The 57,671-nt window shown below is 60.9% G+C and carries 49 protein-coding genes and 2 tRNA genes (2 of these 51 running past the window's edge); 35 read left to right on the plus strand and 16 right to left on the minus strand.

Annotated elements, in window-relative coordinates:
* The 10 genes from ACP7EW_RS20910 to ACP7EW_RS20955 form a co-directional block, all read left to right on the plus strand.
* Window positions 1-1,069, plus strand: the 3' portion of a protein-coding gene (locus ACP7EW_RS20910) for an N-acetylmuramoyl-L-alanine amidase (RefSeq protein ID WP_033898464.1). It extends 353 nt beyond the left edge of the window; only the last 1,069 of its 1,422 coding nucleotides appear in the window; its start codon lies off the left edge, out of view; its stop codon occupies window positions 1,067-1,069.
* Complete coding sequence (mutL, locus tag ACP7EW_RS20915) at window positions 1,069-2,985, plus strand: DNA mismatch repair endonuclease MutL (protein ID WP_426219392.1); 1,917 nt, start codon at window positions 1,069-1,071, stop codon at window positions 2,983-2,985. Before ACP7EW_RS20910 ends, mutL begins: the two co-directional genes overlap by 1 nt.
* Window positions 2,985-3,956, plus strand: coding sequence for a tRNA (adenosine(37)-N6)-dimethylallyltransferase MiaA (gene miaA, locus ACP7EW_RS20920; protein WP_314524886.1), 972 nt, complete (start codon window positions 2,985-2,987; stop codon window positions 3,954-3,956). Before mutL ends, miaA begins: the two co-directional genes overlap by 1 nt.
* Before the next feature lie 93 nt (window positions 3,957-4,049).
* Window positions 4,050-4,310 (plus strand): RNA chaperone Hfq, encoded by a 261-nt coding sequence (gene hfq / locus ACP7EW_RS20925; protein ID WP_016976904.1) that lies wholly within the window; start codon window positions 4,050-4,052, stop codon window positions 4,308-4,310.
* Window positions 4,311-4,322: 12 nt separating this feature from the next.
* Window positions 4,323-5,624 (plus strand): ribosome rescue GTPase HflX, encoded by a 1,302-nt coding sequence (hflX, locus tag ACP7EW_RS20930; RefSeq protein WP_016976905.1) that lies wholly within the window; start codon window positions 4,323-4,325, stop codon window positions 5,622-5,624.
* Window positions 5,625-5,720: 96 nt separating this feature from the next.
* Complete coding sequence (gene hflK, locus ACP7EW_RS20935) at window positions 5,721-6,896, plus strand: FtsH protease activity modulator HflK (RefSeq protein ID WP_028615515.1); 1,176 nt, start codon at window positions 5,721-5,723, stop codon at window positions 6,894-6,896.
* Window positions 6,896-7,762 (plus strand): protease modulator HflC, encoded by an 867-nt coding sequence (gene hflC / locus ACP7EW_RS20940; protein ID WP_010213607.1) that lies wholly within the window; start codon window positions 6,896-6,898, stop codon window positions 7,760-7,762. The genes hflK and hflC overlap by 1 nt, the downstream gene beginning before the upstream one ends.
* A 294-nt stretch (window positions 7,763-8,056) precedes the next feature.
* Complete coding sequence (locus ACP7EW_RS20945) at window positions 8,057-9,244, plus strand: ATP phosphoribosyltransferase regulatory subunit (protein WP_426219395.1); 1,188 nt, start codon at window positions 8,057-8,059, stop codon at window positions 9,242-9,244.
* Window positions 9,245-9,298: 54 nt separating this feature from the next.
* Complete coding sequence (locus ACP7EW_RS20950; protein ID WP_003217505.1) at window positions 9,299-10,588, plus strand: adenylosuccinate synthase; 1,290 nt, start codon at window positions 9,299-9,301, stop codon at window positions 10,586-10,588.
* Window positions 10,589-10,727: 139 nt separating this feature from the next.
* Window positions 10,728-12,662 (plus strand): methyl-accepting chemotaxis protein, encoded by a 1,935-nt coding sequence (locus ACP7EW_RS20955; protein WP_426219397.1) that lies wholly within the window; start codon window positions 10,728-10,730, stop codon window positions 12,660-12,662.
* 93 nt (window positions 12,663-12,755) lie between these two features.
* On the opposite strand, the gene ACP7EW_RS20960 is transcribed toward ACP7EW_RS20955, so the two are convergent.
* The 4 genes from ACP7EW_RS20960 to ACP7EW_RS20975 all read right to left on the minus strand — a co-directional run bounded on the left by ACP7EW_RS20960 (window position 12,756) and on the right by ACP7EW_RS20975 (window position 15,831).
* Window positions 12,756-14,321 (minus strand): ABC transporter permease, encoded by a 1,566-nt coding sequence (locus tag ACP7EW_RS20960; protein ID WP_426219399.1) that lies wholly within the window; start codon window positions 14,319-14,321, stop codon window positions 12,756-12,758.
* On the minus strand, window positions 14,321-15,346 hold the full coding sequence (locus ACP7EW_RS20965) for an iron ABC transporter substrate-binding protein (protein WP_426219401.1): 1,026 nt from the start codon (window positions 15,344-15,346) through the stop codon (window positions 14,321-14,323). The genes ACP7EW_RS20960 and ACP7EW_RS20965 overlap by 1 nt, the downstream gene beginning before the upstream one ends.
* A gap of 159 nt (window positions 15,347-15,505) precedes the next feature.
* Window positions 15,506-15,592, minus strand: a tRNA-Leu gene (locus tag ACP7EW_RS20970).
* A 152-nt stretch (window positions 15,593-15,744) separates the two neighbouring features.
* A tRNA-Leu gene (locus ACP7EW_RS20975) sits at window positions 15,745-15,831 on the minus strand.
* A 224-nt stretch (window positions 15,832-16,055) separates the two neighbouring features.
* Between ACP7EW_RS20975 and rnr the strand changes: the two genes are divergently transcribed.
* From rnr to ACP7EW_RS21040, 13 genes are all read left to right on the plus strand, one after another.
* Complete coding sequence (rnr, locus tag ACP7EW_RS20980) at window positions 16,056-18,683, plus strand: ribonuclease R (RefSeq protein WP_033897406.1); 2,628 nt, start codon at window positions 16,056-16,058, stop codon at window positions 18,681-18,683.
* Window positions 18,680-19,435, plus strand: coding sequence for a 23S rRNA (guanosine(2251)-2'-O)-methyltransferase RlmB (gene rlmB, locus ACP7EW_RS20985; RefSeq protein ID WP_017734971.1), 756 nt, complete (start codon window positions 18,680-18,682; stop codon window positions 19,433-19,435). Before rnr ends, rlmB begins: the two co-directional genes overlap by 4 nt.
* 193 nt (window positions 19,436-19,628) lie before the next feature.
* The gene (gene rpsF / locus ACP7EW_RS20990) at window positions 19,629-20,051 is read left to right on the plus strand and encodes a 30S ribosomal protein S6 (protein ID WP_003236224.1); all 423 of its coding nucleotides are present in this window, start codon (window positions 19,629-19,631) and stop codon (window positions 20,049-20,051) included.
* 28 nt (window positions 20,052-20,079) lie between these two features.
* Window positions 20,080-20,310 (plus strand): 30S ribosomal protein S18, encoded by a 231-nt coding sequence (gene rpsR / locus ACP7EW_RS20995; RefSeq protein ID WP_002551829.1) that lies wholly within the window; start codon window positions 20,080-20,082, stop codon window positions 20,308-20,310.
* 36 nt (window positions 20,311-20,346) lie between these two features.
* Entirely contained in the window at window positions 20,347-21,240 is an 894-nt protein-coding gene (locus tag ACP7EW_RS21000) for a hypothetical protein (protein ID WP_033897405.1), read from the plus strand.
* A gap of 18 nt (window positions 21,241-21,258) precedes the next feature.
* A complete protein-coding gene (gene rplI, locus ACP7EW_RS21005) occupies window positions 21,259-21,705 on the plus strand; it encodes a 50S ribosomal protein L9 (RefSeq protein WP_003171376.1) in 447 nt (148 codons plus the stop codon).
* A 110-nt stretch (window positions 21,706-21,815) separates the two neighbouring features.
* A complete protein-coding gene (gene dnaB / locus ACP7EW_RS21010) occupies window positions 21,816-23,213 on the plus strand; it encodes a replicative DNA helicase (RefSeq protein WP_016976916.1) in 1,398 nt (465 codons plus the stop codon).
* Window positions 23,214-23,309: 96 nt separating this feature from the next.
* The gene (locus ACP7EW_RS21015) at window positions 23,310-25,613 is read left to right on the plus strand and encodes a YgiQ family radical SAM protein (protein WP_426219404.1); all 2,304 of its coding nucleotides are present in this window, start codon (window positions 23,310-23,312) and stop codon (window positions 25,611-25,613) included.
* A gap of 108 nt (window positions 25,614-25,721) precedes the next feature.
* Window positions 25,722-26,642 (plus strand): NAD synthetase, encoded by a 921-nt coding sequence (locus ACP7EW_RS21020; RefSeq protein ID WP_426219406.1) that lies wholly within the window; start codon window positions 25,722-25,724, stop codon window positions 26,640-26,642.
* The gene (locus ACP7EW_RS21025) at window positions 26,639-27,088 is read left to right on the plus strand and encodes a hypothetical protein (RefSeq protein WP_426219407.1); all 450 of its coding nucleotides are present in this window, start codon (window positions 26,639-26,641) and stop codon (window positions 27,086-27,088) included. The genes ACP7EW_RS21020 and ACP7EW_RS21025 overlap by 4 nt, the downstream gene beginning before the upstream one ends.
* A gap of 187 nt (window positions 27,089-27,275) precedes the next feature.
* On the plus strand, window positions 27,276-30,566 hold the full coding sequence (locus tag ACP7EW_RS21030) for a DUF2126 domain-containing protein (protein WP_426219409.1): 3,291 nt from the start codon (window positions 27,276-27,278) through the stop codon (window positions 30,564-30,566).
* A 148-nt stretch (window positions 30,567-30,714) separates the two neighbouring features.
* Entirely contained in the window at window positions 30,715-33,201 is a 2,487-nt protein-coding gene (locus tag ACP7EW_RS21035) for a circularly permuted type 2 ATP-grasp protein (RefSeq protein ID WP_426219411.1), read from the plus strand.
* Entirely contained in the window at window positions 33,201-34,091 is an 891-nt protein-coding gene (locus ACP7EW_RS21040) for a transglutaminase family protein (protein WP_038851235.1), read from the plus strand. The genes ACP7EW_RS21035 and ACP7EW_RS21040 overlap by 1 nt, the downstream gene beginning before the upstream one ends.
* A 46-nt stretch (window positions 34,092-34,137) precedes the next feature.
* Here ACP7EW_RS21040 and ACP7EW_RS21045 read toward each other — a convergent pair whose 3' ends face one another.
* On the minus strand, window positions 34,138-34,320 hold the full coding sequence (locus ACP7EW_RS21045) for a hypothetical protein (protein ID WP_426219413.1): 183 nt from the start codon (window positions 34,318-34,320) through the stop codon (window positions 34,138-34,140).
* Between the two features lie 332 nt (window positions 34,321-34,652).
* On the opposite strand from ACP7EW_RS21045, the gene azu reads away from it, so the two are divergent.
* On the plus strand, window positions 34,653-35,099 hold the full coding sequence (azu, locus tag ACP7EW_RS21050) for an azurin (protein WP_033897397.1): 447 nt from the start codon (window positions 34,653-34,655) through the stop codon (window positions 35,097-35,099).
* A gap of 58 nt (window positions 35,100-35,157) precedes the next feature.
* Here azu and nadE read toward each other — a convergent pair whose 3' ends face one another.
* The 3 genes from nadE to ACP7EW_RS21065 all read right to left on the minus strand — a co-directional run bounded on the left by nadE (window position 35,158) and on the right by ACP7EW_RS21065 (window position 38,203).
* The gene (nadE, locus tag ACP7EW_RS21055; protein WP_426219416.1) at window positions 35,158-35,985 is read right to left on the minus strand and encodes an ammonia-dependent NAD(+) synthetase; all 828 of its coding nucleotides are present in this window, start codon (window positions 35,983-35,985) and stop codon (window positions 35,158-35,160) included.
* 3 nt (window positions 35,986-35,988) lie between these two features.
* Window positions 35,989-37,203 (minus strand): nicotinate phosphoribosyltransferase, encoded by a 1,215-nt coding sequence (pncB, locus tag ACP7EW_RS21060; protein WP_426219418.1) that lies wholly within the window; start codon window positions 37,201-37,203, stop codon window positions 35,989-35,991.
* 103 nt (window positions 37,204-37,306) lie between these two features.
* Entirely contained in the window at window positions 37,307-38,203 is an 897-nt protein-coding gene (locus tag ACP7EW_RS21065) for a LysR family transcriptional regulator (protein WP_269132698.1), read from the minus strand.
* Window positions 38,204-38,357: 154 nt separating this feature from the next.
* Here ACP7EW_RS21065 and ACP7EW_RS21070 point away from each other — a divergent pair, with 154 nt between their 5' ends.
* The 9 genes from ACP7EW_RS21070 to ACP7EW_RS21110 all read left to right on the plus strand — a co-directional run bounded on the left by ACP7EW_RS21070 (window position 38,358) and on the right by ACP7EW_RS21110 (window position 49,354).
* Window positions 38,358-39,848, plus strand: coding sequence for an aldehyde dehydrogenase family protein (locus tag ACP7EW_RS21070; protein WP_426219420.1), 1,491 nt, complete (start codon window positions 38,358-38,360; stop codon window positions 39,846-39,848).
* Window positions 39,849-40,024: 176 nt separating this feature from the next.
* Complete coding sequence (locus ACP7EW_RS21075) at window positions 40,025-41,308, plus strand: L-pipecolate oxidase (RefSeq protein ID WP_269132700.1); 1,284 nt, start codon at window positions 40,025-40,027, stop codon at window positions 41,306-41,308.
* Window positions 41,309-41,682: 374 nt separating this feature from the next.
* The gene (locus ACP7EW_RS21080) at window positions 41,683-42,819 is read left to right on the plus strand and encodes a branched-chain amino acid ABC transporter substrate-binding protein (RefSeq protein WP_010213577.1); all 1,137 of its coding nucleotides are present in this window, start codon (window positions 41,683-41,685) and stop codon (window positions 42,817-42,819) included.
* Window positions 42,820-43,051: 232 nt separating this feature from the next.
* Window positions 43,052-43,966, plus strand: coding sequence for an ABC transporter permease subunit (locus ACP7EW_RS21085; protein WP_003188099.1), 915 nt, complete (start codon window positions 43,052-43,054; stop codon window positions 43,964-43,966).
* Window positions 43,967-43,968: 2 nt separating this feature from the next.
* The gene (gene livM / locus ACP7EW_RS21090) at window positions 43,969-45,246 is read left to right on the plus strand and encodes a high-affinity branched-chain amino acid ABC transporter permease LivM (RefSeq protein WP_016976932.1); all 1,278 of its coding nucleotides are present in this window, start codon (window positions 43,969-43,971) and stop codon (window positions 45,244-45,246) included.
* Window positions 45,243-46,118: an ABC transporter ATP-binding protein gene (locus ACP7EW_RS21095; protein WP_028615532.1), complete on the plus strand. Its 876-nt coding sequence runs from the start codon at window positions 45,243-45,245 to the stop codon at window positions 46,116-46,118. Before livM ends, ACP7EW_RS21095 begins: the two co-directional genes overlap by 4 nt.
* On the plus strand, window positions 46,115-46,831 hold the full coding sequence (locus ACP7EW_RS21100) for an ABC transporter ATP-binding protein (RefSeq protein ID WP_016976934.1): 717 nt from the start codon (window positions 46,115-46,117) through the stop codon (window positions 46,829-46,831). Before ACP7EW_RS21095 ends, ACP7EW_RS21100 begins: the two co-directional genes overlap by 4 nt.
* A gap of 721 nt (window positions 46,832-47,552) precedes the next feature.
* The gene (locus ACP7EW_RS21105) at window positions 47,553-48,320 is read left to right on the plus strand and encodes an SDR family oxidoreductase (protein WP_033897391.1); all 768 of its coding nucleotides are present in this window, start codon (window positions 47,553-47,555) and stop codon (window positions 48,318-48,320) included.
* A 128-nt stretch (window positions 48,321-48,448) separates the two neighbouring features.
* The gene (locus tag ACP7EW_RS21110; protein ID WP_426219422.1) at window positions 48,449-49,354 is read left to right on the plus strand and encodes a cation diffusion facilitator family transporter; all 906 of its coding nucleotides are present in this window, start codon (window positions 48,449-48,451) and stop codon (window positions 49,352-49,354) included.
* On the opposite strand, the gene ACP7EW_RS21115 is transcribed toward ACP7EW_RS21110, so the two are convergent.
* The 5 genes from ACP7EW_RS21115 to ureE all read right to left on the minus strand — a co-directional run bounded on the left by ACP7EW_RS21115 (window position 49,326) and on the right by ureE (window position 53,017).
* Window positions 49,326-50,444, minus strand: a complete 1,119-nt coding sequence (locus ACP7EW_RS21115; protein ID WP_426219424.1) for an AGE family epimerase/isomerase — start codon at window positions 50,442-50,444, stop codon at window positions 49,326-49,328. The two genes, ACP7EW_RS21110 and ACP7EW_RS21115, sit on opposite strands and share 29 nt — an antisense overlap.
* 182 nt (window positions 50,445-50,626) lie before the next feature.
* Window positions 50,627-51,199 (minus strand): HupE/UreJ family protein, encoded by a 573-nt coding sequence (locus tag ACP7EW_RS21120; protein WP_033897388.1) that lies wholly within the window; start codon window positions 51,197-51,199, stop codon window positions 50,627-50,629.
* Window positions 51,200-51,221: 22 nt separating this feature from the next.
* On the minus strand, window positions 51,222-51,836 hold the full coding sequence (gene ureG / locus ACP7EW_RS21125; protein WP_033897387.1) for an urease accessory protein UreG: 615 nt from the start codon (window positions 51,834-51,836) through the stop codon (window positions 51,222-51,224).
* Between the two features lie 9 nt (window positions 51,837-51,845).
* Window positions 51,846-52,520, minus strand: coding sequence for an urease accessory protein UreF (locus ACP7EW_RS21130; RefSeq protein ID WP_426219428.1), 675 nt, complete (start codon window positions 52,518-52,520; stop codon window positions 51,846-51,848).
* Window positions 52,517-53,017: an urease accessory protein UreE gene (gene ureE / locus ACP7EW_RS21135; RefSeq protein ID WP_177058928.1), complete on the minus strand. Its 501-nt coding sequence runs from the start codon at window positions 53,015-53,017 to the stop codon at window positions 52,517-52,519. The genes ACP7EW_RS21130 and ureE overlap by 4 nt, the downstream gene beginning before the upstream one ends.
* A 277-nt stretch (window positions 53,018-53,294) precedes the next feature.
* On the opposite strand from ureE, the gene ACP7EW_RS21140 reads away from it, so the two are divergent.
* A complete protein-coding gene (locus ACP7EW_RS21140) occupies window positions 53,295-53,792 on the plus strand; it encodes a C40 family peptidase (RefSeq protein ID WP_426219430.1) in 498 nt (165 codons plus the stop codon).
* A 5-nt stretch (window positions 53,793-53,797) separates the two neighbouring features.
* On the opposite strand, the gene ACP7EW_RS21145 is transcribed toward ACP7EW_RS21140, so the two are convergent.
* Together ACP7EW_RS21145 and ACP7EW_RS21150 are read right to left on the minus strand one after the other, a co-directional pair.
* Window positions 53,798-54,430: a TetR family transcriptional regulator gene (locus ACP7EW_RS21145; protein WP_025857330.1), complete on the minus strand. Its 633-nt coding sequence runs from the start codon at window positions 54,428-54,430 to the stop codon at window positions 53,798-53,800.
* A gap of 151 nt (window positions 54,431-54,581) precedes the next feature.
* A complete protein-coding gene (locus ACP7EW_RS21150) occupies window positions 54,582-55,034 on the minus strand; it encodes a hypothetical protein (protein ID WP_038851220.1) in 453 nt (150 codons plus the stop codon).
* 359 nt (window positions 55,035-55,393) lie between these two features.
* On the opposite strand from ACP7EW_RS21150, the gene ACP7EW_RS21155 reads away from it, so the two are divergent.
* A complete protein-coding gene (locus tag ACP7EW_RS21155) occupies window positions 55,394-57,463 on the plus strand; it encodes an AsmA family protein (RefSeq protein WP_426219432.1) in 2,070 nt (689 codons plus the stop codon).
* A gap of 59 nt (window positions 57,464-57,522) precedes the next feature.
* Here ACP7EW_RS21155 and ACP7EW_RS21160 read toward each other — a convergent pair whose 3' ends face one another.
* Window positions 57,523-57,671, minus strand: partial view of a ferritin-like domain-containing protein gene (locus tag ACP7EW_RS21160; protein WP_016976947.1) — the end only. It continues 382 nt past the right edge of the window; 149 of the gene's 531 nt are visible here — the last part of the coding sequence; its start codon lies off the right edge, out of view — the gene reads right to left on this strand; its stop codon occupies window positions 57,523-57,525.

A 57,671-nucleotide genomic window follows, 5' to 3' on the forward strand; every position in this document is an offset into this window, starting at 1 on the left:
CCAGTACGGCAACCGGTTGGTGGTCGACCTGTTCGACAATGCCGCCGATGCCAACCCGCCGCCTGCACCGCCGCCAAGCGTCGCGACTGTCCCGGCGGTGCCGGTCAACCCGTCGCAACCACAGGTCAAGCTGCCTCCGCCGCCACCGGCTCCCGCCGGCAAGCGTGACATTATCGTGGTGATCGACGCCGGTCACGGCGGCGAAGACCCCGGTGCCTCCGGCTCACGCGGCCAGCATGAAAAAGACGTGGTGCTGGCGATTGCCCGTGAACTGCAGCGCCAGATCAACGCGATGAAAGGCTACCGCGCTGAGCTGACCCGTACCGGCGACTACTTCATTCCGTTGCGCGGCCGTACCGAAATTGCCCGCAAGAAAGGTGCTGACCTGTTCGTGTCGATCCATGCCGACGCCGCGCCTTCTACCGCAGCCTTTGGCGCCTCGGTGTTTGCCCTGTCGGATCGCGGCGCGACGTCTGAGACCGCCCGCTGGCTGGCCGACAGTGAAAACCGTTCCGACTTGATCGGCGGGGCGGGTAACGTCTCCCTTGATGACAAAGACAAAATGCTCGCCGGCGTACTGCTCGACCTGTCGATGACCGCTTCGCTGACGTCCAGCTTGAACGTGGGCCAGAAGGTCCTGAGTAACATCGGCCGGGTCACCTCGCTGCACAAACAGCGCGTGGAACAAGCAGGATTCATGGTGTTGAAGTCGCCAGATATCCCATCGATCCTGGTGGAAACCGGGTTTATCTCCAACTCCAACGAGGCCTCGAAGCTGGCCAGCGCCAGCCATCAGCAAGCGCTGGCGCGCTCCATCAGCGCCGGTGTGCGCCAGTTCTTCCAGCAGAATCCGCCACCGGGCACCTACATCGCCTGGCTGCGTGACTCCGGGAAAATCGCCCAGGGCCCGCGCGACCATCGCGTGCAGCCCGGCGACACCCTGGCCATGCTGGCTGTGCGTTTCCAGGTGTCGGCCGCTACCTTGCGCAGCGCCAACAACCTGAAGACCGATGAATTGAAAGTCGGCCAGGTGTTGACCATCCCTGGTACCGAATTGGCGGCGCAGTAATGAGCGACTCGATCCTGGATAACGGCTCACGCATCGAACTGCTCAGCCCGCGCCTTGCCAACCAGATTGCGGCGGGCGAGGTGGTGGAGCGTCCGGCATCGGTGATCAAGGAGTTGCTGGAAAACAGCATCGACTCCGGCGCCAAGCGCATTGATGTCGACGTGGAGCAGGGCGGCGTCAAGCTGCTGCGCGTGCGGGATGATGGCAGCGGTATCTCGTCCGACGACCTGCCGCTGGCCCTGGCCCGTCACGCCACCAGCAAGATTCGCGACCTGGAAGACCTTGAGCGGGTGATGAGCCTGGGCTTTCGCGGTGAGGCGCTGGCGTCCATCAGCTCCGTGGCGCGCCTGACCCTGACGTCCCGTACCCGCAGCGCCGAGCAGGCCTGGCAGGTGGAAACCGAAGGTCGCGACATGGCGCCTCGGGTCCAGCCGGCAGCCCATCCCGTCGGTACGTCGGTGGAAGTGCGCGACCTGTTCTTCAACACCCCGGCGCGGCGCAAATTCCTCAAGGCCGAGAAAACCGAATTCGATCACCTGCAGGAAGTCATCAAGCGCCTGGCCCTGGCCCGCTTCGATGTGGCATTCCACCTGCGGCATAATGGCAAGACCATCCTCAGCCTGCACGAAGCCCACGATGACGCCGCGCGTGCTCGCCGGGTGTCAGCGATTTGCGGGCCGGGCTTCCTGGAGCAGGCGCTGCCGATTGAAATCGAGCGCAATGGCCTGCGCCTGTGGGGTTGGGTCGGTTTGCCGACCTTCTCCCGCAGCCAGGCGGACTTGCAGTACTTCTTTGTGAACGGCCGTGCGGTGCGCGACAAACTGGTGGCCCACGCGGTGCGCCAGGCCTATCGCGACGTGCTGTTCAACGGGCGTCACCCAACGTTTGTGTTGTTCTTTGAGGTCGACCCGTCGGTGGTGGACGTCAACGTGCACCCGACCAAGCACGAAGTGCGCTTCCGTGATGGGCGCATGGTGCATGATTTCCTGTACGGCACTCTGCACCGCACCCTGGGTGATGTGCGTCCGGATGATCAGCTGTCCGCGCCCATTGTGACCGCAGTGGTCCGCCCGAGTGGCCCGGAAGCTGGCGAGTTCGGCCCCCAGGGTGAAATGAGCCTGGCGGCCAACCTGCTGCAATCGCCGCAGTCGCAACCTGCCTATACCGCGCCGAATGCTGGCGCCGGCTCGGGTTATCAATACCAATACACGCCGCGCCCGCAGTCAGCAGTACCGGTAGCTGAGGCCCAGGCGGCCTATCGCGAGTTTTTCGCGCCGCTGCCGGGTGCCGAGCCGGGCGCGCCTGTGGCCTTGCCGGAAGGTGGCGGAGATATCCCGCCGCTGGGCTACGCGTTGGCGCAGCTCAAGGGTATCTACATCCTGGCGGAAAACGCCCACGGCCTGGTGCTGGTGGACATGCACGCCGCCCACGAGCGAATCATGTACGAACGCCTCAAAATCGCCATGGCCAGCGAAGGCCTCAGCGGCCAGCCGCTGCTGGTGCCGGAGTCCCTGGCCGTCAGTCAGCGTGAGGCCGATTGTGCCGAAGAACACCACGGTGTGTTCCAGAAGCTGGGCTTTGAATTGCAGCGTCTGGGCCCGGAAACCCTGGCCATCCGCCAGATTCCCGCGCTGCTCAAGCAGGCCGAGGCCAACCGCCTGGTCGCCGACGTGCTGGCGGACCTGATGGAATACGGCACCAGTGACCGTATCCAGGCGCACATCAACGAGTTGCTCGGCACCATGGCCTGCCACGGCGCCATCCGCGCCAATCGCCGCCTGGCCCTGCCGGAAATGAACGGTCTGCTGCGCGACATGGAAAACACCGAACGCAGCGGGCAATGCAACCATGGCCGACCGACCTGGACCCAGATGGGCCTGGACGATCTGGACAAACTGTTCTTGCGCGGCCGTTGATGAGTGCCTTGCCCCCCGCGATCTTCCTGATGGGCCCCACGGCCGCCGGCAAGACCGACCTGGCCATCGAGCTGACCAAGGTGCTGCCGTGCGAGCTGATCAGTGTCGACTCTGCCCTGGTTTACCGGGACATGGATATCGGCACGGCCAAGCCTTCCAAGGAGCTGTTGGCCCAATATCCGCATAAGCTGATTGACATCATCGACCCGTCAGAGAGCTATTCGGCGGCGGATTTCCGCACCGACGCCCTGGCGGCGATGGCCGACATTACTGCGCGGGGCAATATTCCGCTGCTGGTGGGCGGCACGATGCTCTATTACAAGGCTTTGCAGGAAGGCCTGGCGGATATGCCGCCGGCCGACGCCCAGGTGCGCGCCGAGCTTGAAGAAGAGGCTCTACGCCTTGGCTGGCAAGCCTTGCACGACCAGTTGGCCGCCGTGGACCCGGTGTCCGCCGCGCGCATTCACCCCAATGACCCCCAGCGCCTCACTCGCGCCCTGGAAGTCTGGCGCGTGAGCGGGCAGACCATGACTGAACATCGCCTGAAACAAAGTGCGCAAAGTGCTGATGCAGGCGCATCTGGCGCGTCACAATTGCCCTATACTGTGGCGAATCTGGCCATCGCTCCGGCAAATCGCCAGGTGCTGCATGATCGAATTGCACAAAGATTCACAATTATGTTGGAACAGGGGTTTGTGGACGAGGTCGTAGCTCTGCGTTCCAGAGGTGACCTGCATCCAGGGTTACCTTCGATACGTGCTGTAGGCTACCGCCAAGTCTGGGATCATCTGGATGGCAAGCTGACGTCAGCCGAAATGCAGGAGCGCGGCATCATTGCCACGCGCCAATTGGCGAAACGCCAGTTCACCTGGTTGCGCAGCTGGAGCGATTTGCACTGGCTGGACAGCCTGGACAGCGACAATCTGTCACGCGCCTTGAAATACTTGGGAACGGTCTCCATATTGAGCTGAGTCCTTGCAATTGCCGTCTATCCTTGGGGGTGTGACGGCCATAAGCTATCTATTTTCCGATTTTTATTATTGATCCTTAAAGGAGTGCGGCACATGTCAAAAGGGCATTCGCTACAAGACCCTTACTTGAATACTTTACGTAAAGAGAAAGTGGGGGTTTCCATCTACCTGGTCAACGGTATCAAGCTGCAAGGCACGATCGAGTCGTTCGACCAGTTCGTGATCCTGCTGAAAAACACCGTCAGCCAGATGGTCTACAAGCACGCTATCTCGACAGTCGTTCCTGTTCGTCCAATCCGTCTGCCTAGCGCAGCCGGTGATGAAGCAGCTGACGCTGAGCCAGGTAACGCCTGATAGGAGTCTCCTTTGTTCTTTGAGCGCCACGGTGGTGGTGAGCGGGTCATTCTCGTTCACTTGGATGGACAGGACCCTGAGGCGCGCGAAGATCCGCAGGAGTTTCAGGAGTTGGCAAATTCGGCCGGCGCCGAGACCGTTGCGTTTTTTAACGTGCCGCGTCATCGGCCAACCGCCAAATTCCTGATTGGCAGCGGCAAGGTCGAGGAACTGCGCGACCTGGTCCATGCCGAAGAAGCCGATCTGGTGATCTTCAATCACGTCCTCACGCCCAGTCAGGAACGTAACCTCGAACGTGTCTTCGAGTGTCGCGTGATCGACCGTACCGGTCTGATTCTCGATATTTTTGCCCAGCGCGCCCGTACCCATGAAGGCAAGCTCCAGGTTGAACTGGCCCAGCTTGACCACATGAGCACCCGCCTGGTCCGCGGCTGGACGCACCTTGAGCGTCAAGGTGGCGGCATCGGCATGCGCGGCCCGGGTGAAACCCAGCTCGAGACCGACCGGCGCCTGTTGCGGGTTCGCCTGCGCCAGATCAAGGGCCGCCTCGAGAAAGTGCGCAGCCAGCGTGAGCAATCGCGCCGTGGGCGTACCCGCGCGGATATCCCGACCGTGTCCCTGGTGGGATATACCAACGCCGGCAAATCCACACTCTTCAATAATGTGACGAAATCGGACGTGTACGCGGCCGACCAACTGTTCGCCACCCTCGACCCGACCCTGCGCCGTCTGGATCTGGACGACCTGGGGCCGATTGTCCTGGCCGACACCGTGGGTTTCATTCGTCACTTGCCGCACAAGCTGGTCGAGGCATTTCGGTCTACGCTCGAAGAGTCGAGCAATTCCGACCTGCTGTTGCACGTGATCGATGCGGCTGAACCGGATCGCATGTTGCAGATTGAACAGGTGATGCTGGTGCTGGGCGAGATTGGTGCCCAGGACTTGCCGATCCTCGAGGTCTATAACAAACTCGATTTGCTTGAAGGCGTTGAGCCACAAATCCAGCGCGATGAGAATGGCAAGCCCCAGCGGGTCTGGCTGTCGGCGCGTGATGGCAGTGGTCTTGAGTTGCTTGAACAGGCCATTGCCGAGTTGCTCGGCGGCGATTTGTTCGTTGGCACCTTGCGCTTGCCCCAGCGTTTTGCTCGACTGCGTGCACAGTTTTTCGAGTTGGGCGCGGTACAGAAAGAAGAACACGACGAAGAAGGTGTCAGCTTGCTGGCCGTTCGATTGCCGCGCTCGGAGCTCAATCGGCTGGTCAGCCGTGAGGGCGTTGTACCGACAGAGTTCATCGAACAACACACTTTGCAATAAAAGCCTCCTAAAGCGGTTGTGCCGCAGTGGCAGGCATTCTGTAGCATTGGTCGGCGCGCCGTGGGTGCGTCTTTGCTTTATCAGATGGAGAGCGCTATGGCTTGGAATGAGCCGGGTGGCAACTCGAATAATCAGGATCCTTGGGGTGGTAAACGCCGCAATAATGGCGACCGCAAGGGGCCACCAGATCTCGACGAGGCCTTCCGAAAGCTGCAGGAAAGCCTGAATGGGTTGTTCGGTGGTGGAAAAAAACGCGGTGGTGACGACGGCGGTCGCACAAGCAAGGGCGGCGGCTATGGCCTGCTGGGCCTGGGTCTTGTCGTGCTGGCGGCCGTATGGCTATACAGCGCCGTCTACGTGGTGGACGAGCAGGAGCAAGCCGTGGTGCTGCGCTTCGGCAAGTACTACGAGACAGTCGGCCCTGGCCTGAATATCTACTTCCCGCCGATCGACAAGAAGTACATGGAAAACGTCACGCGTGAGCGTGCCTACACCAAGCAGGGCCAGATGCTGACCGAAGACGAGAACATCGTCGAAGTGCCGCTGACCGTGCAGTACAAGATCAGCAACCTGCAGGACTTCGTGCTGAACGTTGATCAGCCGGAAATCAGCCTGCAACACGCTACCGAAAGTGCCCTGCGCCACGTCGTCGGTTCGACCGCGATGGACCAGGTGCTGACCGAAGGTCGTGAATTGATGGCCAGCGAGATCAAGGAGCGCCTGCAGCGGTTCCTCGATACCTATCGCACCGGTATCACCGTTACCCAGGTGAACGTACAGAGCGCAGCCGCACCGCGTGAAGTGCAGGAAGCCTTCGATGACGTGATCCGTGCCCGTGAAGACGAGCAGCGTTCGCGCAACCAGGCTGAAACCTACGCCAACGGCGTCGTGCCGGAAGCCCGTGGTCAGGCCCAGCGCATCCTCGAGGATGCCAACGGTTACCGCGACGAAGTGGTCTCCCGCGCCAAGGGTGAGGCGGATCGCTTTACCAAGCTGGTCGCCGAGTACCGCAAGGCGCCGGAAGTCACGCGTGAGCGTCTGTACCTGGACACCATGCAGGAAGTCTTCAGCAACACCAGCAAGGTTCTCGTGACCGGCAGCAAAGGTGGGCAGAACAACCTGCTGTACCTGCCGCTGGACAAGATGATCGAAGGTGGTCGTAGCAGCACCAGCGCACCGTCCACCGGTTCCAATGCCGCTGCCAACGAAGCGAGCGCCCGTGCGGCCGCTGACTTGCTGCAACAGCAAACACGTACCAGGGAGAGTCGTTGATGAGCAATAAATCGCTGACCGCCCTGATTGTGGGCGTCGTCGTGGTCATCGCTGCCTGGAACTGCTTCTACATCGTGGCTCAGACCGAGCGTGCGGTGCTGCTGCAATTCGGTCGCGTGGTTCAGGCGGATGTCCAGCCGGGCCTGCATGTGAAAGTCCCCTACGTCAACCAGGTGCGCAAGTTCGACGCCCGCCTGATGACCCTGGATGCACCGACACAGCGCTTCCTGACCCTGGAAAAGAAAGCCGTGATGGTTGACGCCTACGCCAAGTGGCGCGTCAAGGATGCCGAGCGCTTCTACACCGCGACCTCCGGCCTCAAGCAGATTGCTGACGAGCGTTTGTCGCGCCGTCTGGAGTCGGGCCTGCGTGACCAGTTTGGTAAGCGCACCCTGCACGAGGTGGTATCCGGTGAGCGTGACGCGCTGATGGCTGACATCACGCGTTCGCTGAACACGATGGCAGAGAAAGAACTGGGCATCGAAGTGGTTGATGTCCGGGTCAAGGCGATCGACCTGCCGAAGGAAGTGAACCGCAGCGTGTTCGAGCGTATGAGCACCGAGCGTGAGCGTGAAGCCCGTGAGCACCGCGCCAAGGGTAACGAGCTGGCAGAAGGTATCCGTGCGGATGCCGACCGTCAGCGCCGTGTACTGTTGGCCGAAGCTTATCGCGAGTCTGAAGAGGCCCGTGGTGATGGCGATGCTCAAGCCGCGGCGATCTATGCCAAGGCCTACGGCCAGGACCAGGAGTTCTACGCGTTCTACCGTAGCCTGCGCGCCTACCGTGAAAGCTTCGCGAACAAAACCGACGTCATGGTGCTGGACCCAAGCAGCGACTTCTTCCGCTACCTGGAAAAGTCCAAGTAACCAGCCTGTGATTCTGTAGGTTTCACTCCCGTCGGGCGGCTAAAACGCCTGGCGGGGTGATCCTTTCAGAAAACGGGTGTATGATGCGGCAGCCGGGAAATTCCCGGCTTTTTTGCGTCTGCATGTTTGATTCGGCAGGCGTGACAGGTTTTTCGAGGAAAGTGCCCGACGAGGCCGATTACAGGCCGTTCGTCACGTCGCTCTTGCGCGTGGTTTATGCAGGGGGCGGGTATTTTCTGCTTCACTCAAGGCTCGGCCGAGGGCTGGCCGCCCGGATCAAAGGGGAATGGCGTAATGGCAACGGTAGACCGCTGGCTGCTGCCAGATGGCATCGAAGAAGTACTGCCACCAGAAGCTGCGCGCATCGAAGTAGCGCGTCGCCAGGTGTTGGATCTGTTCCAGAGCTGGGGTTACGAGTTTGTCGTGACCCCCCATATCGAGTACCTGGAATCCCTGCTGACCGGCGCGGGCCAGGACCTGGATCTGCGCACCTTCAAGGTCATCGACCCGCAATCGGGCCGGCAAATGGGTTTCCGTGCCGACATCACGCCGCAAGTGGCGCGCATCGATGCGCACACCCTGCGTCGCGAAGGTCCGAGCCGCCTGTGCTACGCCGGCAGCGTGCTGCATGCACAGCCGCGTGCGTTGTCGTCGTCCCGCAGCCCGATCCAGCTGGGCGCCGAGTTGTACGGCGATGCGAGCCCGAGCAGCGACGTTGAAGTGATCAGCCTGATGCTGGCCATGCTGCAACTGGCTGATGTGCCGGATGTCCACATGGACCTGGGCCACGTCGGTATCTACCGTGGCCTGGCCCGTGCGGCCGGTTTGTCCGGTGAAGTGGAACAACAGCTGTTCGATGCCCTGCAACGCAAGGCCATCGACGAAGTGATTGCCCTGACCGCTGGCGTGCCTGCCGACCTGGCTGACATGCTGCGTGCACTGGTCAACCTGTGCGGCGGTCGTGAAGTGCTGGTGGCTGCGCGTGAGCGCCTGGCCAAGGCGCCGGCGCCGGTCCTGGCTGCACTGAACGACGTACTGGCGATTGCCGAGCAGTTGTCGGCGCGCTTCCCGGAGCTGCCGCTGTACTTTGATCTGGGTGAGCTGCGCGGCTACCACTACCACACTGGTGTGGTGTTCGCCGTCTTTGTACCGGGCGTTGGCCAAGCCATCGCCCAAGGTGGTCGTTATGACGATATCGGCGCTGACTTCGGTCGTGCGCGTCCGGCCACTGGATTCTCCACCGATTTGAAAACCCTGGTGACCCTGGGGCGTGCTGAGGTCGAGCTGCCGTCTGGTGGCATCTGGATGCCCGACAGTACGGACGCAGCACTCTGGCAGCAGGTTTGCCAGTTGCGCAGTGAGGGTCAGCGTGTCGTCCAGGCTTTGCCTGGGCAGCCATTGGCCGCCGCCCGTGAAGCGGACTGCGACCGGCAATTGATTCTGCAGAACGGGCTTTGGCAAGTATCGCCACTGGCTTCTTGAGTTTTCCTGCCGGCCATCGCCGGCACCAAGTTTGCGCGAATGAGGACAAGTGTTATGGGTAAGAATGTCGTAGTCCTGGGCACCCAATGGGGTGATGAGGGCAAAGGCAAGATCGTTGATCTGCTGACCGAACATGCTGCCGCCGTAGTGCGCTACCAAGGTGGTCACAACGCTGGCCACACCCTGGTCATCGATGGCGAAAAAACCGTCTTGCACCTGATCCCGTCGGGCGTTCTGCGCGAAGGCGTGCAGTGCCTGATCGGCAACGGCGTGGTGGTTGCACCTGACGCCCTGCTGCGTGAGATCACCAAGCTGGAAGAGAAAGGCGTACCGGTGCGCGAGCGCCTGCGTATCAGCCCGTCCTGCCCGCTGATCCTGTCCTTCCACGTTGCGCTGGACCAGGCCCGTGAAAAGGCCCGTGGCGAGCTGAAGATCGGTACCACCGGTCGCGGCATCGGCCCAGCGTACGAAGACAAGGTTGCACGCCGTGGCCTGCGTGTGGGCGACCTGCTCAACATGCCGCGCTTTGAAGACAAGCTGCGTGAATTGGTGGATTACCACAACTTCATGCTGGTCGGTTACTACAAAGAGCCAGCCATCGAGTTCGAGAAAACCCTGGCCGAGTGCAAGGAATACGCTGAGCTGCTCAAGCCGCTGATGCTGGACGTGACCGCCGAGCTGCACGACCTGCGTCGCGCTGGCAAAGACATCATGTTCGAAGGCGCCCAAGGCTCCCTGCTGGACATCGACCACGGCACCTACCCGTACGTGACCAGCTCCAACACCACCGCGGGTGGCGTTGCGACCGGTTCCGGCGTTGGCCCGATGTTCCTGGACTACATCCTGGGCATCACCAAGGCTTACACCACTCGCGTAGGTTCGGGTCCGTTCCCGACTGAGCTGTTCGACGACGTCGGCGCTCACCTGGCCAAGCAAGGTCACGAATTCGGCGCGACCACCGGCCGTGCTCGTCGTTGTGGCTGGTTCGACGCCGTTATCCTGCGTCGCGCTATCGATGTGAACAGCATCTCGGGCATCTGCCTGACCAAGCTGGACGTACTCGACGGCCTGGAAACCATCAACATCTGCATCGGCTACAAAGATGCCGAAGGCAAGGACGTTGCTCCCACCGACGCCGACAGCTACGTGGGCCTGCAGCCTGTGTACGAAGAAGTGCCGGGATGGACCGAATCGACCGTGGGCGCCAAGACCCTGGAAGAGCTGCCGGCTAACGCCCGTGCCTACATCAAACGTGTCGAAGAGCTGATCGGTGCGCCGATTGACATTATTTCGACAGGTCCGGACCGCAACGAAACCATCGTTCTGCGTCACCCGTTCGCTTAATAAGCTGTTGATGTAAAAAGCAAAGGGCTCCTTCGGGAGCCCTTTGTCGTTTCTGTCGCCTGGGCGGCACGACCCTTGCTTTGGTTCTTTCTTTCGCGGTGCTATCAAATTAATGGCACCCGTGGTGGAGGGATTCCCGATGTCTGCCGTTCTCTCATTGTTACAAAGCCGTCTGTTGCGACCGGTGTTCGTTACCCTAGGTATCGCCCTTTTGGTGCAAGTGCTGGTGGCCGTCGCCCTGACGCGAAGCACCGTCACCGCGCTGGAGGCTGATTTGGGCAATCGCCTGGGCATCGACAGCCAGAAACTGTCGGGTGAATTGGCCCAGGCCGGTCAAGAGGTCACGTCCAGCCTGGACAGCTTGTCGACCAGTACCCGTCAGCGCCTGACAGCGGGGCTTTCAACCCGCCTGCAGGAAGAGCAGAAGCAACTGCGTGCGACCCTGGAAAAAGACCTGAAAGACTCCGCCAATGACATGGCGCAGCTGCTGGCCTCGGTGGCGCCCCGCGCCATGTGGGACAGTGATGTGCCGACGCTGTCGGAGTTCGCCCGGCGTGCCCAGCGCAATCCCAACGTGCTGTTTGTGGTCTATGACGACGCGGCGGGTGAGCATTTGACCCGCTACCTCAACCGTGAAAACCCGATCAACCAGGCACTGTTGGAAAAAGGCAAGGGTGACCGCGCCCTGGATAAAGTGTTGGATGCGGCCAAAGATGATCCTTCGGTGTTCTATGTCGAGGCGTCCATCAGCCCCAACGGCGTGGAGATCGGCAAGGTGCGCATGGGGGTTTCCACTGCTGCAGTGGAGACGGATCTGGCCGCGCTGGATAAGCGTTTCGCCGCACTGATCGCCAGTGGTGACCAACTGGTGGGCGACAGCCTCAAGGGCGCGGCGGCCGATAGCGCTGCCGCCATGGGCGCGCGCCTGCAATCCGCGCAAGCCACCGCTACACAGATGACCGCCAACACCACCAGCGCCGTCCAGGACGCCGCCGGCACCTTGCGCTGGCGCATCGGCATGGGCTTGGCGCTGGTCGGTTTGGGCGTGTTGCTGTTGATCGCCATCGTGCTCGGGCGCCGTGTGGTCAATCGCCTGAAGCTGCTGATCGCGGCTATGGACGACTTGGCGGCGGGCGAGGGTGATCTCACCAAGCGCGTGCAAATCAGCAGCAAGGATGAAATCGGCGACATGGCGTCGGCGGTCAATCGCTTTGTGGATAAGTTGCAGCCCATCGTGCGCGAGGCGGGGGATGTGGCCCAGCGCACCGGCGTGGAAATCGGCGCCATGACCTTGCGCAATGCCGGTGCTGACGCTGCGGCCGGTTTACAGCGCGATGAAGTGGCCGAGAGCTTGCGCGCACTGTCGCAGATGGCCGACGAGGCGCAAGCCGAGAGCCATGCGATGCAGGCGGCGTTGCAGCAGGTGGTGGATATTCGCCAGGCCACGGATGAGAACTCGCGGACCTCGGCTGAGGTCGGCAGTTTGATCGAGGCGCTGGCGGGCCAAGTACAAGCGGGCTCCACGGTCATCGAGCGCCTGGCCCAGCAAAGCCAGCAGATCGAGGTGGTGCTGACCGTGATTCACGGCATTGCCGAGCAAACCAACTTGCTCGCCCTCAACGCCGCAATCGAGGCGGCGCGTGCGGGTGAGACCGGTCGCGGCTTTGCGGTGGTGGCGGATGAAGTGCGTGCGCTGGCGAGCAAGACCCAAAGCTCCACCGGCGATATCCAGGCGCATATCGTGGCGTTGCAGCAGGGCGCGCGGGAGGCGGTGGAAACCATCGGCAAGGCCGGGCGTCAGGCTAATGAAGGTTTGCTGGTGCTGCGTGACAGCGTGCGCTTGCAGCAGACGGTGCAGGCCTCGGTGGAGCAGGTGCATGCGGCGATTGGCTTGGCGACACGCGCGGCCGAGCATCAAGCGCAGGGTGCCCATGCGGTGCGGGGTAGGGTCGAGGTGATCCATGCCCAGGCCGAACGTGCCGCCCAGGCGGTGGTGGAGACCACCGCCAGTGGCAAGGTGCTGGATGGGCTGGCGGCGCAGTTGAAGGCGAGCTTGGGGCAGTTCAGGGCTTAGCGTCGTCAGTGCTGGCCCCTTCGCGAGCAAGCCCGCTCCCACATTTGGAATGCATTTCAAAATGTGGGAGCGGGCTTGCTCGCGAAAACGATCTTAACGGCTCAGATACATCCGAGTCGTTAGCAGATAAACCGGCAACCCCGACACCAAAATCAACAGCGCCGCATATGGCGCTGCTGCCGCGAACTCAACATTCGAGGTATGCGCCCACACCGCCGTCGCCAAGGTATTCAGCCCCGTTGGGCTAAGCAGCAGCGTCGCCGTCAATTCCTTCATCGCATCCAGAAACACCAGCGCAAACGCCGCCCCCAATGCCGGGAAAATAATCGGTAAGGTCACCCGGCAAAACGCACTGAACGACGAGGCGCCCAACGTGCGTGCAGCCTCTTCAAGCTGCGGCGCAGCCTTGTTCAGCGCGGTACGGATCGGCGCCTGGGCCAGCGGCAAAAACAGCAGTGCATAAGCAATCAACAACAGTGCCGAGGTCTGGTACAGCGCCGGCACATAGTGCAGGGCGAAGTACACCAGCGTCAGCGCAATCACCAAGCCGGGCAGGGCGTGCAGCAGATACGGCAGGCGTTCGGCCCAGATCGCCAACTGGCCTTTGTAGCGCACCACCAGCAACCCGACCGGCACCGCCAATACCAGGCAAAGCGCGGCGCCGCCCAAGGACAGTGCCAATGAAGACAGCAGCGCCTCACCGATTTCTGCCATCGGGAAAGCGGCAGAAGATCCCACCGCCAACCAATAACCGAGCATCCCCAGCGGAATCCCGCTGCCGATGATCGCCAGCGCCAGGCAATAAATCTGGCCCAATGGCGCCCATTGACCCAGTCGAACCTGCTCCGCATGCCGCGCCGCGCCTTGGCCAATACGCACATGCCGGCCCTTGCCGCGCACACGCAACTCCAGCCACAGCAGCGTCAGGCACATCACCAGCAACACTGCCGAGAGCATCGCGGCATTCGCATTGCTGAACTCAAGCTCGAACTGTTGATAAATCGCGGTGGTAAAGGTCTGCAAGCCGATGATCGACAGCGCACCGAACTCCACCAGCATGTGCAGCGCAATCAGCAATGCCCCGGCCAGCAGTGAGGGCCACAACAGCGGTAGGGTGATGCGAAAGAACACGCCCCAGCGATTCAGCCCCAGGGTGCGGGCCGACTCTTCCAGGGAGGGGTCTAGATTGCGCAGGGTCGCTGCCACCGGCAAAAAAACCAGCGGGTATTTCGACAGGCTCATCACCAGGATCGCCCCGCCAAGCCCTTCGAAACTGGCGCTCAGCGATACCCAGGTAAAGCTGCTGACAAACGCCGGTACCGCAAACGGCAGGCATAGGATCACGCCCCAGATGCGTCGCCCTGGCAGGTTGCTGCGCTCCAGCAGCCAGGCCAGGGACAGGCCGATCACGCTGCACGCGACCGTCACCCCGACCATCAACGCCAAGGTATTGCGCAGCAACCCGAACACATACGGCCGCCACAGCAGGTGCACCGCCTCCGCCCAACCGGCTTGCCACGCCTTGAGCCCCACATAGGCCAGCGGCAGCAGACTCAAGCCGACCAGCAAGAGGACAGGCAGCAACAACCAGATCGACGGGCGCTTGCGCCTAGGGCTGAACCCCCCGCGCAAGGCGGGGGCGGGTAGCGATGGGTTCATCAGTTCAAGCCAACGTCACGTTCCAGGTCCAAGGCTTCTTCGGCGTTGCCCAGGTCGGCGGGGGTGACTTTCGGCGGTTGCAGTTCGCTGAAGGGCTTGAGGCCACGGTTGGATTCCATGCCTTTGCGCAGCGGGTATTCGGCCGAGGTGTTGGTGATGACGCGCTGGCCCTCTTCACTGGCCATGAACGCCAGCAGTTGCTGGGCTTCTTTCGGATGCTTGCTGGATTTCAGCGCCGCCGTCGAAGACACGGTGATCAAGCCACCGGCATCGCCATCGGTGAAGTAATGCAGTTGGGAGTCCAGGTTGGTTTTTTCTTTCTTCAGGGCGAACCAGTAGTAGTTGTTCACCAGTACGGTGGCCACTTCGCCATTTTCAACGGCTTTGAGGGCGACCATGTTGTTGCTGTACACCTTGCCGAAGGCGCGCAGGCCGGTCAGCCATTCTTCGGCGGCTTCACGCCCGTGCAGCTTGATGATCGCCACGGCCTGTTCCTGGAACGCGCCGCTGGTGGGCACAAAGCCGACCTTGCCTTGCCACTCGGGGCCGGCGAAATCCAGCACCGATTTCGGCAGGTCTTTTTCCGCGATCAATTTAGGATTGAACGCCACGACGCGGGTGCGTGCGGTCACGCCCATCCAGTCGCCGTTGGCGCCGACGTAATCCTTGGGCAATACGTCGAGGGTGCTGGCGTCGATCTTGGCCAGCAGGCCTTGTTCGCCGAGTTTGTTCAACGGTGGCGATTCTTCGGTGTAGATCACGTCGGCAGGCGAGCGGTCGCCTTCTTCCACGACCTGGCTGGCGAGCTGATTGCTGCTGCCTTTGCGCACGTTGACGTGAATGCCGGTCTTGGCTTCGAAGGCTTTGGCGAGTTCATCGCCGACTTCTTTGTGCTGGCCGTTGTACAGGGTCAGGGAAACCTTGTCGGCGGAGTAGGCGGTGGGCGAGAGCAGGGTCAGGCCGAGCAGAGTGATGGTCAGGCCACGCAGAAGGGATGTCTTGAGATGGGTATCGCGGATCATCATCCGGGTTGTTCCTCACTTGTATGCAACAAATACTTACAAGGATAAACGATAAAGTTTCTCAGGTGCGGGCGAGGGGGGAAATCGCTGGGAAAGTTTCCGAGATGAGGTTTTTAAAGCCCGGAAACGAAAAAACCCGCTTTCGCGGGTTTGATCTGAATTTGGTGCCCAGGAGAAGACTCGAACTTCCACGACCTTGCGATCACCAGCACCTGAAGCTGGCGTGTCTACCAATTTCACCACCTGGGCATTATCAGCAGCGCTTGCGCTGTTGATGGGACGAACTATACGGAGGGCTTTTTGATCTGTAAACCCCTGATTCGAAAAAATAAATCAAGTTTTCCGTTAAAAATCAAAGACCTGAAACGAAAAAACCCGCTTTCGCGGGTTTGATCTGAATTTGGTGCCCAGGAGAAGACTCGAACTTCCACGACCTTGCGATCACCAGCACCTGAAGCTGGCGTGTCTACCAATTTCACCACCTGGGCAGCATCAACAACGTTGCCGTCGTCGATGGCGCGCACTATACGGAGGGGATTTTAAGCTGTAAAGCCCTGCCACGAAAAAAGCCTGGAAAATTTCGCCAATGGTCGTGCAAGGTGCCTGCCGGGGGCTGCAAAGGGCTTTAAAAGGCTTGTTGGCGTCTGAAATTTCCCGTTTCAATACGCGTATGCCAAACTAACCCGCATATAGACAAGGTGAAAACTCTCTAATGGCCGATTGGCAGTCCCTCGATCCCGAGGCCGCTCGTGAAGCGGAAAAATATGAAAACCCTATTCCTAGCCGCGAACTGATCCTGGCGCATCTCGCCGATCGGGGTTCGCCTGCTAGCCGTGAGCAGTTGGTTGAAGAATTCGGTCTGACCACCGAAGACCAGCTCGAAGCCCTGCGCCGCCGTTTGCGTGCCATGGAACGTGATGCTCAACTGATCTACACCCGCCGTGGCACTTACGCGCCTGTGGATAAGCTCGACCTGATCCTGGGCCGCATTGCCGGCCACCGTGATGGTTTCGGCTTCCTGATCCCCGACGACGGCAGCGATGACCTGTTCATGAGCCCGGCGCAAATGCGCCTGGTGTTCGATGGCGATCGTGCCCTGGCGCGCGTTTCCGGCCTGGACCGTCGCGGTCGCCGTGAAGGCGTGATCGTCGAAGTGGTGTCCCGTGCCCACGAGTCCATCGTCGGCCGTTACTTCGAAGAAGGCGGCATCGGCTTTGTGGTGCCGGATAACCCGAAGGTCCAGCAGGAAGTGCTGATCACTCCGGGCCGTAATGGCGCCGCCAAAGTCGGTCAGTTCGTCGAGGTGAAGATCACCCACTGGCCAACGGCACGCTTCCAGCCCCAGGGCGATATCGTTGAAGTGGTCGGCAACTACATGGCGCCGGGCATGGAAATCGACGTTGCGCTGCGCACCTACGATATTCCCCACGTCTGGCCTGAGGCTGTGCTCAAAGAAGCCGGCAAGCTCAAGCCTGAAGTGGAAGAGAAAGACAAAGAAAAACGCATCGACCTGCGCCATCTGCCGTTCGTCACCATCGACGGCGAAGATGCCCGCGACTTCGACGATGCGGTCTACTGCGAAGCCAAGCCAGGCAAGCTGCGCCTGTTCTCCGGTGGCTGGAAGTTGTACGTCGCGATTGCCGACGTGTCCAGCTACGTGAAGATCGGTTCGGCCCTGGATAACGAAGCCCAGGTGCGCGGCAACTCCGTGTACTTCCCTGAGCGCGTGATCCCGATGCTGCCCGAGCAGCTGTCCAACGGCCTGTGCTCCCTGAACCCGAAAGTCGACCGTTTGGCCATGGTGTGCGAGATGACCATCTCGAAAACCGGCGAAATGACTGACTACCAGTTCTACGAAGCGGTGATCCATTCCCAGGCGCGCCTGACCTACAACAAGGTCAGCACTATCCTGGAAACGCCGAAGACCAGCGAAGCCAAGGCCCTGCGTAGCGAATACGCTGGCGTGGTGCCGCACCTCAAGCAGCTCTATGCGCTGTACAAGGTGTTGCTGGGCGCTCGTCACGTACGTGGCGCGATCGACTTTGAAACCCAGGAAACCCGGATTGTCTTCGGTTCCGAGCGCAAGATCGCCGCAATCACCCCGACCACGCGTAACGATGCGCACAAGCTGATCGAGGAATGCATGCTGGCGGCCAACGTGGCCACTGCTGAATTCCTGAAGAAGCATGAGATTCCTGCGTTGTACCGCGTGCACGACGGCCCGCCGCCGGAGCGTCTGGAGAAGCTGCGTGCATTCCTCGGCGAGCTCGGCCTGTCCCTGCACAAAGGCAAGGACGGCCCGACGCCGAAGGACTACCAGGCTCTGCTCGCCAGCATCAAGGACCGTCCGGATTACCACGTGATCCAGACCGTCATGCTGCGCTCCCTGAGCCAGGCGGTGTACAGCGCTGATAACCAAGGCCACTTCGGCCTGAATTACGAGGCGTACACCCACTTCACCTCGCCGATTCGCCGTTACCCGGACCTGCTCACGCACCGCGCGATCCGCAGCGTGATCCACTCCAAGCAGAACACCCCGCACGTCAAGCGCGCCGGTGCCATGACCATTCCGAAAGCACGGATCTATCCGTACGACGAAGCGGCCCTGGAACAGCTGGGCGAACAGTGCTCCATGAGCGAGCGCCGCGCCGACGAAGCCACCCGCGACGTGGTGAACTGGCTCAAGTGCGAGTTCATGAAAGACCGCGTAGGCGAGACTTTCCCTGGTGTGATCACTGCCGTGACCGGCTTTGGTCTGTTTGTCGAGCTGACCGACATCTACGTCGAAGGCCTGGTGCACGTCACCGCGTTGCCGGGTGACTACTACCACTTCGACCCTGTGCACCACCGCCTGGCAGGCGAGCGCACCGGTCGCAGCTTCCGTTTGGGCGATACCGTGGAAGTGCAGGTCATGCGCGTGGACCTCGACGAGCGCAAGATCGACTTCGGCATGTCCGACAAGCCAGCCGAATCGCCGGGCAGCCGTAAAAAACGCGGCAGCGAACCGACCAGCAAAGGCAAGGCAGCACCTGCTAAAGCAGCGACCGCCGAGCCTGCACCTGCCAAGGCCGGTCGTCGTCCGTCCGCGAAGGAAAAGGCCCCCGAAGCCTACCGCCCAAGCGATGCGGCGGCGAAAAACGCCGAGCTGCGCAAGAGCCGCGAGTTGAAGCAGCAGTTGCTCAACGAAGCCAAAAGCGGTGGTAAAGCGGCGTCTGGGGGAAAGTCCCGCGGGGCGGAAAGTCCGTCGAGCAAGCCAAGTAAACACCGTAAAGGCCCGCCAAAAGCGGGTTCGGGCCCTGCCAAGAGTGGCGGGTCGCGCAAACCTAAGGCCAAGTCATGAGTCTGGAAAAAATCTACGGCGTGCACGCCGTAGAAGCACTGCTGCGTCACCACCCTAAACGCGTCAAGCAAGTGTGGTTGGCCGAAGGCCGCAGCGAGCCGCGCGTGCAAGCGCTGGTCGAGTTGGCGACCCAAAACAAGGTTGCCATCGGCCAGGCCGAGCGTCGCGAAATGGACGTGTGGGTCGAAGGCGTCCACCAGGGCGTCGTGGCGGACGTCAGCCCGAGCCAGGTCTGGGGCGAGGCGATGCTCGACGAGCTGCTTGATCGCACCGAAGGCGCGCCGTTGCTGCTGGTGCTGGACGGCGTGACCGATCCGCACAACCTCGGCGCCTGCCTGCGTTCGGCAGATGCTGCCGGTGCGCTGGCGGTGATCGTGCCTAAAGACAAGTCCGCGACCCTGACGCCGGTCGTGCGTAAGGTCGCCTGCGGCGCGGCGGAAGTGATTCCTTTGGTGGCTGTGACCAACCTGGCGCGCACTCTGGAGAAACTCCAGCAGCGTGGCCTGTGGGTTGTGGGCACGGCAGGCGAGGCCGAGGTCAGCATTTATGACCAGGACCTCACCGGCCCAACCATCCTGATCATGGGCGCCGAGGGCAAAGGCATGCGTCGCCTGACCCGCGAACACTGCGATTACCTGGTCCATCTGCCGATGGCTGGTAGCGTCAGCAGCCTCAACGTGTCGGTTGCCACCGGCGTGTGCCTGTTTGAAGCCCAGCGCCAGCGTGGCGCCAAGGCCAAATCGAAGAAATGATCCACCCGCAGTGATTGGTGATTGTTCAAATAATCACCAATCACCTTGCACGCTTCCTCCCCCTTCTCTACAATTGCGCCCCTTGCCTTCCTGGCGGGCACCGATGTGCCTCCCTGCGGCAAGATCCATAAGTGTCATTCACTCCTTGTCTGACCGTTTTTGAGCGGCAGGCTACAACCCGTAAGGAGCATTCATGCGTCATTACGAAATCATCTTTTTGGTCCACCCGGATCAAAGCGAGCAAGTCGGCGGCATGGTTGAGCGTTACACCAAGCTGATCGAAGAAGACGGCGGCAAAATCCACCGTCTGGAAGATTGGGGCCGTCGTCAACTGGCCTACGCAATCAACAATGTTCACAAGGCTCACTACGTGATGCTGAACGTTGAGTGCACTGGCAAGGCCCTGGCCGAGCTGGAAGACAACTTCCGCTACAACGATGCTGTGATCCGTAACCTGGTCATCCGTCGCGAAGAAGCCGTTACCGGCCAATCCGAGATGCTCAAGGCTGAAGAAAACCGCAGTGAGCGCCGTGAGCGTCGCGACCGTCCTGAGCACGAAGGCGCTGATAGCGCTGATAGTGATGACAGCGACAACAGCGATAACGCTGACGAGTAATCCACGGACCTTTTAAGGAGCCTATCAAATGGCACGTTTCTTCCGTCGTCGTAAATTCTGCCGCTTCACCGCTGAAGACGTGAAAGAGATCGATTACAAAGATCTCAACACTCTGAAAGCCTACGTATCCGAGACCGGCAAAATCGTTCCAAGCCGTATCACCGGTACCAAAGCACGTTATCAGCGTCAGCTGGCCACCGCTATCAAGCGCGCCCGCTTCCTGGCCCTGCTGGCCTACACCGACAGCCACGGCCGCTGAGACCGGGCAGTCGACAAGTAGTAAGGGATTGAATGCATGCGCGCCTTAGCTGAGTTCATCATGCGCGGTCGTGTGCAGGCCACTCTCGTAGTGGCTGGATGTGCAGCATTGCCGTTGTTGTATTGGTTGGCTGCTGCCGCTGGGTGCCTTGTGCTCCTGCGGCGCGGTTTGCAGGATGCCCTGGGTATCCTGGCCCTGGGAGTCGTGGCTGCCTTGATCTGGTGGCTGCAACTGGGCGAACCCAAAGTGCTTCTGGTGCTGCTGGGGTCGTCGAGCCTTGCGTTGGTTTTGCGCGCAAGTGAGTCCTGGGTCCGCACGCTGCTGGTCAGCGTGGCATTGGGGTTGGTGTTTTCGGTGTTGATTGACGCGGCTTTCCGCCCGCAAATCGAGGTACTGTCGCAAGAGATCGCCAAGATCCTGCCGATGGCCCTCGGGGAACTCTACCAGCAGCTGTCGGTAGAAGAGCGAGCGCGACTGGCAACACTGATTGCACCGGCCCTGATCGGCCTGATGGCGGTAATGATGCAGATCGTCAGTTTGCTGAGCCTGATGCTTGGGCGATATTGGCAGGCGTTGTTGTACAACCCGGGTGGTTTTGGTCGCGAATTTCGCAGTATCAGAATCCCCGTGGGCCCCGCGATGTTGCTGCTGGCACTCATGATGGTCGGACCGTACTTCGGTTCACAAGCCACCTTGCTGGTGCTGTTTTGCAGCGTACCGCTGGTGTTTTCCGGACTGGCCCTGATTCACGGGCTGGTCGCGCAGAAGCGCCTGGCCAAGTTTTGGCTGGTGGGGATGTACGTAACGATGCTGGTGTTCATGCAACTGATCTATCCGTTACTCGTGGTTTTGGCCATTGTCGACGGCCTGATTGATTTTCGCGGTCGTCTGGCGCCGAAAGACGCCGATAACGCGAACGGTGAAGGTTAAAAGTTAGAGGATTTTCACATGCAACTGATCCTTCTGGAAAAAGTCGCCAACCTGGGCAACCTGGGCGACAAAGTGAACGTTAAGGCCGGTTACGGTCGTAACTACCTGCTGCCATACGGCAAAGCCACCGCTGCAACCGCTGCCAACCTGGCTGCGTTTGAAGAGCGTCGTGCTGAGCTGGAAAAAGCAGCAGCAGACAAAAAAGCTTCGGCCGAAACTCGCGCTGCCCAACTGGCTGAGCTGGAAGTGACTATCACTGCCACCGCCGGTGACGAAGGCAAGCTGTTCGGTTCGATCGGCACCCACGACATCGCTGATGCACTGACCGCCTCCGGCGTTGAAGTGCAGAAGAGCGAAGTTCGTCTGCCGAACGGCACCATCCGCAACGTAGGCGAATTCGACGTAGCCGTGCACCTGCACGCCGAAGTTGAAGCCACCGTACGCGTTGTCGTGGTAGCAGCTTAAGCAATACCTAACTGACTGGCACCTCGCGTGCCAGGCAGTTAACATCGGGCACGATCCTGTTTACAGGTCGTGCCTTTTGTTTTTCTACACACCCCTAATTCCAAGTGGCCATGAACGATATTTCAGCTCCTGAGCAATACGATCTGCAAACCGCTGCCCTGAAGGTGCCGCCGCATTCCATCGAGGCCGAACAGGCCGTGCTCGGTGGTTTGATGCTGGACAACAACGCCTGGGAACGCGTGCTGGATCAAGTCTCGGACGGTGACTTCTATCGCCATGACCACCGCCTGATCTTCCGCGCCATCGCCAAACTGGCCGACCAGAACTCACCGATCGACGTGGTGACCCTGGCCGAGCAGCTGGACAAGGAAGGCCAGACCTCCCAGGTCGGCGGCCTCGGCTACCTCGGCGAACTGGCGAAAAACACGCCGTCCGTCGCCAACATCAAGGCTTATGCCCAGATCGTCCGCCAGCGGGCCACGCTGCGGCAACTGATCGGCATCAGCACAGAGATCGCCGACAGCGCCTTCAACCCGGAAGGGCGTACCGCCGAAGAAATCCTCGACGAAGCCGAGCGCCAGATCTTCCAGATCGCCGAGGCCCGCCCGAAAACCGGCGGCCCGGTGGGCGTCAACGAGCTATTGACCAAGGCCATCGACCGTATCGACACCCTGTTCAACACCGACGCGGCCATCACCGGTATTTCCACCGGCTATGCCGACCTCGATGAGAAGACCAGCGGCCTGCAGCCGTCCGACTTGATCATCGTCGCCGGTCGTCCCTCCATGGGTAAGACCACCTTCGCGATGAACCTGGTGGAAAACGCCGTGTTGCGCAGCGACAAGACCGTCCTGGTGTACTCCCTGGAGATGCCCGGTGAATCGCTGATCATGCGGATGCTCTCGTCCCTGGGCCGTATCGATCAGACCAAGGTGCGTTCCGGCCAGCTGGAAGACGACGACTGGCCGCGCCTGACCTCGGCGGTCAACCTGCTCAATGACCGCAAGCTGTTCATCGACGACACCGCGGGCATCAGTCCTTCGGAAATGCGTGCACGTACCCGCCGCTTGGTGCGTGAACACGGCGACATCGCGCTGATCATGATCGACTACCTGCAGTTGATGCAGATCCCGGGCTCCAGCGGTGACAGCCGGACCAACGAGATTTCCGAGATCTCCCGGTCCTTGAAAGCCCTGGCCAAGGAATTCAACTGCCCGGTGGTGGCGCTGTCCCAGCTCAACCGTTCCCTGGAACAACGCCCCAACAAGCGCCCGGTGAACTCCGACTTGCGGGAATCTGGAGCGATCGAGCAGGACGCCGACGTGATCATGTTCGTGTACCGCGACGAGGTATACCACCCCGAAACCGAACACAAAGGCATCGCCGAGATCATCATCGGCAAGCAGCGGAACGGCCCCATCGGGTTTATCCGCCTGGCCTTCATTGGTAAGTACACCCGCTTCGAAAACCTCGCGCCAGGCAGCTACAACTTCGACGACGACGAATAACTCGTCTGCTCAATTCCGACCATTACCGTCGGAATTGGTCAAAATTTGTGCTATATTCCGCGCCCGCGATTTTCCATCTCAACACCGGTCACCGTCATGCAAACAGCCAAGCCGTTATTTGACTATCCCAAGTACTGGGCCGAATGTTTCGGTCCAGCGCCATTCCTGCCCATGAGCAGGGAGGAGATGGATCAGCTTGGCTGGGATTCCTGCGACATCATCATCGTCACCGGTGATGCGTACGTTGACCATCCGTCGTTCGGCATGGCGATCATCGGCCGGCTGCTGGAGTCCCAGGGCTTTCGCGTCGGGATCATTGCCCAGCCGAACTGGCAGTCCAAAGACGACTTCATGAAGCTCGGCGAGCCGAACCTGTTCTTCGGCGTCGCGGCCGGCAACATGGACTCGATGATCAACCGCTACACCGCCGACAAGAAAATCCGTTCCGACGACGCCTACACCCCTGGCGGCATGGCCGGCAAACGCCCGGACCGCGCCAGCCTGGTGTACAGCCAGCGTTGCAAGGAAGCCTACAAGCACGTGCCGATCGTACTCGGCGGCATCGAAGCCTCCCTGCGTCGCATCGCCCACTACGACTACTGGCAGGACCGCGTGCGCAACTCGATCCTGATCGACGCCACTGCCGACATCCTGCTGTACGGCAACGCCGAGCGTGCGATTGTCGAGGTTGCCCAGCGCCTGTCGTGGGGCCATAAGATCGAAGACATTACCGACGTGCGCGGCACCGCGTTCATTCGGCGTGACACGCCAGCGGGCTGGTACGAAGTGGACTCCACGCGTATCGACCGTCCGGGCAAGATCGACAAAATCATCAACCCGTACGTCAACACCCAGGACACCCAGGCCTGCGCCATCGAGCAAGAGAAAGGGCCGGTGGATGACCCGGAAGAAGCCAAGGTCGTACAGATCCTGGCCAGCCCGCGCATGACCCGCGACAAGACTGTGATCCGCCTGCCGTCGGTGGAGAAAGTCCGTGGCGACGCGGTGCTCTACGCCCACGCCAACCGCGTGTTGCACCTGGAAACCAACCCAGGCAACGCCCGCGCCTTGGTGCAGAAGCATGGTGAAGTGGACGTGTGGTTCAACCCGCCGCCCATTCCCATGACCACCGAAGAAATGGACTACGTGTTCGGCATGCCTTACGCCCGCGTCCCGCACCCGGCGTATGGCAAGGAAAAGATCCCGGCCTACGACATGATCCGTTTCTCGGTGAACATCATGCGTGGCTGCTTTGGCGGCTGCACCTTCTGCTCGATCACCGAGCACGAAGGCCGCATCATCCAGAACCGCTCCGAAGAGTCGATCATCCGCGAGATCGAAGAGATCCGCGACAAAGTGCCGGGCTTTACCGGCGTGATCTCCGACCTCGGCGGCCCGACCGCGAACATGTACCGCATCGCCTGCAAGAGCCCGGAAATCGAATCCGCGTGCCGCAAGCCGTCGTGCGTGTTCCCCGGCATCTGCCCGAACCTGAACACCGATCACTCGTCGTTGATCCAGCTGTACCGCAGCGCCCGTGCGTTGCCGGGTGTGAAGAAGATCCTGATCGCCTCCGGCCTGCGCTATGACCTGGCCGTCGAGTCGCCGGAGTATGTGAAAGAGCTGGTCACCCACCACGTCGGTGGCTACCTCAAGATCGCCCCGGAACACACCGAGGAAGGTCCGCTCAACCAGATGATGAAACCGGGCATTGGCAGCTATGACAAGTTCAAGCGCATGTTCGAGAAGTACACCAAGGAAGCGGGCAAGGAACAGTACCTGATTCCTTACTTCATCGCCGCTCACCCCGGCACCACCGATGAAGACATGATGAACCTGGCCCTGTGGCTCAAGGGTAACGGCTTCCGCGCCGACCAGGTGCAGGCGTTCTACCCGTCGCCGATGGCCACCGCCACCGCGATGTACCACTCGGGCAAGAACCCGCTGCGCAAGGTCACGTATAAGAGCGACGCGGTGACCATCGTCAAGAGCGAAGACCAGCGCCGTCTGCACAAGGCGTTCCTGCGCTACCACGACCCGAAAGGCTGGCCGATGCTGCGTGAAGCGCTGACCCGCATGGGCCGTGCCGATCTGATCGGGCCGGGCAAGGACCAACTGATCCCGCTGCACCAGCCAAGCACCGACAGCTACCAGAGTGCCCGTCGCAAGAACTCGACGCCGGCTGGCAGCCATAAGGTCGCCAAGGAAACCACCACCAAGATCCTCACCCAGCACACCGGTTTGCCTCCTCGCGGCAGCGACGGCAGCAACCCGTGGGACAAGCGTGAGCAAGCCAAGGCCGCCGCCCAGGCGCGCAACAAGCAGGCCGCCAAGGAGCGCAGCGATGCGGCCAAGGGCAAGGGCGGCAAGCCTGCGCGCAAGCCGGTGGTGCCGCGTTGATCGCAGCCTGAATATGCAAAACGCCAGCCTCGTGCTGGCGTTTTGCTTTCTAGGCGCTGGGTGGGTGGTTTGTTAAGGTGGCGCCCATTCAGTTCAAGGAAGAAAAACATGGCTAACCCCCTGGCCGGCATCGGCATGGATTCCAACCGCTCACAGTTCATGGCGCGCCAGCGCATTGAAAGCCAGATCAACCTGCCGCGCCTGTTTGCAGCCATCGACGCCGATCCAGGTATCGTTGGCGCAGGCGTCGTATATATCGACGCCGACTTCAACATCATTACCCTGCGCGAATTCAAGCCCATCTGCAGCATCAAGCCCAAGCGCATCATTTTGCGTGAAGCGCAGAAGTACATTGCGCCAACGCAGTTTGCTCAACATGTCGTGAGCAATCCTCGAGAGTCGCGACTGATTGGCGAAGCCGTGAATACCGGATTTTCCTGCTTGGGGGCTGTCATTAGTTGGGCTGCTATCGCCAGTGGAACAATTCTGGTGCCTTTCAGCGCTGGCGCCAGTTCCGTCATCGTTGTAGTGGGGTATGCGGCTGCCGGCGCAAGTACGCTTCAGTGTTTCAACGGCATTGCCCGAACAGCGCTGGAAGTCGCCAAACCTGAGGTCAAGGATTCGCTCGACAGTGAAGGCTGGTACCAGAACGCGTCCATTGTGCTGGACGCCGTATCACTGGCAGGCGTGGGCGCTTCGGCCCTGACGACGGTCAAGCTGGTCAGGGCCGCCAAAGCATCGACGGGCAAGAGCCTGCGTGATGTGCTTCGCGGTTTGAATCGCCAGGAAAGAGCCAAACTGACGAAAGAGCTGCTGAGCATCAACCATCCCAGCTTGACCGCGAAGATGATCAAATTGAGGCAGGCGTCGGGTGAACTCACCAAGCGTTTCACCCCTACGCAGCTTAAGCACAGCACCACTAGCCAGATCAAAGACGTCCTGGGCGCAAGCGTTGGGTTTGGCGGGAGTGCCTACTCCGGAAACGTCAACACCATCGCGATCGGACTGTACGAGGAGGTAAGCGAATGAGCGAATTGATGACGCTACGCGACTTTTTCAGACAGTACTTTCTGACGTTTATGGGCGGCGTATTTGCTGCGTGTTTTTCTTTGGCGTTGGCTGTGGCGCTGGCGTTCATCACCTATTTTCGTGATACGCCCATTGCTCAAGTGGGGCTCAAGATCATGTCTGTCGGGGCGCTGCTCATTCTGTTGACGGTCCATAGCAACTTTATGATTTTGCGGGGTCGACCCTCCTGGGTGTGGGCGATGGTCGGCATCTACGTCGTCTGTCTACTGTTTGTCGTCCCAATGCTTCAGTACCAGCCTCATAAAGTTCTCTATGGGTTGGCGCTGTTATTCCCGTTCCTAGGATTGTTAATACTAAACACCAAGCTTCAACGAGAGATGCGCCAGAAGCTGCATGAAATACGCCACCTGCGCCAAGCCGTGATCGCCAAGCGCAAAAGCAGGTGATTGGGTAGATTCCCCACCCACCTTCACACCGGCGCCACAAATATGTGCGTCACTTGCACCATGACACCACCGTTGGCGCCGTTTTGGTGCTGTACTGCACCGGGTCTTACGATAAAGCGCAATGACCGCCGCTCTGGCATAAGTCTTGCGCGCTTTGTTTCCATGCCCTGGCTCGCAGGAGGCCGCCGTGTCGATTCATGTCGCGTTGCACCACGTTACGCATTACCGCTATGACCGCGCTGTCGAACTCGGCCCACAGATCGTGCGCTTGCGCCCGGCGGCCCATAGCCGCACGCGGATTCTGTCCTACGCGCTGAAAGTGCTGCCCGAGCAGCATTTCATCAACTGGCAGCAGGATCCCCAGGGCAATTACCTGGCGCGGTTGGTGTTCCCGGAAAAGACTGACGAGCTGCGCATCGAAGTCGACCTGGTCGCTGAGATGGCCGTATTCAACCCCTTCGACTTTTTCCTCGAGCCCTATGCCGAGACAATCCCCTTCAGCTACGCCGCCGACGAGCAGCGTGAGTTGGCGCCGTACCTGGAAACCCTGCCGCTCACGCCCCGGTTCGCCGCGTACCTGGCGGGCATCGACCGCACGCCGCTGCCGGCCGTGGACTTTTTGGTGGGCCTCAACCAGCGCCTGGCGGCTGATATCGGCTACCTGATCCGCATGGAACCGGGTGTACAAACCCCGGAATACACCCTGGAAAACGCCTCCGGTTCATGCCGCGACTCGGCTTGGTTGCTGGTGCAGATCCTGCGTAACCTGGGGTTGGCGGCGCGGTTTGTGTCCGGCTACCTGATCCAACTCACTGCTGACGTCAAAGCCCTCGATGGCCCCTCCGGCACGGAAGTGGATTTCACCGACCTGCACGCCTGGTGCGAAGTGTATTTGCCCGGCGCCGGCTGGATCGGCCTGGACGCTACCTCCGGGTTGTTCGCCGGTGAAGGCCATATTCCGTTGGCGTGTAGTCCCGATCCATCGTCCGCCGCACCGATCAGTGGGCTGGTGGAGCCTTGCGAGTGTGAATTCACCCACGAAATGTCGGTTGAGCGGATTTGGGAAGCCCCACGGGTCACCAAGCCTTACACCGAAGAGCAATGGCTGGCGATCCAGGCCTTGGGGCGTCAGATCGATGGCGACCTGCTCAAGGACGACGTACGCCTGACCATGGGCGGCGAACCCACCTTCGTCTCCATCGACGATCCCGACGGCGCCGAATGGAACACCGCCGCGCTCGGCCCGGACAAGCGCCGACTGTCCGCCGAGCTGTTCCAGCGAATGTGCAAGCACTACGCCCCGAAGGGTTTGGTGCACTTCGGCCAAGGCAAGTGGTACCCCGGCGAGCAATTGCCGCGTTGGTCGCTCAATTGCTACTGGCGCCGCGACGGTGTGCCGATCTGGCACAACAGCGCGTTGATTGCCGATGAGCAAGAGGACTACGGCGCGGATGGCGCACTGGCCGGGCGTTTCCTGGCCAGCGTCGCAGAGCGCCTCAAGTTGCCGGCGCGCTTTGTGTTCCCGGCATTCGAAGACAATTTTTACTACCTGTGGCGCGAAGGTGCGCTGCCGCAAAACGTCACCGCCCAGGACCCGCGCCTGAGCGACGACTTGGAGCGCGAACGCCTGCGCAAGGTGTTCAGCCAGGGCCTGGATAAAGTCATCGGCCAAGTGCTGCCGTTGGCGCGCACGGCGGCCAATGACCGTTGGCAAAGCGGGCGCTGGTATCTGCGTAACAACCACTGCCGCCTGGTGCCGGGGGATTCGCCGTTGGGCTATCGCCTGCCGTTGGCCTCGCAGCCGTGGGTGACGGCGGCAGAGTATCCGTTTGTGCACCCGACTGACCCGAACCAGGATCAGCCGGAGCTGCCGTCCACCGCGCAGCTGCAAAGCCACGATGAGCCCGCGCCGAACGATGAGCGCGTGCCCAAAGTGGACGAGTCCGCCGACTGGCTGACTCGTACCGCCCTGTGCGCCGAAGCGCGCGAAGGGCGCCTCTATCTGTTCATGCCGCCCCTGGAACGTGTTGAAGACTATCTGGAGCTGGTAGCCGCTATTGAAGCCACCGCAGAGGAGCTGCATTGCCCGGTATTGCTGGAAGGCTATGAACCACCCGCCGATACACGGCTGAGCAACTTCCGCGTGACGCCGGACCCGGGTGTGATCGAGGTCAACGTGCAGCCGTCCGCCACCTGGGACGAGTTGGTGGAACGCACCGAATTCCTCTACGAAGAGGCGCGGCAAACGCGCTTGACCACCGAAAAATTCATGATCGACGGGCGCCACACCGGCACCGGCGGCGGTAACCACTTCGTGTTGGGCGGCGCGACGCCCAAGGACTCACCGTTCCTGCGCCGACCCGATCTACTGCGCAGTCTGATCAGCTACTGGCACAACCATCCTTCATTGTCCTACCTGTTTTCCGGCTTGTTCATCGGCCCGACTTCCCAGGCCCCGCGGGTGGACGAGGCGCGCAACGACGCGTTGTACGAGCTGGAAATCGCATTCGCACAAATGCCTTCGCCCGGCGAAGAGTGCCCGCCCTGGTTGGTGGACCGCCTGCTGCGCAACCTGCTGATCGACGTGACGGGCAACACCCACCGCGCTGAGTTCTGCATCGACAAACTCTACTCGCCGGACGGCGCCACCGGCCGCCTCGGCCTGTTGGAGCTGCGTGCATTTGAAATGCCGCCCCACGCCCGCATGAGCCTGACCCAGCAGTTGCTGCTGCGCGCCTTGGTCGCGCGTTTCTGGCGCGAACCCTACGCGCCGCCGAAGCTGGCGCGGTGGGGCACGGAGTTGCACGATCGTTTCCTGTTGCCGCATTTCATCGAGCAAGATTTTGCCGATGTGATCGTCGAACTCAACGCCGCCGGTTATCCGTTGCGCGCCGAGTGGTTTGCCGCGCATCTGGAATTCCGTTTCCCCAAAGTGGGTGACTACGCCGTCAGCGGGATCGAACTGGAGCTGCGCCAGGCTCTGGAGCCCTGGCATGTACTGGGCGAGGAGGGCGCTGTGGGCGGCACCGTGCGTTATGTGGATTCGTCCCTTGAGCGCCTGCAAGTCAAGTTGACCGGGCTGCCCCCGCAGCGCTACCTGCTGACCTGCAACGGCATCCCGGTGCCGCTGCAAGCCACCGGGCGAGTCGGTGAGTTTGTCGCTGGCGTGCGTTACCGCGCCTGGCAACCGGCCAACTGCCTGCAACCGACCATCCCGGTGCATGCGCCGCTGGTGTTCGACCTGCTGGACACCTGGATGCAGCGTTCGCTGGGTGGATGCCAATACCATGTCGCCCATCCGGGCGGGCGCAATTACGACAGCTTGCCGGTGAATGCCAACGAGGCAGAGAGCCGGCGCATGGCGCGGTTTTTCCGGTTGGGGCATAGCCCTGGGAAGCTCGACGTGCCGACGGTTGTGATCAACGACGAATTGCCGATGACCCTGGATCTGCGCCGTTTCCCCCATAAAAATGACTGAACGCGATCCCTCTGTGGACGCCAGCTTTTGTGGTGAGCGAGCTTGCCTCGCGCGGGGCAAGCCCGCTCACCACAAAAGCCGGGGCCTACAGGGGATTTGCAGTGTTTGTTGAGTTAATCTGAGCCCCCTTGCCTCTGCCGAGCGTTCCATGTCCGACTTGCTCGACCGTTACCCGCTGACCGCGGGCACCTATCACGAACTGCTGGATGACAGCGGCGCAGTGCGTGCCCATTGGCGACGCCTGCTGGACCACCTGCAACGCAGCACGCCCGCACAACTGGCCCAGCGCCAGGCATTGCTGACCCGGCAGATCCAGGAAAACGGCGTGACCTACAACGTCTACGCCGACCCCAAGGGCGCCGACCGCCCGTGGGAGCTGGATTTGCTGCCCCATGTGCTGGCGGCTGATGAGTGGCAGCACCTGTCGGCAGGTATCGCCCAGCGTGCGCGCCTGCTCAATGCGGTGCTGGCGGACCTGTACGGCCCGCAGCGGCTGATCAAGGAAGGCTTGCTGCCGGCGGAGCTGGTGTTCGGGCATAACAATTTCCTGTGGCCGTGCCAGGGCATCCGGCCGCCGGACGGTGCGTTCCTGCACCTGTACGCCGTGGACCTGGCGCGCACGCCGGATGGCCGCTGGTGGGTCACCGCCGACCGTACCCAGGCGCCATCCGGTGCCGGCTATGCGCTGGAAAACCGCACCATCGTGTCCCGCGCCTTCCCGGATCTTTACCGTGACTTGCAGGTGCAGCACCTCACCGGTTTCTTTCGCACCTTGCAGGAAACCCTGGCCCGCCAGGCGCCCGGTGATGATCAGCCGCCGCTGATCGTGCTGCTCACGCCCGGCCGGTTCAACGAAAGTTACTTCGAACACCTCTACCTCGCCCGCCAGTTGGGCTACCCGTTGGTGGAAGGTGGCGACCTCACCGTGCGCGACAGCACTGTGTTCCTGAAAACCCTCAGCGGCCTACGCCGGGTACACGCGATCATGCGTCGCCTCGACGATGATTTCTGCGACCCGCTGGAGCTGCGCACCGACTCGGCCCTCGGCGTGCCGGGTTTGCTGGATGCCGTGCGCCAAGGCAACGTGCTGGTGGCCAATGCCCTGGGCAGCGGCGTGCTGGAATCTCCGGGATTGCTGGGCTTTCTGCCGAAGATCAACGAATTCCTGTTTGGTGAAAAACTGATTCTGCCGTCCATTGCCACCTGGTGGTGCGGTGAGGCGCCGGTGCTGGCCGAAGCGCTGGAGAAACTGCCGGAGTTGCTGATCAAACCGGCGTTTCCGTCGCAGAGTTTTGCGCCGGTATTCGGCCGCGACCTCAACGACGAACAACGCCAGGCCCTGGCCGAACGCATGCGCGCGCGGCCCTACGCCTACGTCGCCCAGGAGCTGGCTCAATTGTCCCAGGCGCCGGTGTGGCACACCGTGGATGACCACCTGCAACACCGCGCCATCGGCATGCGCGTGTACGCCGTGGCCAGTGACGACGGTTACCGCGTATTGCCCGGCGGCCTGACACGCGTGGCGGCCGAAGCCGACGCCGAAGTGGTGTCGATGCAACGCGGCGGCGCCAGCAAGGACACCTGGGTGCTTGGCGAACGTGCGCCGGGTAATGAGCAGTGGCGCGCGCAACGCACGATTGGCGCCCACGATCTGGTGCGCCGCGATCCTTATCTACCGTCCCGCGTGGTGGAAAATCTGTTCTGGTTCGGCCGTTACTGCGAACGCTGCGACGACAGCGCGCGCTGGCTGCGTATCGTGCTGGCGCGTTATGTGGACGGCGACGACCCGTTGGCGTTGCAGGCGGCCGTCGAGCTGGGCGAAAACCTGCGCCTGCTGCCGGAGGAGGGCGAATTGCCCGAACGCCTGCTGGCGGCCCTGCTCGGGGATGACTGGCCGTCGAGCCTGCGCGCCAACCTGCAACGCTTGCAGTGGGCGGCATCGCAAGTGCGCGGCAAGCTGTCCCGGGAAAACTGGCAGGCCCTGGTGGAGTTGCAGCGCGAAGCCATGGAGCTGGAAAGCGAGTCGCCGGATTTTGGTGAGTTGCTGGATTTCCTCAACCGCCTGGTGATGTCGTTGGCGGCGTTGTCCGGGTTTGCCCTGGATGACATGACCCGCGATGAAGGCTGGCGTTTCCTGATGATGGGGCGGCGCATTGAGCGTCTGCAGTTTCTGAGCAGCAGCCTGGCGGCGTTCCTGCGCGGTGTGGCGGTGTTCGATCAGGCGGGATTGGAGTGGTTGCTGGAACTGGGTAACAGCAGCATCACCTACCGTTCGCGTTACCTCGCGGTGCCGCAACTGATCCCGGTGCTCGACTTGCTGTTGCTGGACGAACAGAACCCCCACGCGGTGCTGTTCCAGCTCAAGCTGGTGAGCCGCACCCTGCGTCGCCTCAACGATGATTTTGGTGTGCCTCGGGAAACCGGCCTGGGCCCCTTGGTGGAGCGCCTGGCGCGATTCGACCTGGGTTGCCTGGAGAACCCGTTGTTCGGCGAATCCAGCGTGCGTGCCGCGCTGGAGGGCCTGGCCGACCTGCTGCAAGCGGTGGCCGATGAGAGTGGGCAAGTGTCGGACCGTCTGGCCTTGCGTCACTTTGCCCATGTGGATGATGTCAGCCAGCAAACGGTGTCGGTGTGATGAGTGCGCGCTATCAGATTTTCCACGATACCCATTACCACTACGACAGCCCGGTGTCCCTGGCCCAGCAGCTGGCGCATTTGTGGCCACGGCCGTGCGCCTGGCAGCGTTGCAGCTTGCAGCAGTTGGATATCAGCCCGGAACCGACCTCGCGCCGCGATGAGCTGGACGTGTTTGGCAACCCGATCACGCGCTTGGCATTCGAGCGGCCTCATGATGAATTGCTGGTGAATGCCGGGCTGACCGTGGAAGTACTGGCGCGGCCTGCGCTGGACTTCCAGCTGTCGCCGGCCTGGGACCAGACCCGCGACAGCCTGACCTACAGCAGCCAGCCGATGTCCGATGCGCTGATCGAAGCCTGCCGCTACCGTTTCGAATCGCCCTACGTGCACTTGAAGAAAACCTTCGTCGAATTCTCCGAAAGCTGTTTTCCTCCTGGCAAACCCTTGCTGCTGGGAGTGCAGGCGCTGATGGAAAAGATCTTCAGCGAATTCACCTTCGATGCCGAAGCCACCCAAGTCGCCACGCCGCTGGTGGAGGTGCTGGAGCGCCGTCGCGGCGTGTGCCAGGACTTCGCTCACCTGATGCTCGCCTGCCTGCGCTCGCGGGGCCTGGCGGCGCGTTATATCAGCGGTTACCTGCTCACCCAGCCACCGCCCGGCCAGCCACGGCTGATCGGCGCCGATGCGTCCCACGCGTGGGTCTCGGTGTATTGCCCGGTCTCAGGTTGGGTGGATTTCGATCCGACGAACAATGTGCAGCCGGCACTGGAACACATCACCCTGGCCTGGGGCCGGGACTTTTCCGATGTGTCGCCGTTGCGTGGGGTGATTCTGGGAGGAGGGAGCCATGACCCGGAGGTACGGGTGACGGTGATGCCGCTGGAATAACAGTTGATTGTGCCGAGCCGGGCAGGCCGGCTCAGCACAAAGGAATTTATTCAGCCGGATCTTTTGGTGTTTCGGTCTCGTCGCTCGTTTCTTCACCATCAACATCGGCGTTCAGCCCATTGGCATCTTCATCTGCAGCGGCTTTCTTGCGTTGCAGTTTTTCCTCTTTCTTCTGCTCCTTGGCCAAGTCTCTCTGACGTTTGGCGAAGGAGTAATTAGGTTTGGCCATGGGCGATCCTCTAGGGTCGAAGGTGAGGGTGGCGGCGCGCAGCTGCCTTGGGACGACATGGTAGCAGCTTCAGGGGGCGCTTGGCCTTCACTTACCGCAGGCGTAGGCGGCCAGCAGGCCGTTGAACAGTTGGTTGAGGTGCATGGCGCGGACTCCGATGGGTGATGAGCCGATCATAGCCAGGGGGTTGTACTTTGGCTGGTAGATTGTGTTGATAAGTCTGATAGCCTAAAGTTGTATACAATCTGTTGATTCAGATCATAAGAATTCCTGCCTGGTTCAGGCACCCTTGTCGCAATACGCGTTTTCTAAACCCTGCCTTGGAGATTCACATGTTTGCCAAACTCGTTGCTGTTTCCCTGCTGACTCTGGCGAGCGGCCAGTTGCTTGCTGCAGAGTGCAAGGTCACTGTCGACTCCACCGACCAAATGTCCTTCAACACCAAAGCCATTGAAATCGACAAAAGCTGCAAGACGTTCACCGTCGAGCTGACCCACTCCGGCAACCTGCCGAAAAACGTCATGGGTCACAACTGGGTGCTGACCAGCGCCGCCAACATGCAGCCGGTTGCTACCGACGGCATGGCCGCCGGCATCGACAAGGACTACCTGAAGCCGGGTGACGACCGCATCATCGCCCACACCAAGATCATCGGTGCCGGCGAAAAAGACTCGGTGACCTTCGACGTGTCGAAGCTGGCCGCCGGGACTGACTACGCGTTCTTCTGCTCGTTCCCAGGCCACATCTCGATGATGAAAGGCACTGTGACCCTGAAGTAAGCCGACTCTTGTCGAAAAAAAAGCGCCTGTTCAGGCGCTTTTTTTGTGCTCGCTCATATCAAGGCGCAAACGGCATGACCCGCTTGTGCTCGGTCTTGCGATACGTGTCGCAGATGATCCTGAACGCTTCCTCACGCACCGGCTCACCGTGCAGGAAGGCATCGATCTCGGCATAGGTCACACCGTGTGACGCTTCATCCGGCTTGCCCGGTGACAGGTCTTCCAAGTCCGCTGTCGGCACCTTCTCCACCAGTGATTCCGGCGCGCCAAAGTGTCGTGCAATCGCACGCACCTGGTTTTTCACCAGCCCGCTCAACGGCGCCAGGTCGCACGCGCCATCACCGAACTTGGTGAAAAAGCCCATCACTGCTTCCGCCGCATGGTCGGTGCCGATCACCAGGCCACCGGCCGCGCCCGCGATGGTGTACTGCGCCACCATGCGCATGCGTGCCTTGGTGTTGCCCAGCACGAAATCACGGGACACCGCGGCCTTGCCCTCAAACGCCGCCACTTCATTGGCCAGGGCTTTGACGGCCGGTCCGATGTTCACGGTGTGGCGCTCGTCCGGCTCGATAAAATCCACTGAAGCAGTGGCATCGATTTCGTCGAACTGGGTTTCGTAAGGCAAGCGCACGGCGATAAAGCGGTAAGCGTCATCACCGGTGCTGGCGCGTAGCTCCTGCATCGCGCGTTGGGCCAAGAGGCCTGCGGTCAGGGAGTCGACGCCACCGCTGATGCCCAGCACCAGCGTTTTGAGCCCGGAATTGCGCAGGCAGTCCTGGATAAAGGTCACGCGGCGGGCAACCTCGGCCTCAAGGGCGGCCTGGTCGTTGAACGGCGCTTGGACCTTGAGCTGTTCAGCAATCTCACGCTGTACGGCTTGCATGATTCACTCCTTGCTAGAGATGGCAGGTACTTTGAAAACATGACGCAAATAGGCGACGAAATTCGGGTCCGTGCAGTGGGTCTTGCCCGCTTCATCGGAGATCTTCGCGACGGGCTGGCCATTGCAGGCGGTCATTTTAAGCACGATGCTCATCGGTTCCACACCTGGAATGTCGCAGGTCAGGTTGGTGCCGATGCCAAAGCTCACATTAATGCGACCGCGCAGCGCACGGAAAATCTCCAGGGCCTTGGGCAGTGACAGGCTGTCGGAGAACACCAACGTCTTGCTCATCGGCTCGATGCCGAGCTTGTGGTAGTGGGCGATGGCTTTTTCTGCCCATTGCACGGGATCGCCGGAGTCATGGCGCAGGCCGTCGAACAGCTTGGCGAAGTACAGGTCGAAGTCGCTCAGGAATGCGTCGGTGGTGATGCAGTCGGTCAGGGCGATGCCCAGCAGGCCACGGTATTCGCGAACCCAGCAGTCGAGCGCGGCGATTTGGCTGTCGATCAGGCGTGGTCCGAGTTGCTGGTGGGCCATGATCCATTCGTGGGCCATGGTGCCCAGCGGTTTCATGTCGAACTCGCGGGCCAGGTGCACGTTGCTGGTGCCGACAAAACGACCGGGGAAGTCGTGCTTGAGCACGCTGACCACCTCTTCCTGCACCCGGTACGAGAAGCGCCGGCGCGTGCCGAAGTCGGCCACTTGCAGCTCCGACAGTTCATCGCTGCTGGCATTGGCGGTCAGCCAGTCGAACTTGCGGTACAGCTGCTCGCGGGCCTGTTCGAGGATCACGGTCTGGTAGCGGTAGCGGTTACGCACTTCGCTGACGATGGCCAGCATCGGCACTTCAAACAGGATCACATGCAGCCAAGGCCCGCGCAGGCGGATGAACAGTTCGCCGTTCTCGATACCGGTCTGCACATAGCGCAGGTTGAAGCGGAACAGCCCGAGAAAGCGCAAAAAGTCCGGCTTCATGAAGCTGATGCGTTCCAGGAAACCCAACTGGTCGGGGCTCAGGCTCAGCTCGGCGAGGCGTTCGATCTGGTAGCGGATCTCCGCCAGGTACGGGCGCAGGTCTTCGCTGTTACGGCAACGGAACTCCCATTCAACTTCCACGTTGGGGTAGTTGTGCAGCACCGCCTGCATCATGGTCAGCTTGTAGAAGTCGGTGTCGAGCAAGTTCTGCACGATGCGATCGGCAAACACACTCTCGCTCATAACGGGAATCTCCAGACGGGTCGGCGATGGGCGCCGACCTTTACGCACAATTAAGGAAGGGGGCTAGTGGCGCATAGACGTGGGTCGGTTTGCCAGTGTTTTTTCAGTTGGCATCCACCTGCTCCATCATCCACTTCACAAAATCGCGCACCTTGGGCACCTCCGCCGAATGCTCGGGGTAGGCCAGGTAATAGGCATCCTGGCTCGGCATTGCATGCTGCCAGGGGATCACCAGCTTGCCGTCGGCCAGTTCCTCTTCCACCAGGAATCGCGGTAGCAGCGCCACACCACAGCCGACTTGGGCTGCACGAATGCACATATAAAAGGTGTCGAACCGCGGCCCATGATAGCTGTGCTCGGTCTGGTAACCCTGGCTGGCGAACCAGTCATGCCAGCCCTGGGGGCGTGAGGCGTTTTGCAGCAGCACCAGGTTGCTCAGTTGCGTGGGGTCGGTGAAGGGCTGCGCGGGCAAACTCTCGGGTGCGCACACCGGTACAAGCTCTTCGCTGAACAACTTCAGGCTCTCGGTGCCGGGGCGTGAGCCCTGGCCGAAGTAGAACGCCATGTCGGCCTTGCCTTGCAGCAACTCATCCGGTTCCTGTTCATTGCACAGGTCCAAGTGGATCTGCGGATGACGCAGCCGCCAGCCCTTGAGGCGCGGCACCAGCCAGCGCGCGCCGAAGGTGTAGGGCGTGGAGACGCGCAGCACTTCGGTTTCGCCGCCGTAGGAGCGCAGGTAGTGGGTGGACATCTCCACCTGCGTGAGGATTTTGCGTACTTCCACCAGGTACAGATCGCCCGCCGGAGTCATCTGCAAGCGCCGGCGCACGCGGCGGAACAGCAAGTGCTGCAGCAACTCTTCCAACTGCGCCACCTGCTTGCTCACCGCGCTCTGCGTGAGGTTCAGTTCCTCGGCGGCGCGGGTGAAGCTCAGATGACGGGTGGCGGCTTCGAAGCACTGCAAGGCGGTGATCGATGGCAAATGTCTTTTGTTCAGCACGGCGTGCCTCTTTTTATGCTTTGCATGAATAAACGGAATGATATCTCGCCTAATCGTCGTTTGTTGGCAAGTCTTGGGCCAGCTACAAATAAGGCCTGGATCGCCGTGTCGGTGGCGGCGCAATTTTTCTGTTTGTAGATTGAAGGAGTGACCCATGGTTGCCGCATTGCTTGATCGTCTCGGGGTAAACCCGGCGCTGTACCAGTCGGGCAAGCAGCCCGTGCATTCGCCGATCGATGGCAGCCGTATCGGCAGTGTGCACTGGGAAGGTGCCGCCGAGGTGGAGCAACAGGTCAGTCGCGCCGAGCATGCATTCGAAGCCTGGCGCAAAGTGCCGGCACCGCGCCGTGGCGAACTGGTGCGCCAGTTCGGTGACGTGTTGCGCGAATACAAGTCCGACCTGGGCGAGCTGGTGTCCTGGGAAGCCGGCAAGATCACCCAGGAAGGCCTGGGCGAAGTGCAGGAAATGATCGACATCTGCGACTTCGCCGTTGGCCTGTCGCGCCAGTTGTACGGCTTGACCATCGCCTCCGAGCGCCCAGGCCACCACATGCGTGAAACCTGGCACCCGCTGGGCGTGGTCGGTGTGATCAGCGCGTTCAACTTCCCGGTCGCCGTGTGGGCGTGGAACACCACCCTGGCGCTGGTGTGCGGCAACGCCGTGATCTGGAAACCCTCGGAAAAGACCCCGCTCACTGCGCTCGCCTGCCAGGCATTGTTCGAGCGCGTGCTGAAAAAATTCGACGGCGCCCCGCAATACCTGAGCCAAGTGATCATCGGCGGCCGCGACGCCGGTGCCGCACTGGTGGACGACCCGCGCGTCGCGCTGATCAGCGCCACCGGCAGCACCCGTATGGGCCGTGAAGTGGCGCCGAAAGTCGCCGCCCGTTTTGCCCGCAGCATCCTGGAGCTGGGCGGCAACAACGCGATGATCCTCGGCCCAAGCGCCGACCTGGACATGGCCGTGCGCGCCATCCTGTTCAGCGCCGTCGGCACTGCCGGCCAACGCTGCACCACCCTGCGTCGGCTGATCGCCCATGAGTCGGTGAAGGCAGAAATCGTCACCCGCCTCAAGGCCGCCTATTCCAAGGTGCGCATCGGTCACCCGCTGGAAGGCAACCTGATCGGCCCGCTGATCGACAAGCACGGCTTCGACAACATGCAGGACGCCCTGGAACAAGCCTTGAGCGAAGGCGGCAAGGTGTTCGGCGGCAAGCGCCAACTGGAAGACACGTTCCCGAATGCCTACTACGTCTCGCCGGCCATTGTGGAAATGCCCGAGCAAAGCGACGTGGTGTGCACCGAGACCTTCGCCCCGATCCTCTATGTGATCGGCTACAACGACTTCAACGAAGCCCTGCGCCTGAACAACGCCGTGCCTCAAGGCCTGTCGTCGTGCATCTTCACCACCGACGTGCGTGAAGCCGAGCAGTTCATGTCGGCGGTGGGCAGCGACTGTGGCATTGCCAACGTCAACATCGGCCCGAGCGGCGCGGAAATCGGCGGAGCGTTTGGTGGCGAGAAAGAGACCGGCGGCGGGCGTGAGTCGGGTTCGGATGCGTGGCGCGGGTATATGCGTCGCCAGACCAATACGGTGAACTACTCGCTGGAGTTGCCGCTGGCACAGGGCATAACCTTCGACTGACTCACTGACGAAACGCGGTTAAAAATGTGGGAGCGGGCTTGCTCGCGAAAGCGGTAGATCAGTTGTACATCTGTTGACTGACACCCTGCATTCGCGAGCAAGCCCGCTCCCACATTTGATTGGGTTTGCAATTCAAAATAACAGTTGTTTGTTAGGTTTCATCCCGGAGTCTGGCAATGGCACTACGCGAAACATGTTTATGGGAACACCTCACCCCCAGCCGGCCCGACCGTGCCGCGCTCAAGGGCGAGGTCAAGGTGGATGTGTGCGTGATCGGCGCCGGGATCACCGGTTTGTCGGCGGCCGTTCATTTGCTGGAACAAGGTAAAAGCGTCGCCGTGTTGGAGGCTCATCGCACCGGTCATGGTGGTTCCGGGCGTAATGTGGGGCTGGTCAACGCCGGCATGTGGATCCCGCCGGACGAGATCGAAGCCGGTTTCGGCGAAGCAGTGGGCAGCCAGCTCAACCGTATGTTGGGTGCGGCGCCGTCCCTGGTGTTCAGCCTGATCGATAAATACAACATCGATTGCCAATTACGCCGTGAAGGCACCTTGCACATGGCGCACAACGCCCGTGGCGAGGCGGATTTGCGCAGTCGTGAAGCGCAATGGAAGCGCCGTGGCGCGCCAGTCGAGTTGCTTACCGGCCAGGCCTGTGAACAGGCCACGGGCACCAAAAAGATCGCCGCCGCCTTGTTGGATCGGCGTGCCGGCACCTTGAACCCGATGGCCTACACCAGTGGCTTGGCCAATGCTGCGGCGGGGCTGGGCGGGCAGTTGTTCGATCATTCGCCGGTCACTCAGCTTGAGCGCCAGGGTTCGCACTGGTCGGTGCAGACCGCACAAGGGTCAGTGCAGGCTGCACAGGTGGTGATCGCCTCCAACGCCTACACCGAGGGCGAGTGGACCGAGTTGCGGCGCAATTTCTTCCCCGGCTATTACTATCAGGTCGCGTCGGCTCCACTGACGGGCGACGCCGCCCAACAGATCTTGCCCGGTGGCCAGGGCTCATGGGATACGCGCCAGGTGCTGAGCAGCATCCGTCGCGACGCCGATGGCCGTTTGTTGCTCGGCAGCCTGGGCAACGGCAACCAGAAGCCCGCGTGGTTCCTCAAGGCGTGGGCCGATCGGGTGCAGCAGCACTACTTCCCGTACCTCAAATCGGTGCAGTGGGAGTTCACCTGGACCGGCTGTATCGCCTTCACCCCAGACCATTTGATGCGTCTGTTCGAGCCGGCGCCCGGCCTTGTGGCAGTCACCGGCTATAACGGCCGTGGCGTAACCACCGGCAGTGTGGTCGGCAAGGCATTTGCCGACTACTTGTGTCACCAGAATCCCCAGGCGCTGCCGATTCCCTTCGCGCCGATGCAGCCGTTGGCCGGAGTGGGCTTGCGCAGCTGCTTGTACGAAGCCGGATTCTCGCTGTATCACGCCGGCCAATGCCTGAGGATCGTGATCTGATCAGCGAAATACCGCTCAGAAGCCTGCATTTTCTTAGCAGGCTACTAATCTGTATTGGTGCAAGTCGTAGCAATCACGCACTGTAAATGTGCAGTTCCGTTACGCCGTTTGTTACAGCGCCAGGAACTGTCGTTTATAGGCGTGGTTGCAGGTGCGACCTGCCGCGGTTGTACTTTTTGGATCCGTTGGTTGCACCTCTGGACGCTAGAGGGTTGCACGTCCTGGCGAATGGAGCCGAAACACCTGAAATAACAATGACACCGTGTCTTTTTGAAGAATAAAAACGTAATGGCACGCGCCTTGCTCTGGGCTTTCAGTGAAAGGTTTGAATGCAAGTTGTCGTGCCAAAAATCAAAAATATCGGAGCACCACTCATGTCCCAGACGTTTTACAAGAAAGGTTTTCTGGCCCTCGCCGTTGCAGCGGCGCTGGGTGTTTCTACGTTTGTTCAAGCTGATGTGAAGATCGGCGTCGCGGGGCCCATGACGGGCGCCAACGCCGCTTTCGGTGAGCAGTACATGAAGGGTGCCCAGGCGGCAGCCGATGTGATCAACAAGGCCGGCGGCATCAACGGCGAGAAAATCGTGCTGGTAGCTGGCGACGATGCGTGTGAACCCAAGCAGGCTGTGGCCGTGGCCAACCGCCTGGCCGACCAGGACAAAGTGATCGGCGTGGTCGGGCACTTCTGCTCCTCCAACACCATCCCGGCCTCCGAGGTGTATGACGAAGCCGGCATCATCGCCATCACCCCAGGCTCCACCAACCCACAAGTGACCGAACGCGGCCTGGGCGCCATGTTCCGCATGTGCGGGCGTGACGACCAGCAAGGCATCGTTGCCGGCGACTACATCGTCGACGTGCTCAAGGGCAAGAAAGTCGCGGTCATCAACGACAAGGACACCTACGGCAAAGGCCTGGCCGACGCCACCGCTGCCCAGTTGACCAAGCGCGGCGTCAAGCCGGTGCTGGAAGAAGGCCTGACCCGTGGCGAGAAAGACTTCAGCGCCCTGGTCACCAAGATCCGCTCCACCGGTGCTGACGTCGTGTACTTCGGCGGCCTGCACCCGGAAGCCGGTCCACTGGTTCGCCAGATCCGTGAAGCTGGCTTGAAAGACGTCAAGTTCATGTCCGATGACGGCGTGGTCACCGACGAACTGGTTGCCACGGCTGGCGGCGCGCAATACGTCGACGGCGTGTACATGACCTTCGGCGCCGACCCGCGCCTGCTGCCAGACAGCAAGGCCGTGGTGGAAGAGTTCCGTAAAAACGGCACCGAGCCGGAAGGCTACACCCTGTACGCCTACGCGTCGGTCCAGGCCTTGGCCGCTGGCTTCAACGGCGCCAAGTCCAACAAAGGCGAAGACGCCGCCAAATGGCTCAAAGCTCACCCGGTAAAAACCGTCATGGGCGAAAAAGCCTGGGATTCCAAGGGTGACCTGAAGATCTCCGACTACGTGGTTTACCAGTGGGATAAAGACGGCAAATACCACCAGTTGGAAAAACAGAAGTAAGCATTAACGCGACCACGCAGGCGCCACAGATCCCCTGTGGGAGCCGGGCTTGCCCGCGATGACGGACTGACAGTCAACACGGTGTTGAATGTGAAGCCGCATCGCAGGCAAGCCAGCTCCCACAGGGGGCCGAGGTTGCCAGTGCAATCGCGTCCAGCAACAAATCTGTCTTTTCCTCCAGAAGCGCCGCACACCCACCGGTGTGCAGGTGCTCACCGCGTGAGATTGCGTTATGGATGGTATTTTCCTGCAGCAACTGGTCAACGGCCTGACCCTCGGGTCGGTCTATGGCCTGATCGCCATCGGCTACACAATGGTCTATGGCATCATTGGCATGATCAACTTCGCCCACGGCGAGGTTTATATGATTTCCGCTTACCTCGCGGCGATCAGTCTGGCACTGCTGGCTTACTTCGGCATCGAATCCTTCCCGCTGCTCATTCTCGGCACCTTGATCTTCACCGTTGTCGTCACTGGCGTATACGGCTGGGTCATCGAGCGTGTCGCCTACAAACCGCTGCGCAACTCCACCCGACTGGCACCGCTGATCAGCGCCATCGGTATCTCGTTGATCCTGCAGAACTACGCGCAGATCGCTCAGGGCGCCAAGCAACAGGGCATTCCTACCCTGCTGGCCGGGGCCTGGCGTGTCGACATCGGCACAGGCTTCGTTCAGTTGACGTACACCAAGGTGTTCATCCTCGTGGCGGCGTTTGCCGGCATGGCGTTGCTCACTTACATCATCAAATACACCAAGCTCGGCCGCATGTGCCGCGCCACTCAGCAAGACCGCAAGATGGCGTCGATCCTTGGCATCAACACCGACCGGGTGATCTCCTATGTGTTCGTCATCGGCGCCGCCATGGCGGCATTGGCCGGCGTGTTGATCACCCTCAACTACGGCACCTTCGACTTCTATGCCGGCTTCATCATCGGCATCAAGGCGTTTACCGCAGCGGTACTCGGCGGCATCGGCTCCCTGCCTGGGGCGATGTTGGGCGGGATCATCCTCGGTATCTCCGAGTCGTTGTTCTCGGGGTTGATCAACTCTGACTACAAAGACGTGTTCAGTTTCTCCCTGCTGGTGGTGATTCTGATTTTCCGTCCCCAGGGCCTGCTTGGTCGCCCACTTGTGGCGAAGGTGTAAACATGTCTGCTGCCAAACCCATCGATATCAAGAAAAGTGTGGTCGATACAGTCCTCGCCGGGCTGATTTCACTGGTCGTGTTCGGTCCGATCGTCGGCGTGGTCCTCGACGGCTACAGCTTCAACCTGGAACCGGCCCGCGTGGCCCTGCTGGTGGCCATCGTGATGGTCGGCCGCTTTGCCATGAGCCTGTTCCTGCAAACGCCCAAGGGCCTGAAGATCCTGCAGGGCTTCGAGAGCACCGGCTCTGGCGTGCACGTGCTGGCGCCGGACTACAAGTCGCGGCTGCGCTGGATCATCCCGGCACTGATCGTGATCGCCATCGTGTTCCCGATTTTCGCCAACAAGTACCTGCTCACCGTGGTGATCCTCGGCCTGATCTATGTGTTGCTCGGCCTGGGCCTCAACATCGTGGTCGGCCTGGCCGGCTTGCTCGACCTGGGTTACGTGGCGTTCTACGCCATCGGCGCCTACGGCCTGGCGTTGGGTTATCAATACCTTGGCCTGGGCTTCTGGACGGTGCTGCCACTGGCGGCCATCGCGGCGGCGCTGGCGGGGTGCATACTCGGGTTCCCGGTGTTGCGAATGCACGGTGACTACCTGGCCATCGTGACCCTGGGCTTTGGTGAAATCATCCGCCTGGTGCTCAACAACTGGCTGTCGTTTACCGGTGGGCCCAACGGCATGCCGGTGCCCTCGCCGACCTTCCTCGGCCTGGAGTTCGGCAAGCGTGCGAAGGATGGCGGGGTGCCCTTCCATGAGTTCTTCGGCATCGACTACAACCCCAACATCAAATTCCTGTTCATCTATATCGTGCTGTTCCTGGTGGTGCTGGCCGTGCTGTACATCAAGCATCGCTTGACCCGCATGCCGGTCGGCCGCGCCTGGGAGGCCTTGCGCGAAGATGAGATCGCCTGCCGTTCCATGGGGCTGAACCATGTGTTGGTCAAACTTTCGGCGTTCACCATCGGTGCATCGACAGCGGGTTTGGCTGGGGTGTTCTTTGCCAGCTACCAGGGCTTCGTCAACCCGTCGTCGTTCACCTTCTTCGAGTCGGCGCTGATCCTGGCCATCGTGGTCCTGGGTGGTATGGGCTCGACGGTGGGCGTGGTGATTGCGGCGTTTGTTCTGACCGTCGCGCCTGAACTGCTGCGCAGCTTCTCCGAGTACCGCGTACTGCTGTTTGGCGTGTTGATGGTGGTGATGATGATCTGGCGACCGCGCGGCTTGATCCGCATCAGCCGTACCGGTGTGACCCCACGTAAAGGAGTGGCGCCATGAGCAAGGAAGTCGTCCTCTCCGTGGAACACCTGATGATGCACTTCGGCGGCATCAAGGCCCTGAGCGATGTGAGCCTCAAGGTCGAACGCAACTCGATCTTCGCCTTGATCGGCCCCAACGGTGCCGGCAAGACCACGGTGTTCAACTGCCTCACCGGCTTCTACAAAGCCAGCGGCGGCAAGATCCAACTCAACCTCCGCGGCAAGCAGACCGACGTGATCCAGTTGCTCGGCGAGCGCTTCCAGCCCACCGACTTTGTGTCGCCCAAAAGCTTCCTCAGCCGGGTGTACTACAAGATGTTCGGCGGTACCCACCTGGTGAACCGCGCCGGCCTGGCGCGGACGTTCCAGAACATTCGCCTGTTCAAGGAAATGTCGGTGGTGGAAAACCTGCTGGTGGCCCAGCACATGTGGGTCAACCGCAACATGCTCGCGGGCATCCTCAACACCAAGGGCTACCGCAAGGCCGAAAGCGACGCGTTGGACCACGCGTTCTACTGGCTCGAAGTGGTGGACCTGGTGGACTGCGCCAACCGCCTGGCCGGCGAACTCTCCTACGGCCAGCAGCGCCGCCTGGAGATTGCCCGTGCCATGTGCACGCGTCCGCAGATCATCTGTCTGGACGAACCGGCTGCGGGCCTCAACCCCCAGGAAACCGAAGCCCTCAGCGCGATGATTCGCCTGCTGCGCGACGAACACGACCTGACGGTGGTGCTGATCGAACACGACATGGGCATGGTGATGAGTATTTCCGACCACATCGTGGTGCTGGACCACGGCAACGTGATCGCCGAGGGCGGGCCGGACGCGATCCGCAACGACCCGAAAGTGATTGCCGCCTACCTGGGCGCCGACGAAGAGGAGTTGGTATGAGTGCACCTATCCTCGAAATGAAGGACCTGGACGTGTATTACGGCCCGATCCAGGCCCTGAAAAAAGTCTCGCTGCACATCAACGAAGGCGAAACCGTCAGCCTGATCGGCTCCAACGGCGCGGGCAAATCCACGCTGCTGATGTCGATTTTCGGCCAGCCACGGGCCGAATCGGGGCAGATTCTCTACAACGGCGTCGACATCACCCATAAGTCGTCGCACTACATCGCGTCCAACGGTATTGCGCAGTCGCCGGAAGGGCGGCGGGTGTTCCCCGACATGACCGTCGAGGAAAACCTGCTGATGGGCACCATCCCCATTGGCGACAAGTTTGCTCAGGAAGACATGCAGCGCATGTTCGAGCTGTTCCCACGGCTCAAGGAGCGACGTACCCAGCGTGCCATGACCATGTCCGGCGGCGAGCAGCAAATGCTCGCCATCGCCCGCGCGCTGATGAGTCGGCCCAAGCTGTTGCTGCTGGATGAACCGAGCCTGGGCCTGGCGCCGATTGTGGTGAAGCAGATCTTCTCGACGTTGCGCGAGCTGGCCTCCACCGGGATGACCATCTTCCTGGTGGAACAGAACGCCAACCATGCGCTGCGCTTGTCGGATCGGGCGTATGTGATGGTCAACGGCGAGATTCGCCTGACGGGCACCGGTAAGGAATTGCTGGTGAATGAGGAAGTGCGCAACGCCTACCTCGGCGGTCATTAACGAATAGATATTCTTGGTATGACCTGTGGGAGCTTCGGCTCCCACATTCATGTTGAGACTGTCCACAGAGCTTTCTGGAAATTGTGGAAAACAAATCCAGCCCCCCTCCAAAGCGCGACATATAGCCGCCGCAAATCCCTGTTTTGTCACAGTTTTGACTTGTCCCCATCCGCTGTGGAACCGGCTGTGGGTAACGTGGGAGTAGCTGGCTGTAAGCCAATGAATCCGGGGCTTGTAGCGCGGCGGTTGTTTTTTGATCAGGCGGTTTTTGGTCGCCGCTCCAAGCCTTTGTCAACCTGTTTAAAGACACAGGTATATGACCGAAATATGTCCCGCCAGCCTGTGGATAAGTCTGTGACTAAACTCTGGAAAGACCGCCGCAGAGGCCGGAATGACTGGCCTGGAGCCATCGTTCTGATTTTGCGATCGGAGGCTGGCCTACATACGCCCCGGCCAAGGTCAAGCAAAAAACTTTCTAAAACCGCCTGTAGCCCTTGTGTATAGCGGCTTGGAGCATTCTGTAGTTGCCCCCAAAGACTGTGGGCGCAGTTGTGGATAACCTGCGCGCACATAGCTGCAAGCCACGGCCTGTATGGCTTTTATAGAGTTGATTAAAAAGTGATCAGGCTTGTATCAAGTTGTGTGCTTAGCGGTTGCCGCCATCGCGGTGTACGGGCATTCTGCTGGCAACTTTTTTCCCGATGCCCGCAAGGAGAACACCATGTCCGACACGTTGTTTATTACTGGCGCAACCTCAGGTTTCGGCGAAGCCTGCGCCCGTCGTTTTGCCGAAGCCGGCTGGAAACTGGTGCTCACCGGCCGTCGTGCCGACCGCCTGAATGCGCTGGTCGAAGAACTATCCAAGCAGACTGAAGTGCATGGCCTGGTCGTGGACGTGCGGGACCGCAAAGGCATGGAAGACGCCATCGCCAACCTGCCGCCGTCGTTCGCCAAGCTGCGCGGGCTGATCAACAACGCCGGCCTGGCCGTGGGCACCGACCCAGCGCCCAAGTGCAGTCTCGACGATTGGGAAACCATGGTCGACACCAACATCAAGGGCCTGCTGACCACCACCAACCTGCTGTTGCCACGCCTGATCGCTCACGGTCGTGGTGCGGGTATCATCAACCTGGGTTCCATCGCGGGTAATTACCCGTATCCGGGCAGCCACGTGTATGGCGGTTCCAAGGCGTTCGTTAAGCAGTTCTCGCTGAACCTGCGCTGCGACCTGCAAGGCACGGGCGTGCGCGTGACCAACATCGAGCCGGGCCTGTGTGAAAGCGAGTTCTCGCTGGTGCGCTTCGGCGGTGATCAGGCGCGGTATGACGCGACTTATGCGGGTGCCGAGCCGATCCAGCCGCAGGATATTGCGGACACGATCTTCTGGGTCATGAACACGCCAGCGCATGTGAATATCAACCGGTTGGAGCTGATGCCGGTGAGCCAGACGTGGGCTGGGTTTGCGATTGAGCGCGGCGCTAAAGCTTAAGATCGATCGCTGCTGTGGCGAGGGAGCAAGCTCCCTCGCCACAATCGGCAAAAACAGGTCATAAGGTACACTCACCGCCTGAAAACCCCTCCGCACTGTGCGGATTTAAGGTTTTAACGGGAGGAAATGTGAGTAACCGAGGCGAGCAGGCACTGCTCAAACAATCGACCATCCTGATGTTCGCCGTCGCGATCGCCGGGATTGTCACGGGTGTGATTTCTGGCGCCCAATCCATTCTGTTCGACGGCTTTTTCTCGCTGATCGCCACCGCCATCAAGGTGTTGATGCTGATCACGGCCAAGCTGATCGCCAAGAAAAGCAACGAGCGTTTCCAGTTCGGCTATTGGCACCTGGAACCCATGGTGCTGCTGATCGAAGGCAGTTTCCTGTTGCTGATCGCCATCTATGCGTTCCTCAATGGCGTGTTCGGCATTATCAATGGCGGGCGCGAGATCGAGTTGGGGTTGGTGATCATCTACGCGGCGGTGTTTACCGTCGTCGAGTTCGCCTATTTCTTCTACGTGCGTTATCGCAATCGCCAGCTGAAATCATCGCTGATCCAGTTCGACAACATCAGCTGGCTGGTGGACGCGATGCTGTCGGTAGGCTTGCTGATCAGCTTTCTGGCGGCGCTGTTGCTCAAGTCCCAGGGCTATGGCGAGTGGGCGGTGTATGTCGACCCATTGATCCTGATCCTGCTGGCCCTGAGCATGCTGGCGCCGGCGTTCAAGATCCTGCGCCCGGCCTTGCGCGAGGTGCTGGGCATTGCTCCGGACCAGTTGGACGACAAAGTACGCGAAGTGATGGAAGCGACCCAGGCCAAACATGGTTTCGACGACTACGTGTCCTACGTGCAAAAGCACGGGCGGGCGCGGTTTATCGAGATTCATGTGGTGTTGCCGGCGGATTACCCGGTGGATAACGTCGCGACCCTCGACGGGCTACGCGAAGAGATATCCACAGGGCTCGGCACGCCGGATGCGGCGCGCTGGTTGACGATCAGCTTTACCGGAGATCGCAAGTGGATTGCATAAGGCCCTGGTAACAGGTTGCCAAGTGATACGGCGTGGTCGACGGCATGTCCCGTCGGCTCACGGCGCCCTGAGCATCCAGGCATTCATTCCAGCCTTTTGCATGCAGAAAATGCTGTTGCAGCGCCAGCAACTGGCGCTGTAGCACCGCTTCGCTGTTGGGGCGCAAGGTCAGTGCCCGCAGGTACTCGGCCTGGGCCCAGATGCGTTGAGTGCCGTCGCGCACCGTACCGTCCGGCGCCAACATGCCGCTGACCGCACCGCTGAGGTTATCCACACCCTTGCGTTCTGCGTAGGCGAACGCCCGGGTCAGCGACGCATGCAGCGGCGTACCACGCAGCACATCCGAAGACTCTAGCAAGAAGAACCATTCGAACTGGTGCCCCGGTTCGAACCAGTTATCCACAGCGCCCAGCGGTTTTTCCATCATCACGCCGTGCTGGCGGTCGATGAAGCGCTGCTGCATGGCCGTCGCCAGCGCCAGCAGGGCGGCTTGCACGTTGGCGTCTTCACGCACCGCGAGGGTGGCGAGGAAACCTTCGGCAAGGTGCATCAGCGGGTTTTGCAGTGGGCCGGATTTGAGCGATGACCAGTTGCGCTCCAATACGGCCTCGTACAGACCGTCGCCTGTGGAGAACCGCTCGGCGACCACTTCCAGGGCGGCGTTGAGTACCGACTCCACCAATGGCTCACGCACCTTGGCCCAGTAATGGGCGCAGGCAAAGATGATGAAGGCGTGGGTGTAGAGGTCTTTGCGCTTGTCCAGCGGCTGACCGGACGGGTCGATGCTGTAGAACCAGCCGCCGTGCTCGGCGTCGTGGAAGTGCCGTTGCAGGGAGCGAAACAGTGCCGCTGCGCGTTCTTCAGCAAAGGCCGCGCCGGGCTCGCCGATCAGGCTGGCAAACAGGTACAACTGCCGGGCGCAGGCCATCGCGCGGTAGCGTTGCGGGGGCAGTGGCTGATGATCGGCGTCCAGCGCCTCATAGGGCAATGCCAGGTCGGCATTCCAGCCCGGGCCTTGCCAGAGCGGCACGATCAGGCTGTGGAAGTGCGTAAGCACGGTGTTCAAGGAGGGTTGGGAAGCGCTGGGCATTGGCTGGCGTCGTCACGGCAGGGGTGTAGGCGCGCATGGTATCAGTCTTGGGTTCTGTGTTGTTTGTACTGCCGCCTTCGCGAGCAAGCCCGCTCCCACATTTTGACCGCATTCCAAGGAAGTACTCGGTCAAATTGTGGGAGCGGGCTTGCTCGCGAAGAGGCCCTTGTCGGCGCCGAAAATCAGCTGGCGAGCAACCAAACCCCCGTCGCCGCCGAAGCCGCGCCCGCAATCCGCACCAACGGCGCCGCCGCAGCCGGCAGGAAGCGCACCACGGCATAACCGGCCGCGTGCAGCACGGCAGTCGCACCGACAAAACCCGCGGCATACGCCCACGGGCTGGACATGTCCGGCAGCTCCAGACCATGCGCCACACCATGGAAGAGTGCGAACAAGGCCGTGGCCCCCACCGCCATGAACAACGGCGGACGCACCGCCAGCGCCACCGCCAGACCCAGGGCCAGCACCGACGCGGCAATCCCGCTTTCCAGCGCCGGCAACGCCAGGCCTTCAAAACCCAGCACGCCGCCAATCAGCATGGTGCCGACAAAGGTGCACGGCAATGCCCAGCGCGCGGCGCCTTTTTGTTGGGCGGCCCACAAACCGACCGCGACCATCGCCAGCAAGTGGTCGATGCCCCCCAGAGGATGGCTGATACCGGCCACCAGGCCGTTGTCGCCATGGCCCGGGTGAGCGAAGGCCAGGGCAGGGGCCAGCAGCAGGGCGGCGGCGGTGAAGAGTTTCTTGAGGCTCATGGACAGGTTCCTTATGGGTTGATCAGGCGGCGGTCAGCAGGCCTTGGCGTTCGATGAAGGCGACGATGTCCTCCAGGCCGACACCGGTTTTCTGGTTGCTGAACACAAAGGGTTTGCCGTTGCGCATGCGGGTGGTGTCGCTGTTCATCAGCTCCAGCGACGCGCCGACCAAGGGCGCCAGGTCGATCTTGTTGATCACCAGCAGGTCGGACTTGCAGATCCCAGGCCCGCCCTTGCGCGGCAGCTTGTCGCCAGCCGACACATCGATCACGTAGATGGTCAGGTCTGACAGCTCGGGGCTGAAGGTGGCCGAGAGGTTGTCGCCGCCGGACTCCACCAGGATCAGGTCCAGGCCGGGGAAACGACGGTTGAGCTGGTCGACCGCTTCCAGGTTGATCGAGGCGTCTTCGCGGATCGCCGTGTGCGGGCAGCCACCGGTTTCCACGCCGATGATGCGTTCTGGTGCAAGGGCCTGGTTGCGCACCAGGAAGTCGGCGTCTTCGCGGGTGTAGATGTCGTTGGTGACCACTGCCAGGTTGTAGCGATCACGCAGCGCGAGGCACAGGGCCAGGGTCAGGGCCGTCTTGCCGGAGCCCACCGGGCCGCCGATGCCGACACGTAAAGGTTGTGAGTTCATATGCTTCTCCTAGGAACGGAACAGGCGGCTGTATTGGCGCTCGTGGGCCATGCAGGCCAGGGACAGGCCGAAGGCGGCGCTGCCGAAATGGTGGGGTTGGATGCGGCTGGCGTCCTGCTGGGCCTGTTGTAGCAATGGCAGCAGTTCACTGGTCAGGCGTTGCGCGGCTTGCTGGCCCAGGGGCAGGGTTTTCATCAGCACAGCCAGTTGGTTTTCCAGCCAGCTCCACAGCCAGGCGGCGAGGGCGTCGGCGGGGCTGATGCTCCAGGCGCGTGCCGCCAGGGCCCAGCCCAATGCCAAATGCGGTTCGGCGCACTGTTGAAGAAATAGGCGGGCGGCGTCGTCCAGTTCCGGCAGGCCGTTGAGCAGTTGTTGCAGGGAGTAGCCCATCTGCCGGCTCTCCTGGTACAGCTCGCGGGTCTCACGGCTGGCGCGATGTTCTTCGCACAGCTGAGCCAGGCGCGGCCAATCGGCCTCAAAGGCGGCTTGGCAATGGGCGAGCAGAACGGGTGCCTCGAAACGTGCGAGGTTGAGCAGCAACTGATCGCTGATCCAGCGCCGGGCACTGGCAGCGTCGTTGACGCGACCGTTCTCCACCGCCATTTCCAAACCCTGGGAATAGCTGTAGCCACCAATCGGCAATTGCGGACTGGCCAGACGCAACAGCGCCCAGGCTGGGTTCATAGACGCACGCCGAACTGGTGCAGCTTGGGCGGGTAGTTGAAATCTTCATCGCCATGGCGCGAATGATGATGCCCGCCGCCATAGGCGCCATGTTCCGGCTGGAATGGCGCTTCGAGGGTTTGCGTCTGCGCGCCCAACTGTTCGAGCATGGCCTTGAGCACATAGTCATCCAGCAGGCGCAGCCAGCCGTCGCCCACTTGCAATGCCACGTGGCGGTTACCCAGGTGATACGCCGCGCGCGTCAGTTCAAATGCGCTGCTGCAGGTGACGTGCAGCAGTTGTTCAGGCCGGGCGCACACGCGTACGACTCGTCCGTCCTCCGCCTGTAGGAATTCGCCATCGTGCAGCGGTGGTTGGCCGCGCTCCAGGAAAAGGCCGACGTCTTCCCCGTCGGCACTGAAACAGCGCAGGCGGCTTTTGCTGCGGGCTTCGAAGTTCAACAGCAACTCGGCGGCCCAGAGGGCTTGGGGGGCGATTCGGCGGTGGATCACCAGCATCAGGAAGCTTCCAGCTATGAGCGATGAAACAGCTAGAGCAAGGGGCTTGCCAACCTGGATGGGAAGTAGGAATTGCCTGTAGGCAATGAGGGGTATGCCACTAAACAGGGCGAGGAAGAATCTTCGGTGTGCGCCAAAGTGGTGCGTAATATTGCGTGTTGCACGGGGTGTGGGCGTTTTCGGATTTTCCCTACAGGGTATGGGGAATCGGCGTTCATCACCTTTCCTTCAACATCATTAGCCTGTGCGCCGTGTTTAATCCACTGCGACGTTCATCATGTTCAAGTCTTTTTGTTATCTGGTTATTGTCAGTCTGTCTTTCGCGCTTTCATCGGCTTCCGCCAATCTAAAGACCCACCCGTCCTTCAGCGCTTCGCTGAAACAAGCGTCTATCGAGGATGTGGTCGACCGCGCCCACGAACTGTTGGGTACACCGTACAAGTGGGGTGGCACCTCGGCGGATCAGGGGTTTGATTGCAGCAGCCTGCTGGTCTATTTGTTCAAGACTGAAGCCAACATTCAGATCCCACGCACCACCGCGGCCATGCAGCGGTCAACGGCCGCGACCATCAAACGCAATGCGCTCAAGCCCGGCGATGCGGTGTTTTTCAAAGCCAACGGGCGCGGCCAAGTCAGCCATGTGGGTCTCTATATAGGCGATGGCAACTTCATTCATTCGCCACGTACCGGCAAGAACATCCGCATCGATTCATTGAGCAACAGCTACTGGAACAAGAACTACACCACCGCCAAGCGTTTTCACACGGCAGGGTGATGGTTTTATTCGGTACTGCCCAGGCCTTGCCAGTGCTTCAAACCGATGAAGATAAAGCGCAATTGCTGGGTGATTTTCGCCTGCGGCGTGAGGTGGTCAGGCAGGGCCTGGGCCGGCGGATCGATGATGTCGGGAAGGGTGGCGAACACACTTTTGACGATCAGGTCGGCCATCACATGCAGGCCTTCGGCATCCAGGTGCTGCAGTTTTGGCATGAACGTCAGGTCGGCCGCCAGGTCGCGGGTAATGTCTTCACGTAGCGCCCCGATGGCCTGGCGCACGGCCAGGCAGCCGCCGTATTGCTCGCGGGCCAGGAACAGGAATTGCGAACGGTTGGCCGAGACCACATCGAGAAAGATCCGCACGGAGGCGTCGATAATGCCGCCCATCACGAATTCGTTATGGCGCACCAGGCGGATAGTGGCGCGGAAGGTCTGGCCGACTTCACTCACCAACACAAGCCCCAGCTGGTCCATGTCGGCAAAATGCCGATAGAACCCGGTGGGCACGATACCGGCCGTCTTCGCCACTTCGCGCAGGCTCAGGCTGCCAAACCCACGGCCACACTCCATCAGATGGCGGGCTGCGTCCATCAGGGCGAGGCGGGTCTGTTGCTTCTGTTCGGCGCGGGGCAGCATGGGCGGGCAGGCTTAGTCGGCAAGTACAGCGACGCACTCTAGCAAAACAGGTCTGTTGACGTCGAACTTGGCGGGGGAAGGGCGTGACGCGATCTACAGGAAAGCAAAAGCCCGATCGGCAGATCGGGCTTTTTTCTCGGCCACCACGGGGTTAGCTCTGTGCTTGATGCAGTTCTTGCAGACGGTCAGCACCGCCTTCAGCAACGCCTTCGGTGTAGGCACGTTTGTTGGCTTGTTCAGCGCCGCCTTCGACCAGACCTTTCTGTTCCAGGCGATCACGGCCACCTTCGGCAACAGCGTTGCGTTCCAGCAGGCGATCAGCACCACCTTCAACCAGGCCTTTTTGTTCCAGGCGGTTGCGGCCGTTTTCGGTCAGGCCTTCGGTGTAAGCGCGTTTGTTGGCTTGTTCCGAACCATTTTCAGCAACGGCGCCTTTGGCGTAGTCACGGTTCTCTTCTTCTTGCGAACCGCTGCGAGCGACGGTCTGGCTGAAAGGAACGGCGTCCGCTTTGACTTGTGGAGTGGCCTGTTCGGCGGCTGGCAGGGCAAAGGCACTGGAAGCCAGGATGGATAACAGGGCGGTAGCGAGTAATTGGCGTTTCATGATGGGTTGCTCCTTGGGAGGGCGATAAAGTGGGTACAGGTCTAATGCTACTCTCGATAAGTCGATATAAAAGTTCATAAACACAATGGTAATAATCAACAGAATTGATTGTTCTAGGCGGAGGCTCTAGAACGGGCCTCTCAAGCACGCGGTTTTGCACCGGTGTGGGTATTTTCGACACGCACGCGGGTAACAATGGTGCGTCGTCGTAGGGGGAATCTGTCGAAGTGGTCAGAAATTTAGGTTTTTCCAGGCAAATCGGGGATCGGGTTAAACCCCCAGGCGGTTTGCCAGTCGTAGTTCTATAAGCTGTCCTTAAAGGCTGTCACCCAGCCAGTCGTATTCAGGAGTCCTGTGCAATGACGCGCACTCGTAAAATCGTCGCTTGGAGCTGCGCCAGCTTCGTTGTGTTAATCGCCGTGGTGGTGTTGGTCCTGGTGTTCTTTGACTGGAACCGCATCAAGCCACCCCTCAATGCCAAGGTTTCCGAAGAATTGCATCGACCGTTTGCCATCAACGGCAACCTGGCGGTGGTGTGGGCGCGTGAGCCCGATGAAGGCGGCTGGCGCGCCTGGGTGCCGTGGCCCCATGTGATTGCCGAAGACCTGACCCTGGGCAACCCGGACTGGTCGAAAAACCCGCAAATGGTCACCCTCAAGAAGGTTGAACTGCGCATCTCGCCCCTGGCATTGCTGGTGCAGCGGGTGGTGATCCCGCGTATCGACCTCACCGAGCCGAGCGCGCAGTTGCAGCGCCTGGCCGATGGCCGCGCCAACTGGACCTTCAAATTCGACCCCAAGGACCCGAACGCCGAGCCCTCCAACTGGGTGGTGGACATCGGCGCCATCGGCTTCGACAAAGGCCACGTAACCCTCGACGACCAGACCCTCAAGACCCAACTGGATGTGATCATCGACCCGCTGGGCAAGCCGATCCCGTTCGGCGAAATTGTTGGCGACGCCGATGCCAAGAAGGCCCTGGAAAAAGGCTCCGCGCCCCAGGATTATGCGTTCGGCCTCAAGGTCAAAGGCCAGTACCACGGCCAGAAACTCGACGGCAGCGGCAAGATCGGTGGCCTGCTGGCCTTGCAGGACGCGGCCAAGCCGTTCCCGCTGCAAGCCCAGGTGAAGATTGCCGACACCAGCATCGCCCTGGCCGGCACGCTCACCGATCCGCTGAACCTCGGCGCGCTCGATTTGCGCCTGAAACTCGCCGGTTCCAGCCTGGGCAATCTCTACCCGCTGACCGGCGTGACCTTGCCGGATTCGCCGGCCTATTCCACCGACGGTCACCTCATCGCCAAGCTGCACGAAGCCAGCGGCGCGTCCTTCCGCTATGAAAACTTCAACGGCAAGATCGGCAACAGCGATATTCATGGCAACCTCGCCTACGTCGCCAGCCAGCCACGGCCCAAGCTCAGTGGTGCGCTGGTCTCCAACCAATTGCTGATGACCGACCTCGCACCGCTGATCGGCGCCGACTCCAACGCCAAGCAAAAAGCCCGTGGCGGCGATAGCAAACAGCCGGCCACCAAAGTGCTGCCGGTGGAAGAGTTCCGCACCGAGCGCTGGCGCGTCATGGACGCTGATGTGGAGTTCACCGGCAAGCGCATCGTGCACAGTGCCGATCTGCCATTTACCGACCTCTACACCCACCTGGTCCTGAATGACGGCGAGCTGAGCCTCGAGCCCCTGCGTTTTGGTGTGGCCGGCGGCAAACTGGATGCGCAGATCCGCCTCAACGGCCGCATCACGCCAATGGAAGGCCGGGCCAAACTCACCGCACGCAACTTCAAGCTCAAGCAGCTGTTCCCAACCTTCGAACCGATGAAAACCAGCTTTGGTGAACTCAACGGCGATGCCGACATTTCCGGACGCGGCAATTCCGTAGCAGCCCTGTTGGGCAGCTCCAACGGCGACCTGAAGATGCTGATCAATGACGGCGCCATCAGCCGTGGCCTGATGGAAATCGCCGGGCTCAACGTGGGTAACTACGTGGTGGGTCGCCTGTTTGGCGACAAGGAAGTGAAGATCAACTGCGCGGCGGCGGACTTCGGTATCAAGACGGGCCTGGCGACTACGCGCTTGTTTGTGTTCGATACCGAGAACGCCATCATCTACATCGATGGCACCGCGAATATGGCCACCGAGCAACTGGACCTCACCATCACCCCGGAATCGAAAGGCTTCCGCCTGTTCTCCCTGCGTTCACCGCTGTACGTCAACGGGCCGTTCATCAAGCCCAATGCGGGGGTGAAAGCGATTCCGTTGGCGTTGCGTGGTGCGGGCATGGTGGCACTGGGTGTGATCGCCGGGCCGGCGGCCGGGTTGCTGGCATTGGTCGCGCCGAGTGGTGGCGAGCCGAACGAATGCGCACCGTTGTTGCAGCAGATGAAGGAAGGCAAGGCGCCGAAAACCGTTAAAGGCTGAAACGGCAGACGAACAAAAGGGGGAGCTGGATAGCCAGCTCCCCCTTTTCTGTTGCGGATTTACAGGCTTTCTAGAATATCCGCCATATCGTCCGCATGCTCTTCTTCCTGAGCCAGGATTTCTTCAAACAGACGGCGCGTAGTCGGGTCTTTATCGCCAATGTACTGGATGATTTCGCGGTAGCTGTCCACGGCAATCCGCTCGGCGA

Source organism: Pseudomonas sp. DWRC2-2, assembly GCF_049897885.1.
Taxonomy (GTDB): Bacteria; Pseudomonadota; Gammaproteobacteria; order Pseudomonadales; family Pseudomonadaceae; genus Aquipseudomonas; species Aquipseudomonas azotoformans_A.

Bases quoted from the DNA above. Each gene is read 5' to 3' on its own strand.
- hflK (WP_028615515.1), top strand. From the start codon at position 5,721: ATGGCTTGGAATGAGCCGGGTGGCAACTCGAATAATCAGGATCCTTGG.
- ACP7EW_RS21150 (WP_038851220.1), bottom strand. From the start codon at position 55,034: ATGAAACGCCAATTACTCGCTACCGCCCTGTTATCCATCCTGGCTTCC.
- ACP7EW_RS21075 (WP_269132700.1), top strand. From the start codon at position 40,025: ATGGCACTACGCGAAACATGTTTATGGGAACACCTCACCCCCAGCCGG.
- ureG (WP_033897387.1), bottom strand. From the start codon at position 51,836: ATGAACTCACAACCTTTACGTGTCGGCATCGGCGGCCCGGTGGGCTCC.
- rlmB (WP_017734971.1), top strand. From the start codon at position 18,680: ATGAGTCTGGAAAAAATCTACGGCGTGCACGCCGTAGAAGCACTGCTG.
- miaA (WP_314524886.1), top strand. From the start codon at position 2,985: ATGAGTGCCTTGCCCCCCGCGATCTTCCTGATGGGCCCCACGGCCGCC.
- ACP7EW_RS20965 (WP_426219401.1), bottom strand. From the start codon at position 15,346: ATGATGATCCGCGATACCCATCTCAAGACATCCCTTCTGCGTGGCCTG.
- rpsR (WP_002551829.1), top strand. From the start codon at position 20,080: ATGGCACGTTTCTTCCGTCGTCGTAAATTCTGCCGCTTCACCGCTGAA.
- ACP7EW_RS21080 (WP_010213577.1), top strand. From the start codon at position 41,683: ATGTCCCAGACGTTTTACAAGAAAGGTTTTCTGGCCCTCGCCGTTGCA.
- ACP7EW_RS21000 (WP_033897405.1), top strand. From the start codon at position 20,347: ATGCGCGCCTTAGCTGAGTTCATCATGCGCGGTCGTGTGCAGGCCACT.
- ACP7EW_RS20960 (WP_426219399.1), bottom strand. From the start codon at position 14,321: ATGAACCCATCGCTACCCGCCCCCGCCTTGCGCGGGGGGTTCAGCCCT.
- ACP7EW_RS21025 (WP_426219407.1), top strand. From the start codon at position 26,639: ATGAGCGAATTGATGACGCTACGCGACTTTTTCAGACAGTACTTTCTG.
- ACP7EW_RS21120 (WP_033897388.1), bottom strand. From the start codon at position 51,199: ATGAGCCTCAAGAAACTCTTCACCGCCGCCGCCCTGCTGCTGGCCCCT.
- pncB (WP_426219418.1), bottom strand. From the start codon at position 37,203: ATGAGCGAGAGTGTGTTTGCCGATCGCATCGTGCAGAACTTGCTCGAC.
- rpsF (WP_003236224.1), top strand. From the start codon at position 19,629: ATGCGTCATTACGAAATCATCTTTTTGGTCCACCCGGATCAAAGCGAG.
- livM (WP_016976932.1), top strand. From the start codon at position 43,969: ATGTCTGCTGCCAAACCCATCGATATCAAGAAAAGTGTGGTCGATACA.
- mutL (WP_426219392.1), top strand. From the start codon at position 1,069: ATGAGCGACTCGATCCTGGATAACGGCTCACGCATCGAACTGCTCAGC.
- hfq (WP_016976904.1), top strand. From the start codon at position 4,050: ATGTCAAAAGGGCATTCGCTACAAGACCCTTACTTGAATACTTTACGT.
- rnr (WP_033897406.1), top strand. From the start codon at position 16,056: ATGGCCGATTGGCAGTCCCTCGATCCCGAGGCCGCTCGTGAAGCGGAA.
- ACP7EW_RS21085 (WP_003188099.1), top strand. From the start codon at position 43,052: ATGGATGGTATTTTCCTGCAGCAACTGGTCAACGGCCTGACCCTCGGG.
- hflC (WP_010213607.1), top strand. From the start codon at position 6,896: ATGAGCAATAAATCGCTGACCGCCCTGATTGTGGGCGTCGTCGTGGTC.
- ACP7EW_RS21115 (WP_426219424.1), bottom strand. From the start codon at position 50,444: ATGCCCAGCGCTTCCCAACCCTCCTTGAACACCGTGCTTACGCACTTC.
- ACP7EW_RS21045 (WP_426219413.1), bottom strand. From the start codon at position 34,320: ATGGCCAAACCTAATTACTCCTTCGCCAAACGTCAGAGAGACTTGGCC.
- ACP7EW_RS21155 (WP_426219432.1), top strand. From the start codon at position 55,394: ATGACGCGCACTCGTAAAATCGTCGCTTGGAGCTGCGCCAGCTTCGTT.
- ACP7EW_RS20950 (WP_003217505.1), top strand. From the start codon at position 9,299: ATGGGTAAGAATGTCGTAGTCCTGGGCACCCAATGGGGTGATGAGGGC.
- nadE (WP_426219416.1), bottom strand. From the start codon at position 35,985: ATGCAAGCCGTACAGCGTGAGATTGCTGAACAGCTCAAGGTCCAAGCG.
- ACP7EW_RS21095 (WP_028615532.1), top strand. From the start codon at position 45,243: ATGAGCAAGGAAGTCGTCCTCTCCGTGGAACACCTGATGATGCACTTC.
- ACP7EW_RS21145 (WP_025857330.1), bottom strand. From the start codon at position 54,430: ATGCTGCCCCGCGCCGAACAGAAGCAACAGACCCGCCTCGCCCTGATG.
- ACP7EW_RS21130 (WP_426219428.1), bottom strand. From the start codon at position 52,520: ATGAACCCAGCCTGGGCGCTGTTGCGTCTGGCCAGTCCGCAATTGCCG.
- azu (WP_033897397.1), top strand. From the start codon at position 34,653: ATGTTTGCCAAACTCGTTGCTGTTTCCCTGCTGACTCTGGCGAGCGGC.
- dnaB (WP_016976916.1), top strand. From the start codon at position 21,816: ATGAACGATATTTCAGCTCCTGAGCAATACGATCTGCAAACCGCTGCC.
- ACP7EW_RS21070 (WP_426219420.1), top strand. From the start codon at position 38,358: ATGGTTGCCGCATTGCTTGATCGTCTCGGGGTAAACCCGGCGCTGTAC.
- ACP7EW_RS21035 (WP_426219411.1), top strand. From the start codon at position 30,715: ATGTCCGACTTGCTCGACCGTTACCCGCTGACCGCGGGCACCTATCAC.
- ACP7EW_RS21015 (WP_426219404.1), top strand. From the start codon at position 23,310: ATGCAAACAGCCAAGCCGTTATTTGACTATCCCAAGTACTGGGCCGAA.
- ACP7EW_RS21100 (WP_016976934.1), top strand. From the start codon at position 46,115: ATGAGTGCACCTATCCTCGAAATGAAGGACCTGGACGTGTATTACGGC.
- rplI (WP_003171376.1), top strand. From the start codon at position 21,259: ATGCAACTGATCCTTCTGGAAAAAGTCGCCAACCTGGGCAACCTGGGC.
- ACP7EW_RS20955 (WP_426219397.1), top strand. From the start codon at position 10,728: ATGTCTGCCGTTCTCTCATTGTTACAAAGCCGTCTGTTGCGACCGGTG.
- ACP7EW_RS21040 (WP_038851235.1), top strand. From the start codon at position 33,201: ATGAGTGCGCGCTATCAGATTTTCCACGATACCCATTACCACTACGAC.
- ACP7EW_RS21105 (WP_033897391.1), top strand. From the start codon at position 47,553: ATGTCCGACACGTTGTTTATTACTGGCGCAACCTCAGGTTTCGGCGAA.
- ACP7EW_RS21020 (WP_426219406.1), top strand. From the start codon at position 25,722: ATGGCTAACCCCCTGGCCGGCATCGGCATGGATTCCAACCGCTCACAG.
- ureE (WP_177058928.1), bottom strand. From the start codon at position 53,017: ATGCTGGTGATCCACCGCCGAATCGCCCCCCAAGCCCTCTGGGCCGCC.
- ACP7EW_RS21140 (WP_426219430.1), top strand. From the start codon at position 53,295: ATGTTCAAGTCTTTTTGTTATCTGGTTATTGTCAGTCTGTCTTTCGCG.
- ACP7EW_RS20945 (WP_426219395.1), top strand. From the start codon at position 8,057: ATGGCAACGGTAGACCGCTGGCTGCTGCCAGATGGCATCGAAGAAGTA.